Annotated in this window: 60 protein-coding genes, 1 pseudogene and 1 riboswitch; of the genes and pseudogenes, 33 read left to right on the top strand and 28 right to left on the bottom strand. The window is 48.0% G+C overall.

Translation table 11 applies throughout. The features are described 5' to 3' along the window. Positions 1-25 precede the first annotated feature (25 nt). Complete coding sequence (gene sspK / locus HP570_RS28230; protein WP_007724732.1) at positions 26-157, bottom strand: small acid-soluble spore protein K; 132 nt, start codon at positions 155-157, stop codon at positions 26-28. A 97-nt stretch (positions 158-254) separates the two neighbouring features. Between sspK and HP570_RS28225 the strand changes: the two genes are divergently transcribed. Genes HP570_RS28225 through HP570_RS28215 form a run of 3 tightly spaced genes read left to right on the top strand, consistent with a single transcriptional unit; the run spans position 255 to position 898 of the window. After that, positions 255-527: a DUF3886 domain-containing protein gene (locus tag HP570_RS28225; RefSeq protein WP_012684623.1), complete on the top strand. Its 273-nt coding sequence runs from the start codon at positions 255-257 to the stop codon at positions 525-527. Beyond that, positions 527-673, top strand: coding sequence for a hypothetical protein (locus tag HP570_RS28220; protein WP_007724729.1), 147 nt, complete (start codon positions 527-529; stop codon positions 671-673). Before HP570_RS28225 ends, HP570_RS28220 begins: the two co-directional genes overlap by 1 nt. A gap of 48 nt (positions 674-721) precedes the next feature. Next, on the top strand, positions 722-898 hold the full coding sequence (locus HP570_RS28215) for a hypothetical protein (protein WP_007724726.1): 177 nt from the start codon (positions 722-724) through the stop codon (positions 896-898). A 58-nt stretch (positions 899-956) separates the two neighbouring features. On the opposite strand, the gene HP570_RS28210 is transcribed toward HP570_RS28215, so the two are convergent. The 3 genes from HP570_RS28210 to HP570_RS28200 are packed head-to-tail and all read right to left on the bottom strand — an operon-like array spanning position 957 to position 4,164. Then, on the bottom strand, positions 957-2,144 hold the full coding sequence (locus tag HP570_RS28210; RefSeq protein WP_173627868.1) for an ABC transporter permease: 1,188 nt from the start codon (positions 2,142-2,144) through the stop codon (positions 957-959). After that, positions 2,141-2,860 (bottom strand): ABC transporter ATP-binding protein, encoded by a 720-nt coding sequence (locus HP570_RS28205; RefSeq protein ID WP_007724719.1) that lies wholly within the window; start codon positions 2,858-2,860, stop codon positions 2,141-2,143. Before HP570_RS28205 ends, HP570_RS28210 begins: the two co-directional genes overlap by 4 nt. A gap of 26 nt (positions 2,861-2,886) precedes the next feature. After that, positions 2,887-4,164, bottom strand: coding sequence for an efflux RND transporter periplasmic adaptor subunit (locus tag HP570_RS28200; RefSeq protein ID WP_173627867.1), 1,278 nt, complete (start codon positions 4,162-4,164; stop codon positions 2,887-2,889). 210 nt (positions 4,165-4,374) lie between these two features. Here HP570_RS28200 and HP570_RS28195 point away from each other — a divergent pair. The 10 genes and pseudogenes from HP570_RS28195 to HP570_RS28155 all read left to right on the top strand — a co-directional run. Beyond that, a pseudogene (locus HP570_RS28195) lies at positions 4,375-5,724 on the top strand (glucose-6-phosphate isomerase); the annotation flags it as partial. Further along, the gene (locus HP570_RS29980; protein ID WP_309139218.1) at positions 5,719-5,964 is read left to right on the top strand and encodes an excisionase family DNA-binding protein; all 246 of its coding nucleotides are present in this window, start codon (positions 5,719-5,721) and stop codon (positions 5,962-5,964) included. The pseudogene HP570_RS28195 and the gene HP570_RS29980, both read left to right, overlap by 6 nt. Before the next feature lie 64 nt (positions 5,965-6,028). Next, positions 6,029-6,145: riboswitch (TPP riboswitch) on the top strand. Between the two features lie 628 nt (positions 6,146-6,773). Beyond that, on the top strand, positions 6,774-7,877 hold the full coding sequence (gene thiO, locus HP570_RS28190; protein ID WP_173627865.1) for a glycine oxidase ThiO: 1,104 nt from the start codon (positions 6,774-6,776) through the stop codon (positions 7,875-7,877). An 88-nt stretch (positions 7,878-7,965) separates the two neighbouring features. Continuing rightward, positions 7,966-8,763, top strand: coding sequence for an LSm family protein (locus HP570_RS28185; protein WP_173627864.1), 798 nt, complete (start codon positions 7,966-7,968; stop codon positions 8,761-8,763). A gap of 150 nt (positions 8,764-8,913) precedes the next feature. Further along, a complete protein-coding gene (locus HP570_RS28180) occupies positions 8,914-9,312 on the top strand; it encodes a YugN-like family protein (protein WP_012684629.1) in 399 nt (132 codons plus the stop codon). Between the two features lie 95 nt (positions 9,313-9,407). Continuing rightward, complete coding sequence (locus tag HP570_RS28175) at positions 9,408-9,857, top strand: NUDIX domain-containing protein (protein ID WP_173605726.1); 450 nt, start codon at positions 9,408-9,410, stop codon at positions 9,855-9,857. Positions 9,858-9,959: 102 nt separating this feature from the next. Then, positions 9,960-10,757: an NAD kinase gene (locus HP570_RS28170; protein ID WP_016738898.1), complete on the top strand. Its 798-nt coding sequence runs from the start codon at positions 9,960-9,962 to the stop codon at positions 10,755-10,757. 25 nt (positions 10,758-10,782) lie between these two features. After that, on the top strand, positions 10,783-11,520 hold the full coding sequence (locus tag HP570_RS28165; RefSeq protein WP_142498240.1) for an MOSC domain-containing protein: 738 nt from the start codon (positions 10,783-10,785) through the stop codon (positions 11,518-11,520). After that, positions 11,517-12,005, top strand: a complete 489-nt coding sequence (locus HP570_RS28160; protein ID WP_173627863.1) for a YbaK/EbsC family protein — start codon at positions 11,517-11,519, stop codon at positions 12,003-12,005. Before HP570_RS28165 ends, HP570_RS28160 begins: the two co-directional genes overlap by 4 nt. Beyond that, positions 12,002-12,565, top strand: coding sequence for a hypothetical protein (locus HP570_RS28155; RefSeq protein WP_173627862.1), 564 nt, complete (start codon positions 12,002-12,004; stop codon positions 12,563-12,565). The genes HP570_RS28160 and HP570_RS28155 overlap by 4 nt, the downstream gene beginning before the upstream one ends. 69 nt (positions 12,566-12,634) lie before the next feature. Here HP570_RS28155 and HP570_RS28150 read toward each other — a convergent pair whose 3' ends face one another. The 5 genes from HP570_RS28150 to HP570_RS28130 form a co-directional block, all read right to left on the bottom strand. Next, the gene (locus HP570_RS28150; protein WP_173627861.1) at positions 12,635-13,888 is read right to left on the bottom strand and encodes an MDR family MFS transporter; all 1,254 of its coding nucleotides are present in this window, start codon (positions 13,886-13,888) and stop codon (positions 12,635-12,637) included. A 224-nt stretch (positions 13,889-14,112) separates the two neighbouring features. Beyond that, positions 14,113-14,604 (bottom strand): GNAT family N-acetyltransferase, encoded by a 492-nt coding sequence (locus HP570_RS28145; protein ID WP_173627860.1) that lies wholly within the window; start codon positions 14,602-14,604, stop codon positions 14,113-14,115. Positions 14,605-14,658: 54 nt separating this feature from the next. After that, the gene (locus tag HP570_RS28140) at positions 14,659-15,366 is read right to left on the bottom strand and encodes a 3'-5' exonuclease (RefSeq protein ID WP_173627859.1); all 708 of its coding nucleotides are present in this window, start codon (positions 15,364-15,366) and stop codon (positions 14,659-14,661) included. A gap of 11 nt (positions 15,367-15,377) precedes the next feature. After that, complete coding sequence (locus HP570_RS28135) at positions 15,378-16,391, bottom strand: DUF294 nucleotidyltransferase-like domain-containing protein (protein ID WP_173627870.1); 1,014 nt, start codon at positions 16,389-16,391, stop codon at positions 15,378-15,380. Between the two features lie 49 nt (positions 16,392-16,440). Further along, positions 16,441-17,775: an ammonium transporter gene (locus HP570_RS28130; protein ID WP_173627858.1), complete on the bottom strand. Its 1,335-nt coding sequence runs from the start codon at positions 17,773-17,775 to the stop codon at positions 16,441-16,443. 190 nt (positions 17,776-17,965) lie between these two features. Here HP570_RS28130 and HP570_RS28125 point away from each other — a divergent pair, with 190 nt between their 5' ends. Then, positions 17,966-18,790, top strand: a complete 825-nt coding sequence (locus HP570_RS28125) for a MerR family transcriptional regulator (RefSeq protein ID WP_173627857.1) — start codon at positions 17,966-17,968, stop codon at positions 18,788-18,790. 80 nt (positions 18,791-18,870) lie between these two features. Then, entirely contained in the window at positions 18,871-20,010 is a 1,140-nt protein-coding gene (locus tag HP570_RS28120; protein WP_173627856.1) for an agmatine deiminase family protein, read from the top strand. Between the two features lie 69 nt (positions 20,011-20,079). Here HP570_RS28120 and HP570_RS28115 read toward each other — a convergent pair whose 3' ends face one another. The 4 genes from HP570_RS28115 to HP570_RS28100 all read right to left on the bottom strand — a co-directional run bounded on the left by HP570_RS28115 (position 20,080) and on the right by HP570_RS28100 (position 23,147). Further along, on the bottom strand, positions 20,080-21,318 hold the full coding sequence (locus HP570_RS28115) for an MFS transporter (RefSeq protein ID WP_173627855.1): 1,239 nt from the start codon (positions 21,316-21,318) through the stop codon (positions 20,080-20,082). A 79-nt stretch (positions 21,319-21,397) separates the two neighbouring features. Then, positions 21,398-22,573, bottom strand: a complete 1,176-nt coding sequence (locus tag HP570_RS28110; protein ID WP_173627854.1) for an MFS transporter — start codon at positions 22,571-22,573, stop codon at positions 21,398-21,400. 75 nt (positions 22,574-22,648) lie between these two features. Further along, positions 22,649-22,939 carry an ArsR/SmtB family transcription factor gene (locus tag HP570_RS28105; RefSeq protein ID WP_012684642.1) on the bottom strand — a complete coding sequence of 97 codons (291 nt, stop codon included), beginning with the start codon at positions 22,937-22,939 and terminating at the stop codon, positions 22,649-22,651. A 49-nt stretch (positions 22,940-22,988) separates the two neighbouring features. Further along, positions 22,989-23,147 (bottom strand): hypothetical protein, encoded by a 159-nt coding sequence (locus tag HP570_RS28100; protein ID WP_173627853.1) that lies wholly within the window; start codon positions 23,145-23,147, stop codon positions 22,989-22,991. A 134-nt stretch (positions 23,148-23,281) separates the two neighbouring features. Between HP570_RS28100 and HP570_RS28095 the strand changes: the two genes are divergently transcribed. Together HP570_RS28095 and HP570_RS28090 are read left to right on the top strand one after the other, a co-directional pair. Then, the gene (locus tag HP570_RS28095; protein ID WP_173627852.1) at positions 23,282-23,641 is read left to right on the top strand and encodes a toprim domain-containing protein; all 360 of its coding nucleotides are present in this window, start codon (positions 23,282-23,284) and stop codon (positions 23,639-23,641) included. Between the two features lie 64 nt (positions 23,642-23,705). Next, on the top strand, positions 23,706-23,912 hold the full coding sequence (locus tag HP570_RS28090; RefSeq protein ID WP_012684645.1) for a hypothetical protein: 207 nt from the start codon (positions 23,706-23,708) through the stop codon (positions 23,910-23,912). Between the two features lie 33 nt (positions 23,913-23,945). On the opposite strand, the gene HP570_RS28085 is transcribed toward HP570_RS28090, so the two are convergent. Beyond that, positions 23,946-24,725: an undecaprenyl-diphosphate phosphatase gene (locus HP570_RS28085; RefSeq protein WP_064202330.1), complete on the bottom strand. Its 780-nt coding sequence runs from the start codon at positions 24,723-24,725 to the stop codon at positions 23,946-23,948. A 190-nt stretch (positions 24,726-24,915) separates the two neighbouring features. On the opposite strand from HP570_RS28085, the gene HP570_RS28080 reads away from it, so the two are divergent. Then, positions 24,916-25,836: a CvfB family protein gene (locus tag HP570_RS28080; RefSeq protein WP_041749254.1), complete on the top strand. Its 921-nt coding sequence runs from the start codon at positions 24,916-24,918 to the stop codon at positions 25,834-25,836. A gap of 74 nt (positions 25,837-25,910) precedes the next feature. Here HP570_RS28080 and HP570_RS28075 read toward each other — a convergent pair whose 3' ends face one another. From HP570_RS28075 to HP570_RS28065, 3 genes are read right to left on the bottom strand one after another with little or no spacing between them, the layout of a single operon-like run. After that, positions 25,911-27,857 (bottom strand): TRAP transporter permease, encoded by a 1,947-nt coding sequence (locus HP570_RS28075; RefSeq protein ID WP_173627851.1) that lies wholly within the window; start codon positions 27,855-27,857, stop codon positions 25,911-25,913. Continuing rightward, on the bottom strand, positions 27,817-28,389 hold the full coding sequence (locus tag HP570_RS28070) for a DUF1850 domain-containing protein (protein WP_173627850.1): 573 nt from the start codon (positions 28,387-28,389) through the stop codon (positions 27,817-27,819). The genes HP570_RS28075 and HP570_RS28070 overlap by 41 nt, the downstream gene beginning before the upstream one ends. Positions 28,390-28,395: 6 nt before the next feature. Continuing rightward, positions 28,396-29,403 (bottom strand): TAXI family TRAP transporter solute-binding subunit, encoded by a 1,008-nt coding sequence (locus tag HP570_RS28065; RefSeq protein ID WP_041749255.1) that lies wholly within the window; start codon positions 29,401-29,403, stop codon positions 28,396-28,398. Positions 29,404-29,570: 167 nt separating this feature from the next. On the opposite strand from HP570_RS28065, the gene HP570_RS28060 reads away from it, so the two are divergent. The 3 genes from HP570_RS28060 to HP570_RS28050 all read left to right on the top strand — a co-directional run bounded on the left by HP570_RS28060 (position 29,571) and on the right by HP570_RS28050 (position 32,975). After that, entirely contained in the window at positions 29,571-30,854 is a 1,284-nt protein-coding gene (locus HP570_RS28060) for a sensor histidine kinase (RefSeq protein ID WP_173627849.1), read from the top strand. Positions 30,855-30,858: 4 nt separating this feature from the next. Next, complete coding sequence (locus HP570_RS28055) at positions 30,859-31,797, top strand: response regulator (RefSeq protein ID WP_173627848.1); 939 nt, start codon at positions 30,859-30,861, stop codon at positions 31,795-31,797. A 122-nt stretch (positions 31,798-31,919) separates the two neighbouring features. Further along, positions 31,920-32,975 (top strand): tetraprenyl-beta-curcumene synthase family protein, encoded by a 1,056-nt coding sequence (locus HP570_RS28050; RefSeq protein WP_173627847.1) that lies wholly within the window; start codon positions 31,920-31,922, stop codon positions 32,973-32,975. A gap of 11 nt (positions 32,976-32,986) precedes the next feature. Here the strand turns inward: HP570_RS28050 and HP570_RS28045 are convergent, their stop codons facing one another. Then, entirely contained in the window at positions 32,987-33,160 is a 174-nt protein-coding gene (locus HP570_RS28045) for a YlaF family protein (protein WP_007722723.1), read from the bottom strand. A 119-nt stretch (positions 33,161-33,279) separates the two neighbouring features. Here HP570_RS28045 and HP570_RS28040 point away from each other — a divergent pair, with 119 nt between their 5' ends. Then, a complete protein-coding gene (locus tag HP570_RS28040; protein ID WP_173627846.1) occupies positions 33,280-33,900 on the top strand; it encodes a PilZ domain-containing protein in 621 nt (206 codons plus the stop codon). A gap of 519 nt (positions 33,901-34,419) precedes the next feature. On the opposite strand, the gene HP570_RS28035 is transcribed toward HP570_RS28040, so the two are convergent. The 3 genes from HP570_RS28035 to HP570_RS28025 are packed head-to-tail and all read right to left on the bottom strand — an operon-like array spanning position 34,420 to position 38,594. Then, positions 34,420-35,676 carry an MFS transporter gene (locus HP570_RS28035; RefSeq protein WP_173627845.1) on the bottom strand — a complete coding sequence of 419 codons (1,257 nt, stop codon included), beginning with the start codon at positions 35,674-35,676 and terminating at the stop codon, positions 34,420-34,422. A 57-nt stretch (positions 35,677-35,733) separates the two neighbouring features. Further along, positions 35,734-36,873, bottom strand: coding sequence for a winged helix-turn-helix domain-containing protein (locus HP570_RS28030; RefSeq protein WP_173627844.1), 1,140 nt, complete (start codon positions 36,871-36,873; stop codon positions 35,734-35,736). Beyond that, positions 36,864-38,594 (bottom strand): sigma 54-interacting transcriptional regulator, encoded by a 1,731-nt coding sequence (locus tag HP570_RS28025; RefSeq protein ID WP_173627843.1) that lies wholly within the window; start codon positions 38,592-38,594, stop codon positions 36,864-36,866. The genes HP570_RS28030 and HP570_RS28025 overlap by 10 nt, the downstream gene beginning before the upstream one ends. Positions 38,595-38,795: 201 nt before the next feature. Here HP570_RS28025 and HP570_RS28020 point away from each other — a divergent pair, with 201 nt between their 5' ends. The 7 genes from HP570_RS28020 (at position 38,796) to HP570_RS27990 (ending at position 46,245) form a co-directional block, all read left to right on the top strand. Further along, positions 38,796-39,716, top strand: a complete 921-nt coding sequence (locus tag HP570_RS28020) for a proline dehydrogenase family protein (RefSeq protein ID WP_173627842.1) — start codon at positions 38,796-38,798, stop codon at positions 39,714-39,716. 74 nt (positions 39,717-39,790) lie between these two features. Then, a complete protein-coding gene (locus tag HP570_RS28015) occupies positions 39,791-40,720 on the top strand; it encodes a DNA-3-methyladenine glycosylase family protein (RefSeq protein ID WP_173627841.1) in 930 nt (309 codons plus the stop codon). 119 nt (positions 40,721-40,839) lie between these two features. Continuing rightward, a complete protein-coding gene (gene brnQ / locus HP570_RS28010) occupies positions 40,840-42,174 on the top strand; it encodes a branched-chain amino acid transport system II carrier protein (RefSeq protein ID WP_064202316.1) in 1,335 nt (444 codons plus the stop codon). Between the two features lie 194 nt (positions 42,175-42,368). After that, entirely contained in the window at positions 42,369-43,067 is a 699-nt protein-coding gene (locus HP570_RS28005; RefSeq protein WP_064202315.1) for a response regulator transcription factor, read from the top strand. Continuing rightward, positions 43,067-44,503, top strand: coding sequence for a sensor histidine kinase (locus HP570_RS28000; protein ID WP_173627840.1), 1,437 nt, complete (start codon positions 43,067-43,069; stop codon positions 44,501-44,503). The genes HP570_RS28005 and HP570_RS28000 overlap by 1 nt, the downstream gene beginning before the upstream one ends. 155 nt (positions 44,504-44,658) lie before the next feature. Beyond that, positions 44,659-45,030: a hypothetical protein gene (locus HP570_RS27995; protein ID WP_041749259.1), complete on the top strand. Its 372-nt coding sequence runs from the start codon at positions 44,659-44,661 to the stop codon at positions 45,028-45,030. A 195-nt stretch (positions 45,031-45,225) separates the two neighbouring features. Further along, positions 45,226-46,245 (top strand): S66 family peptidase, encoded by a 1,020-nt coding sequence (locus tag HP570_RS27990; protein ID WP_173627839.1) that lies wholly within the window; start codon positions 45,226-45,228, stop codon positions 46,243-46,245. 63 nt (positions 46,246-46,308) lie between these two features. Here HP570_RS27990 and HP570_RS27985 read toward each other — a convergent pair whose 3' ends face one another. From HP570_RS27985 to HP570_RS27975, 3 genes are all read right to left on the bottom strand, one after another. Then, complete coding sequence (locus HP570_RS27985) at positions 46,309-47,256, bottom strand: DMT family transporter (protein WP_173627838.1); 948 nt, start codon at positions 47,254-47,256, stop codon at positions 46,309-46,311. Positions 47,257-47,402: 146 nt separating this feature from the next. After that, positions 47,403-47,921: a GNAT family N-acetyltransferase gene (locus HP570_RS27980; protein ID WP_173627837.1), complete on the bottom strand. Its 519-nt coding sequence runs from the start codon at positions 47,919-47,921 to the stop codon at positions 47,403-47,405. Next, positions 47,918-48,373, bottom strand: coding sequence for a DinB family protein (locus HP570_RS27975; protein ID WP_173627836.1), 456 nt, complete (start codon positions 48,371-48,373; stop codon positions 47,918-47,920). The genes HP570_RS27980 and HP570_RS27975 overlap by 4 nt, the downstream gene beginning before the upstream one ends. A 140-nt stretch (positions 48,374-48,513) precedes the next feature. On the opposite strand from HP570_RS27975, the gene HP570_RS27970 reads away from it, so the two are divergent. Further along, positions 48,514-48,924, top strand: a complete 411-nt coding sequence (locus HP570_RS27970; protein WP_173627834.1) for an acyl-CoA thioesterase — start codon at positions 48,514-48,516, stop codon at positions 48,922-48,924. 5 nt (positions 48,925-48,929) lie between these two features. Here the strand turns inward: HP570_RS27970 and HP570_RS27965 are convergent, their stop codons facing one another. Further along, positions 48,930-49,268, bottom strand: a complete 339-nt coding sequence (locus tag HP570_RS27965) for a hypothetical protein (protein ID WP_173627832.1) — start codon at positions 49,266-49,268, stop codon at positions 48,930-48,932. A gap of 99 nt (positions 49,269-49,367) precedes the next feature. Between HP570_RS27965 and HP570_RS27960 the strand changes: the two genes are divergently transcribed. Further along, the gene (locus HP570_RS27960) at positions 49,368-50,072 is read left to right on the top strand and encodes an HAD family hydrolase (protein WP_173627830.1); all 705 of its coding nucleotides are present in this window, start codon (positions 49,368-49,370) and stop codon (positions 50,070-50,072) included. Positions 50,073-50,364: 292 nt separating this feature from the next. Here HP570_RS27960 and HP570_RS27955 read toward each other — a convergent pair whose 3' ends face one another. Genes HP570_RS27955 through HP570_RS27945 form a run of 3 tightly spaced genes read right to left on the bottom strand, consistent with a single transcriptional unit; the run spans position 50,365 to position 52,185 of the window. Continuing rightward, positions 50,365-50,562 carry a hypothetical protein gene (locus tag HP570_RS27955; protein ID WP_173627828.1) on the bottom strand — a complete coding sequence of 66 codons (198 nt, stop codon included), beginning with the start codon at positions 50,560-50,562 and terminating at the stop codon, positions 50,365-50,367. Further along, the gene (locus HP570_RS27950) at positions 50,552-51,472 is read right to left on the bottom strand and encodes an ABC transporter ATP-binding protein (protein ID WP_173627826.1); all 921 of its coding nucleotides are present in this window, start codon (positions 51,470-51,472) and stop codon (positions 50,552-50,554) included. Before HP570_RS27950 ends, HP570_RS27955 begins: the two co-directional genes overlap by 11 nt. Then, positions 51,472-52,185 (bottom strand): ABC transporter permease, encoded by a 714-nt coding sequence (locus HP570_RS27945; RefSeq protein ID WP_254495513.1) that lies wholly within the window; start codon positions 52,183-52,185, stop codon positions 51,472-51,474. Before HP570_RS27945 ends, HP570_RS27950 begins: the two co-directional genes overlap by 1 nt. 108 nt (positions 52,186-52,293) lie before the next feature. Between HP570_RS27945 and HP570_RS27940 the strand changes: the two genes are divergently transcribed. Further along, positions 52,294-53,010, top strand: a complete 717-nt coding sequence (locus tag HP570_RS27940) for a response regulator transcription factor (RefSeq protein WP_173627824.1) — start codon at positions 52,294-52,296, stop codon at positions 53,008-53,010. Further along, positions 53,007-54,746, top strand: coding sequence for a sensor histidine kinase (locus HP570_RS27935; protein ID WP_173627822.1), 1,740 nt, complete (start codon positions 53,007-53,009; stop codon positions 54,744-54,746). The genes HP570_RS27940 and HP570_RS27935 overlap by 4 nt, the downstream gene beginning before the upstream one ends. The last annotated feature ends 36 nt before the right edge of the window (positions 54,747-54,782 follow it).

Here is a 54,782-nt window from a genome sequence, read left to right as displayed (position 1 = left end):
TAATGGCTGCCCGGCGGTTTTTTTGTTAGCGGTTTTCTTTTAGCCTTTCTTGTGGTTCACTATTAATGGAGCCGTCAGAACGGACAGCCTCGGATTGGGCTTTGGGTCCTCGGATTTCAGCGGTTTTTCCAAAATCTTTTTCTTTGTTGCGAACCATGTGATGTCCTCCTCTTTGTGAAAGATGAAGATAGTATGACCCGGATGGGGCCAGAGAATGAGGACAGAATGAGGATAGGGAAAGGGTGGCAATTCAAATGGCAAAAAAACAACGAAAACCACAGCGTCAACCAGAGACAACGACTGCGACAGACGCGAAAAGCGGATTGAACAGTTTGAAGGATATGCTGAATGCAGATGCGCTCGGAGCACTCAAGCAGCTTGAAAAAGACATGAAGACAGAAGGCGAGCGCAAAGAAAAGGAAGCCGCCGAACAAAAGCGCCGGGAGCAGGAAGAACGCGAGCGCAACAAGAGCTTTGCTGAGCTTTTGAACGATTACGAGAAAAAAGGCGGAGGCAAGTACAGCTAATGCGAGATGGACGGCAAACGGACCGACCGGATACTTCCAAAAACGGTTTGATGAAAAAGCGGCAACAAGATATCAAGGACGAGTCCATAAAAGAACGGGGCCGGATGGTCCTTGGTCGATTGGGCAAAAAGGACCCGAAGAAGTGATTTTTTCTCTCTCATTCCCATATAGCTAGGAGTGAGGGGAGGGAGGTCATGGGGACAATCCTGCTCCTGTTTAGCCTCTTGTGTGTGGCAGTAGGGACCTGGAAGTTAATCGGGATCTACAAGGCAGAAAAGGCTGACAGCAAGCCGCTCTGGTGGACAGTCGCGAGCGTGGGGATTGCGCTTTTTTTTCTTTTGAAGCTGGTAACGGATACGTTGCCAACATAAACAAGCACCTGTAGCCAGAGAGCTTACAGGTGCTTGTTTTTTCATAAAGGCTACTCCATTATTCGTAGCGCAGTGCTTCGATTGGATCGAGCTTGGCTGCCTTATTGGCCGGATAGAGGCCGAAGAAAATACCGATGGCACTGGAGAAGCCAAATGCGATAAACACGCTGTTCCAGGACATAAGCGGCGGCAACTGTGCAAAATAGGCAATGATCGAAGCGATACCAAGGCCGAACAACACCCCGATCAATCCACCGATCAAGCAGACGATGACCGATTCAATCAAAAACTGAATCAAAATATCTCGTCGGCGTGCCCCTAATGCTTTGCGAATTCCGATTTCGCGAGTACGCTCTGTTACGGATACGAGCATGATGTTCATCACGCCGACGCCGCCAACCACGAGGGAGATACCTGCGATGATACTGAAGATCAGCGTCAAGGTGCCCGTCATTTGATTAAACTGATCCATCGATTCTTGCATGCTGCGAACTCTGTAATGGTCTTCCTTTTGATGCTTGCGGCTCAAGTACTGTTTGACCTGCTGCATGGCTGGGTCGACAGACGCTTTGTCGATCGCTTTTCCCATGATCATTTGGACAGATGGTTCTTCCTGCAGGCTCATTTCGTAACGGATGGGAATAATCGCTCCATAGCTCGTTGCCATATCAAACTTGAACTTCTCTTCCGTGTACGTCCCGATTACGACGAGAGATTGATTCCCCCAGCGAACACGCTGACCAATCGGGCTCATTTGACCGAACAGCTTTTGAGCAAGAGCTTCCTCTAGAACGATGACAGCGCGTTGCTCTTTGTCATCGATCTCGTTGAAAAGTCGTCCTTTTGCCACCTTCAAGGTTGATTGCATCGAAAAATAATCAGCAGTGGAGGCGGTGAGGTTGACGCGCTCTTCTTTTTTCGGGCCCTTCAAATCAATCGTACTGGAGTTGGAAGGCACGATGTATTCAATGGCAGGACTAATCCTGCCGAGTACCTCGGTATCTTCCACGGTCATATCTTCTGAAGCTATCTCTTCTTTTGTCTCCCAATTGATGAAGACGTTAAACGTGTTTTGCCCGAACTTTTCCATCTCTTCGTTGATGGCTTTTTGTCCACCTTCACCGAGTGCCGTGACGACAATGACGGAGGTAATCCCGATGATGATCCCGAGCATGGTCAAGATCGAGCGCATTTTGTTCGCCCAAATACCTTCCACGGCGGTGTTAAAGCTTTCCATAAAATTCATGTGACAATCACCTCGTCAGACGGCTTGGAGAATATTCGCTCCGTAACCTTTTCATCGCGAATGATCACGCCATCCTTGAAAGTCACAATCCGCTCAGCATGCTGGGCGATATCCAATTCGTGGGTAACGAGAATGATCGTAACGCCCTGCGCATGCAGCTCCTGAAACATGGCCATAATTTCGACTCCAGAGCGGCTATCCAGATTTCCCGTCGGTTCATCTGCCAACAGGATGGCTGGTTTATTGACCAGTGCTCTGGCAATTGCTACACGCTGTTTTTGACCACCGGATAGCTGGGTTGGTTTATGATCCATGCGTTCAGCCAGTCCCACTCGCTTGAGTGCTTCTGTAGCCCGTTTGCGCCGTTCTGAGCGACTGACATTGGCGTACATCATCGGCAGCTCTACATTGTGCAAGGAGGAAGAGCGGGCGAGTAGATTAAACGATTGGAACACAAAGCCGATCTTTTGGTTGCGAACAACGGCGAGCTCCGTATCCTTCAAGCTGCTGACCTCAATGCCGTCTAACATGTACGAGCCAGAATCTGGACGATCCAGACAGCCTAGCATGTTCATAAACGTCGACTTCCCTGATCCTGATGGCCCCATGATGGCAACGAATTCACCTTGTTCCACCAGCAGGGAGACACCTTTTAAGATGGGCAGTACGGTATCACCCGTCTTGTATGCTTTCGTCAAGCCTTCTACATGAAGCATCGTCGGCTGACCTCCTTCTTTACGTGTTACATGCCCATTGGTGCGCCGCCGCCACTCATCGGCATGACAGGTGTTCCTTCAGTCAGGGATTCGACAGGGCCAAGAATCACTTGCTCATCACCGTTAAGTCCAGACTTGACGTGAGAGAACAACTCATTTTCCATACCGGTTTGGACTTTCTGTTTTTTCGCCACACCATTGTCAGATACCCAAACAAAGGTGCTACCGTCAGCATCTTGCTGTACAGCCTCGATTGGCACTTGCAAGGCATTATCGATTTTTTCGACGGAGATGTTGATGTCCACATGGAAGCCAGGCTTCAAAGCAGATAGATCTCCAGATGGCTTGAGGGTAACTTTGACGCGTGTTTTTTCACCTTGCCCCGACTTGGTGGCAGTAGTGATCGCGGTTGGAGAGATGCGCGCTACTTCCGCATTCAGCTTTTTCTTTCCGAGTGTCACGCCTTCAATCGTGGCAGATTGACCGATTTTGAGCTTATTGACATCGGATTCGTTGATATCTGCTTCAACCAACAGATTGTTCAGATTGGCAAGGGTCAAGATTTCTGTTCCCTTGTTGACGTATTGACCGTTATCAGCTGCAACGCCAATGACGGTTCCATCCATAGGTGCTACGACGACGCTTTGGACACGTTCTTTATTCAACTGTGCTTTTTCTACATTCAGCTTGTTGATTTGGGCTTGCTGAGCGGCAATGTCTTCCTTGCGTGGCCCCTTTTGCTTGAGAGCGAGCTGTTGCTTGGCGACATTCAGCGTAGATAGAGTACTTTCCATTTGTGATTTCAACTTGTCCAGCTCTTGCTGGGTAGAAGCGCCAGAAGTGAATAATTGATTCATCCGGTCATATTCCCGCTTTGCCGCATCGTATTCCCGCTGGGCTTGGGAGACACGTTCTCGGTCCTGTGCGACTTCTTCCGGTTCGTTGCCGATTTGTGCCTTGGCGAGGTTGGCTTTGGCCAATTCCATTTGCGCTTCCAGCTCGAGAATTCGGCTATCGACATCGGACGTGTCGATTTTCGCGATCACTTGTCCCTTTTTCACCTTGTCGCCTTCCTTGACGACAAACTCACGTAAGGTTCCAGTGACGTTGGCGTACTGTTTGAGCTTGTCTTCTACGGTGACGAGCCCTGATGTCAAAACCTTGCTTTCCAAAGCTGATTTCGTTGGTGCGCCGATGTTGACAGGCATTCCCATAGCTTGTTGCGATCCCATCATGGAAAACGCAACGCCCCCGATGCCCAGGAGGACTACGACGGAACCGATGATCCACCATCGTTTTTTCATGTTCATTCTCCTTGCTTTGGTAAGAACCATATTATTTCATTGCTCGAAAGGGTTTTACGGTAGTGCTGGAAAAAGGTAACATAAAACGCCGAATGTTCACATTTTAGACATAATTAAACGCATTTTGATACGTTTTATCGGGAAGTTCTTTGCCGCCAATTGCCGTGATATCATAGATAAAGATGAGATGACGTTCCTCGGAGGGGAGCTATGAACAAAACGATTCGTTTTGATTACGCCAACGCTCGAGCCTTTGTCAAACAGCATGAGTGGGAGCAGCTTTCTCCAGCGATCGAAATGGCGCATCAAATGCTTCATTCAAGGACTGGACCCGGCAAGGATTATCTTGGTTGGGTCGATTGGCCGGAACAATACGACCGGGATGAGTATGAGCGAATTCGCCAAGCGTCAGTTCGGATTCAATCGGATTCAGATGTGCTTCTGGTGATTGGCATCGGAGGCTCGTATCTAGGGGCAAAAGCGGTGCTTGACATTTTGGGTCACAGCTTTTACAATTTGCTGCCGAAGTCCAAGCGACGTTTTCCAGAGATTTATTTTGTGGGCAACAATATTAGTCCGATTTATATCTCTCATCTGATGGACGTAATAGAAGGAAAAAATGTGTCCGTCAACGTCATCTCAAAATCGGGCACGACTACAGAGCCCGCTATCGCGTTTCGACTTTTTCGGGAATGGCTGGAAAAGAAATACGGACGTGAAGAGGCCAAAAAACGAATTTACATTACGACGGATAAGCAGCGAGGAGCCCTGAAAAAGCTGGCGGATGACGAGGGCTATGCGTGCTTTGTCATTCCGGATGATATCGGTGGGCGATATTCAGTCCTGACTGCGGTTGGATTGTTGCCGATCGCTGTAAGCGGGGCGAACATGGATGCACTCATGCAAGGGGCCAGGGATGCACGCGAGCGCTACATGGTCATGGATTTGCGTGACAATCCGTGTTATCAGTATGCGGCGATTCGCAATGCACTCTATCGAAAAGGCAAGACAGTGGAGCTATTGGTCAGCTATGAACCGCAGTTTCGCTACTTTGCGGAGTGGTGGAAGCAGCTTTTCGGGGAATCGGAGGGCAAGGACGGCAAAGGAATTTTTCCGGCTTCTGCCGAGTTTTCAACGGACTTGCATTCGTTGGGCCAATACATACAGGACGGCATGAGGCATTTGTTTGAGACCGTTGTGTCTGTGACGAAGCCCCTTGTTGATTTGACTGTACAGGAGGACCCTGCTGACGTCGATGGATTGAATTTTTTGACTGGAAAACGAATGGGGTATGTCAATAAAAAGGCTTTCGAGGGAACAGTGCTGGCCCATGTGGACGGCGGTGTGCCGAATCTGCTTGTGGAAATACCGGAGGCGACAGCTTACTATCTCGGTGGACTGATTTACTTTTTTGAAAAGGCATGCGGAATCAGCGGCTATTTGCTAGGCGTCAATCCGTTTGATCAGCCAGGGGTGGAGGCGTACAAGGCCAATATGTTTGCCTTGCTGGGCAAGCCGGGCTACGAGCGGCAGAAAGCGGAACTGGAGGCTAGATTGCGCGAGAATAAGACGTATTTGACCGTTGAGGAGACAGCCGCCTATTTGGAGCTTCCCGAGACGTTTATTATGGAAAAAATCAAGCAGGGACGCATCCGTGCTGTTCATGACGGCAATGAGTACATCATTAATAAAGAGCAATTCAATCATCATCTGGAGGAAATTCGCAAGCTCCAGGAGTTCGAGGATGCCGCGCGTCATGAACCGATTCCGGAGAGCTACGATGTGAAGGATGAGGATTAACCAGCGGCCGTGCTTGTCAGATGGCGGCAAACAGGACTATACTTACAAAGGAATATCATAATGAACAAGCAACTTGGGGAGTCCTTCATGCGGGGCTGAGAGGATGGAAGCAATCGACCATCGACCCATTGCACCTGATCCGGATCATGCCGGCGCAGGGATACGGTTGCCGGCAGACAGCGCTTTTCGCTTGATTGTTACCTATGCGCGTGTAGCCCACCTTTTCCTGCTCGGGAACTGGTGGGCTTTTTGTTATGGAGTGGGCATGTGGCTGTAGGGGAGAGAAGAATATTTCCAGTCTAGGCTCAGGGCTCCGTCCTGCTGGGGGCTGGGACTGCCCGCTACGAAGGGATTCGCGGGGAAACGCAAAAGTGGTAGCCGCTTCGTAGCCCGGGCACGGTTGCGTTTCTGTTGCCCGCGAATCCCTTCTCCGCTCGGTAGGACTCCACAAGTCGCTACGTCTGGAAATATTCTTCTCTGGCGTAACTGATTGCGTTCTTCAACATTTTTAAAGCTTTAAAAGATCGGATAACACGAAAGGCTCGTAGAGGAAACAGGAGAAAACAGCGAAGATCTTTGGGACACCGCCCGAGACGCAATGCAAAAAGCGAAACACGCCTTTAAGCGTCCACCTCTGAAACACATCCTTGAAGATACCACTTTGGACGCGGTTTCGCTTTTTGCATGGAGTCGTGCAGTCAATCCTTCAGGGGGTGGCCCTAGAATCTGAGCGTTTTCTCCTGTTTCCTCCACGCCACAACAGCAACGTTCAAGACATTCTTAATCAACATGGTGAGGAGAGAAAAAAGATGAGTGATTGTCTGGTAGTGGGTGGAGGAATTATCGGATTGAGCTTGGCATACGAACTGTCACGGCGCGGGGTGAGCGTGATCTTGGTCGAGCAGGGCGAATGGGGAGGGCAGGCGTCTTCTGCTGCGGCCGGGATGCTTGCTCCTTTGAAAGAATTCACAGCACCTGGACCGATGCTCGATTTGGGCATGGAGTCGCTTGCGCTATACCCGGAATGGGCAGCAGAGCTGGAAGAATTGACTGGCGGAGATGTACAGCTAAGCTTGGATGGATTGCTGACCGTCGCATTAAATGAGGAGGAAGTCCAACAGCTCGCCGACAAGTACCGTTGGCAAAAAGAAGCGGGCCATGCTGTACATTGGCTCTCGAATACATCGCAAGTGAAAGAGATAGAGCCGCTTCTGACCGATCAAGTGCAAGCGGCCATCTATTCTCCGTACGAAGGACACATCAACAATCGAATGCTTCTTCGCGCCTTGGCTACTGCTTGCCAATTGCAAGGAGTGAAGCTGTTATCAGGCTGTGTGGTAAGCGGCATTGCCGTGAAAGGCGGAAAAGTGATCGGGGTCGAGACCTCTTCAGGGTCACTACGTGCCACACAGACCGTGATTTCCTCGGGAGCGTGGGTTGGAATGATGCTTGCGATGCTTGGTGTTTCCGTGCCGATTCGCCCTGTACGCGGGCAGATTGCGGCCGTTTCTTCCGTGGGCATTCCATTGCGAACGGTGATTTTCGGAACGACAGGCTACATCACCCCGAAAAAGGATGGAAAAATTGTCCTTGGTGCGACTGAGGATGAGAGTGGCTTCCAGCGAGACGTTACAATGGCAGGTTTAGCGAGTATCCTGCAAGGGACCATGCCGTATGTTCCTGCGCTTCACTCCGCTACCTTTCTGGAGGCGTGGGGTGGACTTCGACCTGCTACCCAAGATGGCAAGCCGCTCTTGGGCCCCGTTCCTGGCTGGGAAGGACTGTCGATCGCAGGCGGACATTTTCGCAATGGCATCCTGCTTTCTCCTGTCACTGCAAAAGCGATGGCGGACTTTGTGGAAAAAGGAGAGACGGAGCGCCTTTTGCCATTTTTACCTGCCCGCTTTCTATAAATTGGGCTAGTCACGCCTAGATTCTGGTAACCTCCCCATGGGCACTTGTATATGGTAATAAAGAAACACCAGAAGGGGAGGAGTTTCCATGCAGTCTGATTCTGAAAAAAACCTGTATCAGGCTGACATTCAATTTGTCAGCCTGTTAAAGGATATGCGAGAAAATGTGCACAACATCTGCAAGGAGCACGTGGAGAAAAAAGTGCGCATCGAAGCACTTGACGGGCAAGTGTTTGAAGGCGTCATTGTCGATTATGATGATCAAAACGTATACGTAGAAGTTGTCGACCAGGATGCGGAGGAAGAAGAAGTTTTCGAAGAGTATGATTATGAGAACTATGAGGACTACAATCCTTATCAAGTAATGGAAGTGGCGCATCGGCAGCCGTATGGAGGATGGGGGCAATACCCTGATTATTACTTTCAATATGTGAGCTATAATCCGTATGCAGGTTACCCTCCCTATGGCGATCTTAGTCCTTATGGAGGCAATCCGTACTTTCCGCAGGTAAGTCCCTATGGCGATGAGTTCAATCCATACAGTCAGGTAAGCCCTTTCGGCAGTTCCAACAACTCACGGGTCAGCCCTTTTAGCAGCAGCAATCGTCCCGCCCCCCAAGTCAGCCCGTATAGCAGCAGTAACCGTCCCGCTCCCCAAGTCAGTCCGTATAGCGAGCAGAAACCGCAGGTAAGTCCGTGGGAGCAAAATCTCTCGCCATTTCCACCATTCTCGCCGTATCCGCCGTTTTTTTGTCCGCCGCCACCACCCCCCCCACCGCCATATGTTTTGCCAAAAGTCCAAGGGAGAAGACGTAGAAGATGCCGGAACGGACGTAGAATCATTCCATTGGCACTCTTTACACTCCTGACAATTGTCTTGATTTAATGGTGGGGAACTTACAAGCCTCTCAAGGCCATCAGGGCTTAAGAGGCTTGCTGCTTTTTGTAGATGTGAGAGTACAACCTCGCCTTTTGTCACACACTACGAACAAAAGGTGGACGTTTCTCATAGAATAAACAAAGGCAGGGATTGACGATGCAACAAATAAACAGCAGCTTGCCAGGTACTCGGGCGACATTTGGCTATTTTCGTGAAGCGCTTCAGCCGCATTTTACATTATCCAACTGGGATTATGAGCAAGGGTACTTCGACCGGGCGCTGGATGATAAAAACATGGTCTATTTGCGCTTGCCTGTAAAAGTATTGCAAGGCGAGCTCGATAGCCCGGATGCATGGCTGGAACTGGGGCGGCCGTTTGTGATCCGGCATGTGTACCAGACTGGGGTAGAAGAAGATATCGGCTACACGGAGGCGCTCGCTTCGGGTTTGATGAATCAGTTTCAAGAGCCGGTAGACAAAGACGCACAGATTGATTCGAGATGGATTCGAAAAGCAGAGGCGGTTGTCAAAGAGCTGGAGAATCGCCTCGCGTGAGACAGGCCGCCGATAGGCCTGTTTTTTCTTGTTCATGGCAGGGAAAATATAGGTGACTAAAGAATGGTAGCACATGGAAAAAGCGAGGTGGAAATATGGCCTGGTACCATGCAGTGGCGAAATGGTATTGGAAAATCCGCAAGCCTCTCACCTTGGGTGTCCGTGTCATTGTAACGGATAAAGAAAAGGGAGTTTTGTTAATTCGGCATACGTATGTCCATGGCTGGTATTTGCCGGGGGGAGGGGTAGAGCGAGGAGAGTCGTTTGGGGAAGCTGCTCGCAGGGAGTTGTGGGAGGAGTGCGGGATACGAGCAGACGTACTTACCCTCTGCCATCTGTTTTACAGTGAGCGGGAAGGAAAACGAGACCACATTGCCTTGTATCATGTCGACCTCACACCTGGCCAAGAATTGCATAAGGATGACAAAGAAGTAGCGGAATTGCGCTTTTTCGCTTGGGATGAACTTCCTCAGGAAATATCACCAGCTACAGAGAGGCGTTTATCTCAGTATCGCATGCAGTCTTTTCAGAGTGACCACTGGTGACAGGTGGGATTTTATGCAAGTCGATTTTTCCTATGGTATAGTGAAGACAAACAACAGAGCGTACATGACCGCTTGTAAGGATAAAAGTGAGGGCAGACCAGCATGAAGATTGCGACTGTACTGCGAAATGACGATTATACACGAGAAGTGGAACAAGCATTAAAAGAAAAGCTGCATGCAGCAAATAGCCCGTTTACCTTTGTGAAGGGACCAGGTGAGCAACCGGATATGGTGTTGTCCATCGGGGGAGACGGGACACTTTTGGAGGCCGTCCATCAATATGGAATCGAGCCGTCTTATGTGGGGATTCATACGGGACATCTCGGCTTCTATGCGGACTGGCGTCCCGAGGAGCTGGACGAATTTGTTGAGCGTCTGATGAACGATGAGCCTCTGATCGCGGAATACCCGACGGTCCAGTGCAGGATTAGCACAAGAGATGGCAAGCAGTATGAAAAGTGGGCGTTGAATGAAATGGTTTTGCGCAACGCGAATTTGTCTACCTTGGTGACATGCGTCTATATAAATGGCGATGAGCTGGAGACGTTTCGCGGTGACGGCCTGATCGTTTCATCACCGTCAGGAAGTACAGCCTACAACAAGGCGGTGGATGGAGCGATTGTTCATCCGTCTATTGAGGCGATTCAGTTGTCCGAGATCGCTTCGATCAATAATCAAGCGTATCGGACGATCAACAGCTCGCTCGTATTGCCGAAGCATCATGAAGTAGAGCTGATCGTCATGAATCCTGAGATTATGATCGGCTTGGACCGCGAGCAGGCAGTGTGGAAAGATGTGTGTTCCATTCGTTGCCGAGTGGGACCTGACAAAGTGAAATTCGCTCGCTACAAGCGACTGACGTTTTGGGGGCGGGTTCGCAATTCGTTTATATCCGGATAGAGAAAGCGTTGGGGAGGGGAACCAAATGAAAAAAGTAGGAACACTGCAGACCATTTTCCGTCATCCTGTCAAAGGGATGCGAGGGGAAGAGCTATCATCAAGTACGGTCGATGAATTTGGCTTGTATGGAGACCGTGCCTATTATTTTTTGGATAATGCTCGTCAAGGTAAGTATCTCAGTGCGGATGTTGTGCCCGCTTTAATCGGGTATCATGCCAGCATGAGCGAAGGGACAGGAAAAGAAGCGTACCCGCCGATTCGGATTGAAGCCCGAGACGGCAGTGTGCATACGTGGGATGATGCCTTATTTGCCCATGTCGCGGAGACGGCGAAGCGCTCCGTTACGCCAATGATTAGTAGTCCGCATGAAGGCGGCGTGAACTGGGAAGATCACATTTTGCTGGTCACGGATGCATCTCTTCGAGAGATTGCTCGGCAGATTGACGCAGAACAGGTGGATCCACGACGCTTTCGGGGGAATTTGGTCGTTGTCCTGGAGGATGATGAGCCGTTCGCCGAAGACAAATGGCTGGGCAAGCAGATCAAAATCAATGATGTGACCTTGCAAGTCAACAAGCACTGCGAACGCTGTGTATATGTCAATATCGACCCAGAAACGTTGGCGATGACCCCTGCCGTATTGAAGGCATGCGTCAAGCGTCACAACAATCACTTCGGTGTTTATGCTTCAGTTGTCACGACTGGCAGTGTGTCACAAGGCGATGACGTTTTTTTAGTGGAGATGGAGAGTGACGGGGAATGATCGCTAGCCCTTTAGAAAAGGTTCGCAGCTACGTACAACGCTATGATTCGAGTATCGAGCCAATTTTGTTTGAACAGCCGTTGCCTACGTCGGAAGTGGCAGCACAGGCATTAGGTGTCGAGATCGGCCAAATCGCAAAGTCGATCTTGTTTCGGGTAGATGAGCAGTTCGCCTTGTTTGTGGCAGCAGGCGATGTACGTGTCCATCCTAAGCAAGTGAAGGCAGCATTTGGACAAGGAAAGCCAAAGATGGCTACGCCGGAAGAGGTAGAAAAAATGACAGGCTTTCGTGTCGGAGCGGTTTGTCCGTTTGCTTTACAGGAAGAAGTGCCTGTATTTGTGGATCGCTCCTTGAAGCGTTTCCCGGTGGTTTATACGGCGGCTGGTATAGCAGAATCGCTTTTACCCGTCTCTTATGAAGCATTGTTGGAGATGACAGGGGCGAAGGAAATCGATGCGGCTTCGGCAGAAGGAAGCGCATCATGAAAAAGGTTGCAGTCTCCATCGCTGTAGTAGCCATTGTCGTAGTCGCTGGTCTTGCCATGCTCGGAATGTCTAACCAAACGACTGCAATTGAAACGAGCATCTCCCATTCTGCTTCCTCATTTAAACAGATGACAACAGAAACGTACCTGAGTCAGTACAATAAAATCAAAGAAGATTTAGCTGTGAAAGGAATTCATACTCTTCCTTTTCAGCTTGAGTTGGACAAGCAAACGAATTACTACCGCTTTTATTATCCAAAACAAGAAAATGCGGCAAATGAAAAAGCGATATGGGTAAGCGTTATGCTGAGTGCCGATCAAAAAACAATAGACGGTATCATGTATGAAGGGGTTCCTGACGTTCATACAGTGAAGGCGATGATTCAAGCTACTGGACTTACCTGGACTCCAGAGCTGGATCAATTCGTTGCGGTTACCAACATTGCAAAAACGCCAAAAGAAATGGTTGTTTCCGATGTGAAAGTAACGATCGAAGGAACGTCAGCACAAATAAAAGTAATGGTTGACCCTGTGAAATTAGAAGCTCCGAAAAAATTATGATGCTGAAAATGAAAAAGTGGTTGGCAGGAGGTTATGGCTGCGCAACCACTTTTCGTTTTTTGTTGTCGTTTAGCAGGAATGAGAGGACTCGCGCATCTGAACGATTTGGAATAGCTTCACATAAAGAATGGCACTCAACAGAGAGCAGAACAAGATAAACCCAAAAACACCAATCGGCATGATCCACTCCGAAAGAATGACGGTCACGGGAGCGAGGAAGCGACCAAGCGAGTACTGCAGGTTAGCGGCACCCATGTACTGTCCCCGTGCATGTTCTGGTGCGTATTTGCTGACGAAGCTCTGCTCGACCGGAGTTCGCATCACTTCCCCAACTGTAAAGACAACCACGCATCCGAACAACAGCCAGGCATTCGTCGTGAAACCCACCAAAAACATGCCCATGCCAAATAGCAAGGAGGACAAGAGGAAGATATTCCGGTCGCTCCAGTTCTCAAACCATTTGGTAACTGGCAGAGCGCACAGAACAAACAGAAGGCCACTTATTCCCAGCATCCATCCGAAAATCTCCGTACTGCTAAGCGAGAGCGACCAGGCATTCCACGTAAGAAGTGTCTGCGCTGGGACAAACTCTTTTACATAGACCGCCAAAAATAAATCGAGCTGCACGATTGCGATCGTTATTAGCATGCCCGCGAAAATATAGATAGCAAAAGCTTTGTCGCGTAGAATGACGGCGTAGCTCTTCCATTGCTCCTTCATAATGGAAGGGAAATGGATAGAGGCGACAGAGCTTTTTAAGGACTGTGGCAGTGTTTCTCTCACATTGAACCAGATCGCAATCGAATACAAAAAAGTGACAAGCGCACAAGTCCACAGCAGCTCACTGCGGTATTGAAAGAAAAAGATGGCCCCCAGAGCGGGTCCCAATACGGCACCAATGTTCATGGCCGTAACGAAGGTAGCGAAGACTCTGCGTCTGTCTTTTTCGGAGGTGAGATCAGCGACCATCGCAGAACTCGCCGGGCTGTATAGAGCTTTGCCAAGCCCGATTCCTATAAACGCAAGATAATCGATCCAAGAAGAGAGGGAGAAGGCAAACAGGACAAACATGCCTGCCTGCAAAAACGCTCCTGACAGCATGATGTATCGACGACCGAATCGATCAGCCAAATAGCCGCCAAAAAGATTGCCGATCATACTCATAATCGGTGGCACTGTCATGAGTAACCCGGCAACATTTTTGCCAAAGGTATCACTAAAGTGGAGGGTAAGAAAGGGAAAGTACATCCAAAATAATAGGTTGAAAAGGGTCTCGCCGATCAATCTGGTCTTCAGGTTCAGATCCCATGACAGCCATTGCACAGCAGGGTTACCTCCTATTTTTGATTCCCTGGCCAGGTACACCCACTTTAGTGCAAATTTTCAAAAAGATATAGACTTATAATCATCCGTCGGTTACACTAATATCATAAGGGCTAAGGGATTAGACCCTGGCTTAAGATGTGCCACTTTTATGGATTCGCTTCTTACAAAACAAATAAGCCGACACTTCCTTGTGGAAAGGGGTGTCGGCTTTTCGTATTTTGTTACTTGACCATCCATTGATAAAAATGAACATCGTGCCACTCTCCGAACTTGAATCCCACCTCTTGAAACTTCCCTGCCAATGTAAAACCGAATTTCTCGTGCAGCTTCACGCTGGCGTCATTGCCGCCTACGATTCCACTCACGATCGTATGGTATTCGAGTTGTCTGGCGCGCTCCAGAATCGCACTCATCAAGGTAGTGCCGACACCTTTCCCGCTTTGATCAGGGGCGATGTAAATAGACAGTTCCGTTGATTTTTGATAGGCGGGCTTCTCACGGAATACGGACAGACTGCAATATCCGATCACTTTCCCTTCGTATTCGGCGACGATGATCGGATGTCTGCCACCGTGCTTGTGAAACCACACTTCGCGCTGGGCCAAGGTCTGTGGCTCCAAATCAAAGGTCGCAACTAGATTTTCCACTGCGTAGTTGTAAATAGCAAGCATAGCGGGCAGGTCACCCAGAACTGTGTCTCTGATCTGTAGCATAATATTCTCTCCTCATGTTGGTTGGTAGGACTTATTGAACGATTCGAACGAATTCTAGCGTGCGGCTTCGTAAACCTGCCGTAGGTTTATAAATCCCTGGGATTGTGCTTTTACCAAATACTTCGCCCAGAGCGTTCCAGCGGCAACAGCGTCACAGTAAGCGTGATGCCTGCGTGAGATCGGGATGTCGTGGGCCGCACAGAGGGCGTCCAGCGAGCCGTTGCCAATCGGATTATTCAACAATCGGATGAGCAGCATCGTATCCAGCATGCGATGGGTAAATGGACGCCTACTCATTTTCCAAAGTCCAGATCGCAAAAATTCACGCTCATGGCGAGAGTGATGGGCGACGAGCGGCCGATCTCCAACGTATTGAAAAAAACGAGATAAAGCCTCTAATAGCGGAGGAGCATCGGCAACCATATCATCGGTAATCCCGGTGAGAGAGCGGATGTGTGGAGGAATCGCCCGTCCGGGATTGACCAACGTATAAAAAGAATCGCCGAGGAGGAGGTGTTCTCCTCTCATGGCGACTGCTCCGATCGATATAATCGCGTCCCCGTGATCGGGATAAAAACCGGTCGTTTCCAGATCGACGACGACAACCTCCAGATCGTGTAGAGGAATATCGGCACTGGAATCGACCTGTTTATTCACTTTGGAGATGGAGCGCAAATAGGCGATGTGTTGTTTATCATCTGCAATATCCGGCATGTCACGGTTCATATGCCAAATGCGAGCGAATAAGTCCCATTTTGCCACGTAATCTCCTCCTATCCCCCAAAAATGGACGGGAGCTTTTCTGTCATTTTTTGCAGGCGGATCGCTAGCTTCATCGATTGTCGCACCATCACTTGGGTGTCAGGAGAAAGCTCCCCTAGTTTGATATAGCTATTGCTTGTGTATTGTCCATCTTTCCAATGGAGGGGAGCGATCAGTCGCAGACCTTGGACTTGACGGAAGTACGCGGCTACCTCGTCACAAAAGCTTTTGCTCCAGACGCCTTTTTCGCCGAGTAGATCCAACCGTTCCAAAGTAGAGCTGGAAAAGATGCCATGTGCCAAGGCAAAATGCCGTACGCAATTCACTAGTGGCAAATAGATGCCATACTTCACATTGATGGCACCGCGGAAACGTCCATGGACCTCAGGTAAAACTCTGCCGAAGATTCCGAGCGGCACTCGATAATGCAGTGTATTGCTCACCAGTCGATTCAGCAAGAAGACGTTTCCTGCAAGCAATTGACGGAAACGGTCATGGACGGGAGTAAAAATAGCCGATTCACCCCATAGGACACGCACATCACTTGCGAGTAGTAAATAACGGGCGTTTTCCCAGATGGGGTGAGAGACCCATCTGTCCATTTGGTCCAGCCAATGTTCGGTGCTGCCTCGCCATTTTGGGGAGAGGCAAGTGACGTTCCCTTGGCAGGGAGGATAGCCAGCTACCTCCAAACCAGCAACGATCGTCGCCCCTAGCAATTGAAAGTAGCCATGTATCTTCTCTATTTCTTGTTCGCCCAGATGATCTGGCAGTTGATAGACGAGACCGTTATCCTGATCGCTGATGAGTGCTTGCTCTGATCGGCCGCCACTGCCGAATTGCAGAAAGGCAAAGGGGACGGGAGGGGTACCCAAGCCTCTTTTGGCAAGGTCATTCACAGCGAGGAGCACCCCTTGTCGGATGAGATTATCATGAATCAGATTGACGACGATGGAAAAGGGGGCTAATTCCCCTGCGCGATTTAATGAACGTAACGGGGAAGGGTCCAACAATTCGCGTCGCAATACGGCCAGCTCGTCAAAGGAGTCAGCATTCCGTATTTTTTCCACTTGTTCAGGTGAGAAAATGAGAGGTGCTGCTTTGAGTAGATCCAGTCGGTCGTGCGCGTTCAGGCTGGAGTAGTTCGGGATAGCCGTATCCCCCGTGTTCGCTAAGGTCAAGACCAACCACCTCCTCCTCTTCAGTGACTCGCAGGCCAATGGTTACTTTTAACACATACAAAATGATGAAGGCTACTACGAAAACGTAGAGCGCAGAGCCAGCCAAGCCCAACGCCTGAACCCCTAGCTGATGCAGACCGCCACCATAAAACAGCCCAGGACTGCCTACGCCGACCTTTTCGACAAGCTCCGGGGTAGCGAATAAGCCCGTGGACAACGTTCCCCATATACCAGCCACCCCATGCACGGAAAAAGCGAAGACAGGATCATCAATCCCCATGCGGTCAAACCAAATAGATGTATAAAATGTTAGAATACCTGACACAGAACCAATCACGACAGCTGCCCACGGATCGACAAACGCGCAGGATGCTGTAATCGCGACGAGAGCTGCGAGGACGCCGTTGAGCATGCTTGGAATATCTGCTTTTCCCATGACGATCCAGGAGATAGCAAGAGCGGCGACAGCGCCCGCTGCGGTAGCGAGATTGGTAGTGACAGCGATATAGCCGAAAAATCCAGATGTGCTGCCGAGCGTGGAACCAGCATTAAAGCCGAACCAGCCGATCCAGAGAAACAGGACACCTAGCACAGAGTAGACTTGGTTGTGACCTGGAATCAGATTGGAGCTGCCGTCGCGATTGTATTTTCCAATGCGGGGTTTCAAAAGGATAGTGGCGACGAGTGCGACGATGGCGCCTTGAAGGTGGACAACCGTAGAACCAGCGAAGTCTTGCATCCCGAGCTGCGCCAACCAACCACCGCCCCATACCCAGTGACCGACGACAGGGTAGATGAGGACAGTAAATAGTACGCTGAACAGAAAATAAATGGATAGCTTGGCGCGTTCAGCAAAACCGCCCCAGGCGATCGCGAGTGAAACGGCTGCAAAAGCGAGCTGAAAGAGGAAGAGAATCGAGATAGGTACAGTTGCAACGGAAAAAGCGGAGAAAGCGTCTTTTTGCATGCCGTCAAAAAAGAATCCGGAAAGTCCAATGAAAGAGTTCCCGTCTCCAAAGGTCAGCCCAAAGCCGAACGCCCAAAAGGCAATCGAGCAGATGCCGAAGGTAAGGACCGTTTTGCCTGCGACGTGACCGGCGTTTTTCATGCGAGTAGAACCGGCTTCCAGCAGGGCGAATCCAACCTGCATGAGAATGACCAGAATGGCCGAGACCATGACCCATGTGGCGTCAATGGCAGACGAGAGACTTGCGACAGTAGGTTCCATCCATCCACCTCTTTTCTGTGTCAGATAACCTGACACTGATTTATTTATGTCAGATTATATGACATGAAAATTTCGGATGCAATTGTTTTTTTGCAAATAATGAGAAAACATCGATTGAAGGCATCGGGAGGACTTCGATACGGAATGATATAATTACCTCTGATACCATCACAGAAGGTAAGGGAGAAATATGTACACAATTAGCAGATTTTCTCAGCTTTGCAAAATGAGTGCACGCATGTTGCGACATTATGACAAGGAAGAACTTTTGAAGCCCGTACATGTAGATACAACAAATGGGTACAGATACTATGAAAAGAGTCAATTAGAAACAGCCTTATTGATCAAGAAGCTGAAAGAATACAGATTTTCCCTGCCTGAGATTAAAGCGATCCTTCAGACTTCAGATAGGAAATTATTTATTGGATTGATCCACTCGAAAATAAATGAATTATCCAATGAGATGAATCGATATAGACAAATCATTACAGAAATGCAAGAGATGATTGAAAAAAAAGCGGATATCATTCGTGGGGAAAGAAGATCGTACGATATATTGTTGGGAATGAGAAACGAAGTAAGTGTCATCAGTCAAAGATTACAGATTCGTATTGCGGATATGGACAAGTCCATTGATTCTATGTACGCAAAGGCGGAAGAAAATCAAGTTCAGCTACTGGGCGCTCCGTCTGTTGTGTTTTTCGATGAAGAATTCGCCCCTGACCACAGCAATATGGAGCTGATGATCCCGATCCTAAATGGAGATGGCGTTGATTCATCAAACGAATGGCAAATTAAACAACTTCCCGAACAGTTTGTTGCGACTACTTTGCATTTCGGAAGTTATGACGATATCGGTTACGCCCATATGGCACTTGAGGAGTGGACAGATAGCAACGGCTACTGCTTGGAAGGTCCGCCTTACGAAACCTACTTGAAAGGCACAGAATGTGACTGTCCTGTCGAAGAATATGTGACGCAAATCTCTTTTCCGGTCATGAAGAAAGCCAAATAGTAACTGCTTGACCTTGACACTATGTCAAAGCTTATTCTACTTCTGCAAGAAAGCTTCTAGGACATGAGGGGATGATGAAATTGAATAAGTTCATGGTACTGTGCTCAGGGGTTGTATTAACGGCCGGGATTTTAATAGGGTGTATGCCAAGTAAAGCGGAGGAGAATCAAGGTGTGGAAAAACAATTCGTAGGCAAGTACACCATGCCTGATGAAAAAAGCAAGCATGAAGGTACGTGGTTACTATGGCCGCATAACTTTACGTATGGGAAAGGTTATCAAGAAGAGGTTGAGTCCATTTGGATCGAGATGACAGATGCCTTAAGTAAAGGGGAAAATGTCCATATTGTCGCCTATGATCAATACGAAAAGGACTATATTTATGATCTTCTGTACGAGGAAGGTAACCATATGGACAAAATTGACTTCTACATTGCGCCTACGGACGATGTATGGGCAAGAGACACTGCACCGATCTTTGTATACGACAAGGATAAGAACTTGAAAATGATGGACTGGGGATTTAATGGATGGGGGAAGAAAACGCCGTATAAAAAAGATGCATTACTTTCAAGCAAGCTAAGCAAGCAATCAGGAATGGAACGAATTGATTTGAATGATCTTGTGCTTGAAGGTGGAGCATTTGAACTGGATGGAAATGGTACATTTTTATCGACGCGCAGTGCTGTTACGAATAAGAATAGAAATCCCCAATTTTCAGAAGATGACATTGAGGAATATATAAAAGAGTACCTTGGTGCTACGAACTTTATTTGGTTAGATGGTGTGCCAGGTGAGGACATTACAGATTTTCACATTGATGGTTTTGCTAAATTCTATGATCAGTCAACCATCATTACGATGAATGAACATGATTTGGAAGAATGGGGTGTCCCGAATAAGGATAGAAAAACATTACTGCATGCAAAGAATGCTTTTGGAAAATCGTATCAGTATAAGTATTTACCAATAACGAAACACAATGTCGTTTTAAAGAATGGAAAGGACTTAGGATACAAAGGTTCCTATCTCAATTTTTATATTGGGAATACCGTTGTATTAGTTCCGAATTATAATGATCCGAATGACAAGGTCGCAAACGATAGCATCCAAAAACTCTACCCTGATCGTAAAGTGATTGGCATTGATGTAAGAGAGCTTTATAAATATGGCGGGATGATTCATTGTGTAACACAACAACAGCCAGTTGAAATGCCTTAAATCCGTACTGAAAAAGCCGGTGATTCCTTGAAGGAGGAAAAACCGGCTTTTTTGGTAGCAAAAAGTTACTTAAACAGAGGAGGATTGATGTTGTGCGGTTGGTTTTCGTTTTTCTATCAGGAAGCCAGTGAAGCTCATGGCAGCGAGGAATAGTCCACTGACGAGGAAAAGCTGTTCGACGGGCCATTTGCCCATCCAGATTGCACCGAGGCTGCTGGACAACGTCGAAAAGAAGGTGAGCACAAGCAAATTGATTGCGAATATCTTGCCTGTACTGTTGCTGGATGCTTTCATTTGAATCGCAGTCACGGTAGGAATGCCGATGAGCGGTCCCCCTATTCCTGAGACGGCAGCTCCGAGGAAAGCGGTCCAGGAAGCACTCCCTCCCATCATGAGTAAAAAGGACCCGCATGCCTGAAAAGACCACCCGATTAAAATGAGAAACAAATAGCGAGTAGAACTCATCCGGGTCATGTACAGACTCCCCAGCAAATTTCCGATTCCATAAAAACCAAACAGGATGGCTAATATACTTCCGTTGCCTTGTTGCATGCGTTCGGCTAAAAAGGGGTAGCCCACCGTATACGTGACCTGCCAAATGAGAAAGCCCATGTTGCCAAAGAGTAGGACCAACAGTAATGTTCGATTTCGCTTCAACTCTTGTACCCCTGAGGTAATATCACGGATGTACTGGCGAGGTGTCATTTTGACAGGGAAATGATTGGTCTTAGAGAGGCGAAGTGCTTGAAGAAAGAATACCGAGATGAGATAACTGCCTGCGTTGATAAAAAACAAGGTGGAAAGTGGCAAGAAAGAGGCGACAAGCCCGATTGTCATTGGCGCAATAATTCGAACTGTTCGCATGGTTGTATCCAAAATGGCGTTTGCCTGTCCTAGCTGATCCACGGGAACTGCTGATTTGATCGCCACAGTCCGGGCTGGTTGGAACAGACTGGAGAACAATCCTAACCCAAATTGGGCTATAAGAAAATACGAAAACTGCTCGATTCCCATCACTGTAAGGAAGCCAACGACGATCACCACGGCAATTCGTGAGAGGACAGCCATAACCATAAGCAGGCGTGGACTGTATCGGTCCGCAAGTACGCCACTAATGAGGAAAAACAGCAGGCCAGCAACCATCTCCGGAATGGCGAGGAGACTGAGCACCGTCCCTGATTTCGTTGCTTGAAGCAAATACCAGAGCAAGGCAAAGCTGTAGCACTGATCTCCAATGTTGGCCATCAATTGCGCTAGCCATAGCTTGAGAAACGACCCGTTTTTCCACAAAGATGAAGGCGAATCCATCTAACCCTCTCCGTTCTGCTGACTGCGATAAAATGAATTTGACCATAGCGTAGCAAGGCGGAGAGGGAAAGTAAAGGACTCAAGCTTGTGCGGTTACATGTAATTTACCTGTCCTCCAAACGAAGAGAAAATAGGCGATCAGAAAAGTGAAGGTGGCGAAGGTGCTGACCCCCACGAAACCAAAAATCGAATACAAACTGCCTGCGAAAGAAGAAGCAATGAAAGTTCCTATGTACATGCAAGCATTAGCCAAGCTCGATATGGTACCGCGCGAGGTGTCGGACAATGATTGCAAGTAACCCATCAGGACAGGCACCAGTACACCGCCGAAGCAATACATGAAGAAGAGGACAACCTGCAAAAGGCCGATTCCCGGTATGTAAGGCAAAACAAGATAGAGCAGGGCGCTGCCCAGAAACCCAACGGTCAAAATCGTACTTCTCTTCCAACGCTCGAGTAACCAACCGCTGAGTAAGCTACCAACGGTGTTGCCAAGCCCGATAACTAAAGTGATCAAGCCAATTTCAGTAACAGATTGCTGATATTGATCGGAAAGCCATACGCCATAGAATGAAAAGACTGCATAGACACCCGTCATGAAAACGAAATAGCCGATAAAGCTGCGTGAAGCTTGTGGCAGTCGCAACAGATCCTTGTAACGTGCAAAAATAGCGTTGGTGGTTCCAAGTCCGGGTATGGAGGTAGGAGGCAATAGATCAGGAAGTTTTCGGATGATGAGTACAAAAGCTCCGATAGAAGCAATTCCTACAGCCAAAAAAGGAAACGACCAATGATAAGCTGACAGAAAACTGCCGATAGGTACACCGATCACTTGGGAAACCGAAAGACCTGCCATGACAACCCCCATTGCTTTTCCGATACGAGCAGGGGGAAACAAAACAGGAATGGCGGCCCACACCTGCGGACCGATAAAGGCTGAACAGATCCCGGCAAGAAAGCGAAAGAAAAGCATCGCGGTGAAACTAGGTGCAAAGCCGCATGCAAGTGTGGAAAGGGCAAATCCGAGCATACCAACTGCCATCACATGTTTCCTATTTCGATGATCAGATAGCGGGCCGGCGATTAAAGCGGCTAAAGCAAATCCGAGAGCATAGGTTCCGATCAGCCAAGCTGCCTGATTAGTGGATACGTGATATAGCTCTCGCAAGGTTGGCAGCAGTGGGCTAATGATAAATGTATTCGTACCGATCAAAAACATGGTGAAGAAAAAGATCATCAAAAATAGGCGCTCCATAAAAAACTCTCCTCTTCGTTTTATAATTATATAGTTAAATAACTTTTGAACTAAAGAGCAAAAAAAGGATACCAATTATAAGGTATCTAAAAAGCCAGGCAGAATTTGATCAAATGTCTCTTTATAAATGCGCATGTACCGTGTTTGCCCCTCCTTTCTTACTTTGATCAGTCCTGCCTCTCGAAGTGTCTTGAAATGATAGGAGGCATTGGACTTGGAAGTATCGCAGGTCAAACCCACTTCTGTACAACTCAGCTCGTTGCTGGAATGATATAAGGCCTTTAAAATGGCTAGCCTTGTCTCATCTGCCAACGCTTTAAAAATCTTGATTCGCTTTTCGGTGAGTTCAAGTTGTTCAATATTCATAAAACTATCTTACTAGGGAAACGCTATCCAGGCAACCATTTCATTCCTTTTATTTTTTATTCTTTATGTTTTCGTTGTTGTGTTGGTGCTGATAGGAAGCGCCTTGGTTGTCTTCGGTATGCGTATCATCTGCAACGGTACTGCTGGTTAGCCCTGCTACGGCTAATCCTTTTTGATTCAGGTTTTTGGCGCTTTTGAATTTGGACATATTACTACCCCCTATTTGCTAATGGATGCTTACTTAAGATGTCTTGTTTCGCGGGGGAGTAGTCATCCTCATTTTCCTAGACGGCAGTTGAGGTATACTAAATAAAAAGGGTGCGTCAGGGAGGATGGGAGCGGATGGCAGGGTGTGTCATGATCGTGGAGGGGAAGACAGACAAAGAACGTTTGCTTCGGGTGCTGGCTGAGCCTGTCACGATTCTTTGTACGTACGGTTCCTATAGCTTGGAAAAAGGGGAGAAGCTGCTCGCTCAAACGGAAGTAGCAGATGCAGATGAGATATACCTATTTACTGATGAAGACGACAGCGGGAAAAAATTGCGAACGCATTTAAGTGAAGATTTTCCTGATGCAATCCATCTGCATACGCCGAAAATGTACAGAGAGGTTGCCGACACGCCTCTTTCGGTACTTGCAGAAATTTTGGAGCGAGCAGGCTTTGCAGTTATAGTGCCTCATCCTGATCTTGGAGAGTGGTAAGGGGATAAAACACCGTTCCATCGGCTATAACAGTAGTAAATGGAATGGTGGAGGTGCAAGGTAATTGCGTAGTTTGATGACATTTTTTAATCGAATGAACATTATGGTGTGGCTGGTGGGTATCTTTGTTGCTCATGCCGCGCTCTATCTGGTACTGGGGACGGCGACGTGGCTGGCTACCTCGCTTTTGGCAACAGCGTTCTACGGCGTTATTTTATTGGTAGGCAAATTAATTGCCAGCCGTTATCCAGACAAGGAAGAAAGCAGATGAAAGCCGGCGAGCAAGCAGCCGGCTTTTTTTGCATTACCAGCCCAAAAGCTGCATGAGTAAAATGAACCCACCCAATACCCAGACGTAGATGGCGAAGCCCTTCATCGAGCCTGTACTGATGATCGTAAGCATCCAGCGAATGGCAACATATCCAGCAAGTCCGGCAAACATGGTGCCCACGAGCATCGGGATCAATAAGGCTGTTTCAAGCGGTGTTTCTACGAGCTTGGCTGTTTGCAAGACACAAGCACCCAGAATCGCTGGCAAGGATATTAAAAACGAAAAGCGCGCAGCGTCAGCACGGTCGATCCCGCGTAGGAGAGCGCCGGCAATCGTCAGCCCAGAGCGGGAAATAGCAGGCAGGATCGCAGCACCTTGCAGTGTCCCGATGATCAGGGCGTCCGTGTAGTTGATTTCCTCGAATCGCCGATTTCCACGGCGCATGGACTCGACCGCCCAGAGGATCGCGCCTGTCGCAAGAAATTCCCACCCGATCGTAATGCCCGTCTGCGAGATTTCTTCAAAATAATCTTCAAAGGCGAGTCCGATCACTGCTGTAGGTATCGTACCTACGACTAATAGCTTTGTCAGCTTGCTCATCGGATTCATGATGATAAAACGAACCTGTGGCCAAAAGACGATAACGACAGCGATCAGCGTACCGAAATGAAGCATCGTGTCAAATAAAAGGCCGACCTCCTGCATACCAAACATTTTGCGAAACAGGACGAGATGACCCGTGCTGGATATCGGTAAAAATTCAGTCAAGCCTTGTACAATACCGAGAAAAATATGTTCAAGCAACAACAGCATAGGCAAGAGTCACTCCAGTCTTGAAAAAGTAGGGCCAAGCCAGTCTTACTGTCATATGTATGTCCGTGAATGGAAGACTTGCCTATTTCGTTGGGCATCGTTATTTTGTTAGAAAAAAGTTGTGGTATTTTCTTGCGGGAGATGGGTATAGTTAGTGTGCACAAAGGTAGAGAGCGAGGAAAAAATACATATGTACAAAAGACAAATGCGTGAAAAGCGTGAGCCCCAAATCATTCAGAACGGCAATTTGGCGGCAGGGATGACGCTTACCATGACGGTAGCGCGTAAAACAGAAATCGGCTATTTCTTGAGCGATGGCAAAGACGAAGTGTTTCTCCATGCCAATGAAGCGCACGAGCGTTTACATATCGATGATGAGGTCGAAGTGTTTTTGTACCATGATCACGAAAACCGATTGGCTGCGACCATGGACATGCCTCATGTCGGCATGGGTGAATACGGCTGGCTAGAAGTCGTGGACATTTCTCCGCGCATGGGTGTATTCCTGGACAATGGCATTAACAAGGACCTGCTCTTATTCATCGATGACCTGCCCAAGCATAGCGATGAATGGCCGCGTCCCAAGGATCAAATGCTAGTAGCGCTGAAGCAAGACAAGCTCGGCAGACTCTTGGCCAAGCCGGTCACGGAAAACGAAATCGTTAAGATCGCAGCAATGGCAGATGAGAGTATGAAAAACAAATCTGTCGAGGGTACGGTCTACAAAGTGATTCAAGCAGGTGCATTCCTGTTGACGGAGGACGAGCATATCCTTTTCATTCATCGTGATGAAATGGTGGGGCGTCTGCGCCTCGGACAAACGGTGCGCTGCCGCATTAGCTTTGTACGTGAGGATGGTCGTCTGAACGGTTCCATGAAAGAGCGCAAGGAAGTACAGTATGGCGAAGATGCGGACAAGCTGCTGCGCTATTTGATCAATCGTGACGGGGCTATGCCTTATACCGATTCGACGGAAGCGGATGTCATCCGAGAAAAATTCCAAATGAGCAAGTCCAGCTTCAAGCGAGCACTTGGCAAGCTGATGAAGGAACGCCGCGTGGAGCAAGTAGACGGCTGGACCAAAATCATTCAAAGCGAACAAGAAGAATAAATGAAGAAAACCCTCCTGGGCAAAAGAGCTTCCTGAAAACAGGAAACGAATGCTTGGGAGGGTTTTTGGTTTTTTTACAGTGTCGTTTGTACAGATTGCTTTTGCTTGCGGGCTTTGTAATACGACAGGGAATATACGAGTGCGATCAAAATAAATCCGGCGATATCCGTTTCAATTCCGGGGATGACCGCGAGCACGCCACCCGCAATGGCCAGGATTCGCTCCAGTACGTTTAGTTTGGACATCCAGTACCCGATCAATCCTGCTCCCACACCGATCATCCCAATTATAGATGTCAGCATGACCCAGATCGATTCCAGCAAGGTGGTATTAATGAGCAGCAAGGCTGGCGAGATGACGAAAATATAGGGAGCCATAAAAGCGGCGATCGATAGTCGCGTTGATTCTACACCTGTTTGGATCGGCTTTGACTTGGCAATGCCTGATGCGGCAAAGGCAGCAAGCGCAACTGGCGGAGTGATGTCTGCGACGATTCCGAAGTAGAAGGTAAACATGTGAGCCGCGATAGCAGGAACGCCCAATTGAATGAGCGCTGGAGCCGCGATGGTCGAAGTGATAATGTAGTTGGCCGTTGTTGGCGTTCCCATTCCCAAAATGAGCGATGCAATCATGGTAAAGAACAACGTAAGGAAAAGCTGACCGCCAGCCAGATCAATCAGACCATTTGCCAGCTTCAACCCAATCCCTGTCAACGTAATCGTACCGACAATGATTCCGGCACACGCGGTTGCAGCGACGACGCCAAGAGCCATTTTAGCACCTGAGGCAAGCGCTGCAAAAATATCAGCAATAGACATGCGGGTCTCTTTTCGGAAGGCTCCTACGACAATCGTAGAGACAATACCGATAATCGCGGAGCGCTCGGCTGATATGTTCATCATCAAGGCTGTAATAATGATCACGATGGGAAGGAGCAGGTACATTTTTTTCAAAACTTCTTTTTTGTTCGGCAGTTCTTCCTTCGAGAGTCCGCGTAATCCGAGTCGCTTCGCTTCAAAATGCGTCATAATCCAGATCCCTACGAAAAATAAAATCGCAGGAAGGATCGCTGATTTGGCGATTTCCAAGTAAGGAACACCGATGAACTCCGCCATCAAAAAGGCAGCAGCTCCCATGACTGGCGGCATGATTTGTCCCCCGGTAGAGGACGAGGCTTCCACCGCAGCGGCAAATTCGGAGCGATAGCCGAGCCGCTTCATCATCGGGATGGTAAAGGCACCAGAGGTAACGACATTGGCAACAGAGCTGCCGCTAATCGTCCCTTGCAGGGCGCTGGAAAAAACGGCTACCTTCGCCGGACCGCCGATACGTCTACCTGCAATGACCAGCGACAAATCGTTAAAATACTCACCGACGCCTGTTTTTTCGAGAAACGCACCAAACAGCACAAACAAAAAGATAAAGGTAGAGGAAACGGCGAGCGGAGTACCGAGAATCCCCTCCAGCGTGTAGTAGCTGTGTCCGATAATCCGCTCGACATCACTGCCGCGATGCTCCAAAAAGCCTGGCATGTAAGGTCCGAAGTAGGTGTATAAAAGAAAAATGGTGGCGATGAGGGCGATTGGAATTCCGACGACTCGTCGTGCAGCCTCGAGGACAAGCAAGACAGCAATACCGCCGACAACCATATCCATCGTCGTATAGTTGCCTGTTCGGGTCACAAGTCCCTCGTAGTCAATGACCCAATAGAGTGAGACGAAGACACCTAACAGGGCAAGAATTATGTTCACGATTCCGATTTTGTTATGCTTGCCTTTGGATGTCCCCGCATATAGCAGATAGACAAGGGCAAGCCCGAAGGCTAAGTGGATCGGGCGGTGAATCTGGGGAGGAAGCGTGAAGAAAAGCGTGCTGGATAATTGGTACAGGGAGAAAAGGACAAGTAGACCAAAGGAGATCCACCTCATGGGACCTGCGAGCTGGCGTGTGGCTGATTCTTTGTCGTATTGCGAGATCAGCTTATCCATCTCTTGCTGGTTTATATTTGTTGTTGTACTCATAGTGACCTCCTAACTCGCTCAAAATGGATCGCTTTTCTGCCTGAATCGTGATGGCTTCTCCCGGCTTGTCGATCAAGCTCAACGGAATATCCTGTCCAGAGAAAAGCAACGTATGATTAGCACGTACTTGCCCGATAAACAGCCGGAGGGCAGGAAAAGACCGCTGCATATTACGAATGTGGAATCGTCCATCGGCCAGAACCAGCTTCTCGCCAGGAGCCAATTCATTTTCCATGCCGATACCGTAGTCGTGAAAGCTCATCTCCGACAAAATAATTTGACCGTCTACAATCCGGTATTGCTCCTCGATTGTGGAGCGATGAATGGAATGAGTCCAGCGAATGCCAAAGGCTGCTTCATTCTGTATGCTGGCACTCCAAACTACTTGATTTGACTGTGTATCCCGGATAACCAGAGCGGGAAACAGTGGAGTGGAGATGCCTACATAAAAGACAGTGATGAGAAGAAAGAAGGAGAAAAGGCGGAACAACGTCCGCCCTCTTCCTTTTGTTACCGCCTGGATAAAAACCATCTGGCTTTACTTCACGCCTTTTTCGTCGAAGTACTTTTGTGCCCCCGGGTGAACAGGGATGCTGACGCCGTTCTTCACGTTCTCCAGCTTGATTTCCTTGGCTTTGGCGTGACCGAGCTTGTCGCTGTTCTCAAAGATCGCCTTTGTTACTTTGTACACGAGGTCTTCACTCAGATCGGAGCGAATCAAGAGCATCGATTTGACGGAGACGGTTGTCACTTCTTCAGGAACGGTTTGGTACGTATGGGCAGGGACTGTTGTTTTCACGTAGTAAGGATATTTGGCGATGATTGCATCGATTTTGTCCGCGTCAATGGGAATGATTTTTACACCAGTTGTCGCTGCCAGCTCCGTGATTGCTGCGGTAGGCGTACCAGCCGTTTGGAAGGCAGCATCTAATTGCCCGTCCTGAATGGCTTTGGCAGAGTCAGCAAAGGAGAGGCGCTGGAGCTTCGTATCTTCAAAGGTCATCCCGTATGCTTCCAAAATTTGCTGAGCGTTCACTTCTGTGCCGCTTCCCGGAGCGCCTACAGATACGCGCTTCTCTTTCAAATCGGCAACGCTTTTAATATTGCTGTCAGCAGAGACGACGATTTGGATGGTTTCATCGTAGAGAGCGCCCAATGCCTGGAAGGAATCAATTTTACCGTCTTGCTGGAACATGTTCGTTCCCTTTGACGCATACTCGGCAATGTCGTTTTGCGTAAAGGCGATGTCCGCCTTTTTATCGCGAATGAGGCGAATGTTTTCTGCTGAAGCGCCTGTGGCTTGGGCTGTAGCAGTGATCCCGGCGTTTTTCGTAATATGGTCAGCCATGCCGCCGCCGAGTGGGAAATAGGTGCCTCCTGTACCGCCTGTTGCAAGAATTAGTTGAGAGGGATCGGCGCTTCCTCCTGAGCTGGAGCTGCCTCCACCTGCCCCTCCTTGAGCAGAGTTCCCGCCACCACCACATGCCGTCATAAGCGACATGGACAGAAGCAGTGTAAGCGAGAGAAGAAAATGACGCTTCTTCAAGATAATTCCCCCTTAGTCTAAAAATTCTGTTTATATGGCTTTCTTCGGAATTGTAAGGAGAGGTCTATAAAAAACTACAAAATTCTATAGAAAAATATAGTAAACTAAGAAATAAACGTTAACGGCTTTTTGAACAATTTCATATGAGAAAGTGCGGGCAACATTTTATGAGAGAGAACATTTCAATTTTGCTGCTTATGCTCATTGCTGTCCCGATTGCCGGAGAGCTCAAATTTCACCCGTTTCAGGATGAGTTTCGGATTAGCTTTGGTACAACGGCTTTTTTCTTTTTTTTATTGTGGCTGCGTCCTTCTTTCTTGGCAGGGGTCATAACCGGATTAATTGTCGTTCTATTTAGAATAGTCTTGGATTTTTTATATGAGGATGTCTTTTCGCTTCTGGCTTCTTTTCAGATGCATTTCCCTGCATTTTGCTATTATGCTGCCTTTGCTTGTCTATTCTCGCTCTTTCGCGTTAATACGCTACATCATCGACCGCTTTGGGTGGGGCTGTTGGGGACAGTCGCAGAAATAGCAGCGAATTTGGTAGAGCTGTCCTTCCGTGCTGTGTCCTGGGAGGGAGTTTTTCAGTTGGAGGTTGTAGGGCCGATTGCTGTGATTGCATTGATACGCAGTTTTTTTGTCCTTAGTTTTTTCAATATGATTCAGCTGCGTCAGGCGAAATGGATGGAAAAGCAACAGCGTAATCGAAACGAGCAGATGTTGATGCTCATTTCCAATTTGTACGAGGAATCTGTTCTCCTAAAAAAGACATTGCATCAGGTTGAGGAAATCACACGCAGCTGCTATGAGCTGTATCGCGAGATGAACGAGGTGGAACAAAAGAATGGGACGAGCAAGCGTTACGCGAAGCGGTTGCTATCCCTTGCCGGACAAGTGCATGAAGTGAAAAAGGACAATCAACGCATATATGCTGGTCTTTCCAAGCTGATTTCTGACGAGAATGATCGAGACTATATGCCACTGGGCGAATTGATAGGGATCATTGTTCAGGGACAACGAAAGTACGCGAGACTATTGGAGAAGGACATCCAGTTTGAAACGAATGTGGAGGTGCCGTATCTCGCTTGCCACATTTACACGACACTTTCACTCATCAACAATCTGGTCGGCAACAGTGTTGAAGCGATCCGCGACCGGGGGATGGTATCGATCGTGGCTTCGATTGACGAGAGTCAGGGGTGGCTTCAGTTTGTCGTAACCGATGATGGTCCAGGCATTGTGGTGAAGGATAAAGAGCTCTTGTTCATGCCTGGATTCACGACCAAATACGACGTATCAGGCAGACCTTCCACGGGAATCGGACTTTCATACGTAAAGGAAATGACAGACAGTCTCCAAGGAATGATTGATTTATCCGAGGACTCATGCGGACAAACGACACAATTTTGCATTCGCTTGCCAATCGCAACTCTGATTCAGAAAGGGTGACCTCATGCGCTACTTCATTGTGGACGACGATCCTGCGATTCGATTCATGCTCGGTCAAATGATTGAGGATGCTGATTTGGGAGAGGTATGTGGGGAAGCAGAGGATGGCTCGCAAATTGACCACGATTTTTTGAATTGGAAGCAAGTAGACATTTTGTTGATTGATCTTTTAATGCCGAATCGAGATGGCATTGAAACGGTGCGCCATCTGAGGCATTTTACCGGAAAAATTGTCATGATCTCGCAAATCGAAACGAAGGAGATGATCGCTGAGGCGTATGCGACAGGGATCGAATACTACGTGACCAAACCGGTGAATCGCCTAGAGGTCATCAGTGTTCTGCAAAAGGTACGGGAACGCATATTGCTACAGCAATCCATTGAGGGTATTCAACGGTCACTTTCCGTCTTATCCGGCACGATTAACATGACGGCAGCTCCATCAAAAGATACATCGTATCCTGAAATGGGCATCTTATCTTCCGCACGGTTTCTCTTGACTGAACTGGGGATGATTAGTGAAAAAGGCAGCAAAGATTTACTCGACATGATGGAGTGGCTGTATCGCTGGGAGAAGGAAAGGGATGGAGAAGTGAATCTTCCTCCTTTACGCGATATTTTTTGGGCGGTTGCTGCCCGCAAGCTGGGGAAGGGAGTGACTGTCCTGATCCAAAAGGAAACGAAGGCCGCTGAGCAGCGCGTACGCAGAGCTATTTGTCAGGCATTAACCCATCTGGCTTCCCTCGGGCTGACCGATTACAGTCATCCTAAATTCGAGAGCTACGCGACCACATTCTTCGATTTTACCGAGGTGCGAAAGCGCATGCTGGAGCTGGAGAATCAAATGGAAGCGACGATCTCTTCTACGCGTATCAATACCAAGAAGTTTATTTTTGTACTCTACATGGAGTCAAAAAGGCGAATTGGTGTATTTCAGTGCTGATTTTTGGAGTGGGCATCCAAATGTGATAAGATATTTCTATTGGTCATGAGCGAGGGCTTCGATGTAAGCTGGTAAAAGCTTTGGAATGCCTCCGTTTTACATTTGTTTTGGGAGGGAAGAAAGTGAGCGAACTACGTAATCCATGGCAGCTACTTTACCGAGTCTATCGTCATGTGCAACCTGTTCTGGAGCGGGAGTTTGCGGCCTGGTATAAAAGAGCGCAGGCGATTCCCAATCCCGAGCTGAGAAAACAGGCACAAGACAGCATGGACTCCAAAAAGTTTCACTGCCAAGGGGGATGTGTCTATGCAGCACAGGTCATCCCGCAAGTAGAGACAATTGTTCCGCTGATTGTCGCCTACCAAACAATCAGCGACTACTTGGATAATCTGTGTGATCGCAGCACGTCACTAGATCCGCAAGACTTCCGTCAGCTTCACGTGTCGATGCAGGATGCATTGACACCAGGTGCGCCCTTACGCGACTATTATTTGTACCGTGAGGATAAGGATGACGGCGGCTTTTTGGCTGGGCTGGTTCAGACCTGTCAACAGCATGTCGCACAATTGCCAGCCTATGAAAAAATCCAGGCAAAGATACTCGAGTTTTCTTGTTTGTATAGCGATTTGCAAGTATATAAGCACATTGCTCCCCATTTGCGCGAGGATCACCTGTTGACGTGGTGGGATCAGTACAAAGACCGCTATCACGATTTGCACTGGCAAGAATTTGCTGCTGTCACAGGCTCGACTATCGGGATATTCGCTCTTTTTTGCTTGGCGACTGATCCTGATGTAGGGGAGGAGCAAATACAGACAGTAAGTGAGGCTTACTTTCCGTGGCTGTGCGGGTTACATATTTTATTGGACTATTTAATTGACCTGGAAGAAGATAAAATGGGTGGAGATTTAAACTTCGTGAGCTATTACGATTCGGAACGGATAGCGACTGAACGCTTGAAGCTTTTCATAAAACAAGCAAAGGCAAGCGTTAAACGCTTGCCAAATCCTGCATTTCACCGTATGATCGTGGACGGGCTAGTCGCGTTTTATCTCGCGGATCGCAAGGTAAACCGGAGCCAGCCACACATTTATACTATCGCTAGACAACTGCTGAAGCAGGCAAAGGGCTTGCCCTCTGTCCTGTTTTATGTGAACAGTTTACTTGTACGGCGATAACGGAGAAGAGGTTAGCGCATATGCTTGCGCTTGTACGAAAAGCCAAATCCCATCAACGAGAAGGCAACAACGATACAGCCAAGGATACCAAGGGGACTTTTTTCCCCAATGGCAATGCCAACTCCGATGAGACAGGCGGTTACCAAAAATGCCAAAGCCAGTGTTACCAATTGATAACGATTCATCGGTCTGTAACCTCCTATCTGTCAATGTTCCCATTATACCTTATTTTCCGCGAAAAGCATCCAGGTAAAGATTTCGGAAATCCCGGTAATATATTTGTGCGAAGTGGTGGAGAACGCAGATGGAAAGCATAATACAAATTAGAAAAGGGAATCGAGTGATAGAAGGTCATGTTACCTATGAAGAAGGGGACTTGATCGAAGCCGTATTTCCCAGCCCATTGGATGTCACAGTAGGGGATCAGCTCCCCTGTCTATTGACGGCTGACTATGAAACAATCAATACGTTTGAAGCCGTAGTCGTGGCTAAAGACAAAAATCGCTTATTTTTGTTCCACTCTCCAACAGCTGCTGAGTTTCGGGAGCAGCGCAGACGCTATCCCCGTTTCGACATGGAGGTTAGGGGTTGGATCCAGTATCCGACGCAGGAGCCAGACTCATTTTTTTCCGTCTATAGTCAAATGGTGTACTTGGTGAACTTGAGCCTGGGAGGCTTGGCATTCCGCTCAGACAAACAGATTCCCGCGGATCAGCACATTGTCTTTTCCTTTGAATTGTATGGTCGCAATCGCCCGGACGGGGTAGTAAAAACTGATTTGGTTATCATTCATGAGCGAATAGAGGGACCGAATTATTTTTATGGCTGTACGATCAAAGGAATCAATGCCCGTCATTTTCACAATTTGCGAAAGTACATTTTGCATCGACAAATCGAGGAACGAAGACAAGTGAAAATCGAGTAGGTCTTTTCGTTAATTGGTTCAATGGGGACCAATTTTTTTTTTGCCTTTTTGGTGGTGAGTTTGGAGGGGCTGTAGGGGAGGGAAGAAGCGGATTTCCAGTCTACGCTTCGGCCTACGCCCTGCCGGGAGGCGGGGACTGTTCGCTACGGAATGAATGTTGGGAGCGCCTCAAAAGTAGAGGTTCGAGGATGACATCTCAGAGGTTGAGGCTGAAAACCCCCGACATTCATTCCTTCGCTGGGTAGGGCTCCAGAGGCGCTTGGACTGGAAATCCGCTTCTTCTACGCGGCTTCAGTTAACATTTGAAAAGGCATCAAAGAGGGAAAAGGACAAAGAAAAACAAAGAGAAACGGAAAGACCTCTGTGATAAATCAAATCGGTCCGGCTCATTGTCCCTATGTTACGACAGGCCGGTCATTTCTGGTGAACAGCAAAAAGAGGGGATGAAAACCCCCTCCTGCAAAGCGGTAATACGACATTGGCACCTAGACGCTATTCAACAGAGAAGAGACGATAAATTTATCCGGCTCGTTCCGATCCAGCTGTAGCTGTCGCGACAGTCACGTCTTTTGTTCGTTTCCCCCAAATCCAGCGCTGTAAGAGGACAGCGCCTCCGCCAATCGCAGCGATTAACATTCCGACCCATAAAAAAGCGGTGTTTGGACCCCAGATGGTCATAATGACGCCTCCGAGCAACGGAGCAATAATGAAAGTCGCACTCGTCAATGAATCGATAATTCCCCTCACGCGGCCGAGCGCTTGCGGGGGGCTTTCTTTTTGTACCAAATAATTGGCTCCGACCGAAGTCAGACCCGTTCCGACTCCAGCCAATAAAGCAGCAATCAGCAGCCAATACATGCCATCACCCGGCTGGAAAAATCCAATCCACGAAAAACTAATTCCGATGAGCAAAACGCCACCGCCCAGCACCCATCCATAAGAACGGATTTCTTTTAAGCGATGGAGCCAGGTGACGGTGACAAGTGCGCCTAATCCAATGACACTGACTGTAAACCCGAGCATTTCGGGATTGTCGGGCAGCTTCTCGCGGAAGATCACGGGAAACTGTGTATCCGCCAACTGAATCGCCAACGAGGTAATGATTGCGAAGATCGTGCTGTACAACAGGACACGGTTTTGCAAAAAGATCCGCCAGCCCTCTTGCCATGCTTGACGGTAAGGGAGAGGCTGCTCTTCTACGGATGGACGAGACAACGTTTTCTCCACTTTACGAATCGTGAACAGAAATCCAGTAGAGAGGAGAAATGTCGAAGCATTAATCATGAGACAAATGGCGGGTTCAAAAACGGCCGCTACCAATCCTCCGGCAAGTGGACCGATCAATTTCCCCATCTGGTATACGGCTCCATTCAAGGCAGAGGCTTGTAACAATTGATTCTCAGGTACGATTTGACGCGTCAAGGTCTGTTGTGCTGGATCGTTGAAGACAGAGGCACCTGAACGCAGGGCAATGACTACCAGGAACCAGAACGGATTCGGCATGACAAGCAGGAGCAGAGTGAAAGCAGCCTGCATGATATTCATGGACATGATCATCCGAACCTTGTTCACGCGGTCTGCAAGTACCCCGGCAAACTGTCCGAGCAAAATGCTTGGAGCTGCATAGGCAACGGGCAGCAGGGCCATCGTCATCGGATCAACCTTCCACACAAACCCCAACAGGATGGATACCGCTATAAAATCAAACCAATCGCCAAGCGTAGACAGTCCGTAAGAGACGAACAGCGTGCGAAACGTTCTATTTTCTTTTAACAAAAAAATCCCTCCATCGATCTGTTAACTCGATGATAAAAGGGATTTGTCAGAGGAATATCAGATAGTGGATGAGATGATGGCACGAATTTTTTTCTGCAAGTAGTCGAACTTGTACTCTTCGGATAATTCTGTCCAGATTTTCTGGTATTTGCGCTCCCATTCTCGGTCGTAGCCGAAGTCTTTCAAGAACGACAAGATCATTTTTGCGCCATAAATGAGATGGGGGACGAACTTGGTGCTTCGTAAGACCTCCAGACCTTCATCGACCAAGCGGCGCGCCTTGGCAAGCTCCTGTCGATGGTACAGACAAAGACCTCGCGTAATAGTAAAGCTGCCGAGTTCACGCTGCATAGGGAGTTCTTGCAAGATCTCCTCAGAGCGTTGAATGACCTTCTCAGCCACTTCAACCTCACCCATGAGCAGATACAAGAGGGCTTCTTCCGCTTGAAAAAAGAGTTGAAAGCCGGGTGAATTGACTCGCTCAACAACCTCCATGGCAGGAAGCAGCTGTTTTTTTGCTCGCTCCCATTCTTTGGCTTGGGCGTAGACACAGATTGCGGTGATTTGCATCTCATCCTGATAATTTTTAGGCATACTTTTCGCGTTTTTCAGAGCCCATTGTAAAATTTCTAATGTTTTTTGCGAGTCAATTTCTGTCATACGGTATAAATGAAACAAATAAAACAGCTTGTCGGAGAGGGAAGTTTTATCCTCGACAAACCAGCCGAAGTCACCGCCAACAAACCGCAAATAGGTAGCATAAAAAGAGTCCATCTGGAAGCCAAGCACTTGCTGATTCGCATAGAGTGTCTGCAAAGCGGCCCCCATACCCATGCCGTGGTAGGTGGTTAGCATCCTCTGGATGTTCTCTGAGAAATCACTGGTTAATACGGATGGACTAGGCGATGGCTGCTCTTTTAGCGTAAGCCGATAGCCGACTCCTCGGACCGTATCAATCGTGAGCAGATGAGACCACTTTTGCAGTTTTTTCCGCAAGCGGTATATGTGATCGTCGACAGTACGGTCAGTAGGCTCTTCCAGCGGCCAGACGCGATCTAGCAAATCACTCCTTGAAAAGGCCCGGTTTTTCCATGTGTACAGATATTGAAACAAGGCGTATTCCTTTGGCAAAAGGACAATCGTTTCCCCAGCATAATGGATTTGATACGTATCATCCGACCATGTTATCAATCCCATTTGAAAGACTCCTCGTTTATATTGAACTTCTTCATTTTATTGTAAAGGGTGCCACGAGATACGCCGAGCAGCTCGGCTGCTGCTTTTTTGTTGCCGTATGTGCGCTCCAACGCTGCCAGAATGCGCTCCTTTTCGTTCGCAGGTGAAGAAGGGTACGCAATCGACGGACGGATGATGGGCGGCGGTGTCGTAGTCGGCGGTCCATACGTTCCCCCCATCGGCGTGTGCAGAGAGACGTGTGTGGGTTCTGTGTGACTGCGAATGACAGACGGCAGATGCTCAGGCAAAATTACGCCGTTTTCTTGCAGGATCGACAGACGTTCAATGACGTTGCGAAGCTGGCGGATGTTCCCAGGCCAAGTGTACTCGAACAACGCTTGCATGACTTCGGGAGAGATGCGTGGTACGGATTGGTCATGGGCCACGGAATACTCATGAATGAAAATTTGCACGAGCTCTGGCAAATCCTCACGTCGTTCGCGCAGTGGCGGGATTTCCAGAGAAAAGACGTTCAGCCGATAATACAGATCCTCGCGAAAACGACCGTCTGCAACCATTTGCTCCAGCTGTCTGTTTGTCGCCGCTACGATCCGTGTATTGACGGTGATCGGTTCTGTTCCGCCAACGCGGTAAAACTGTCGTTCCTGCAAGGCGCGAAGCAGTTTTACCTGCAATTCTAGGGGGAGTTCTCCTATTTCATCGAGGAAAATCGTCCCGCCATGCGCCAGCTCCAGCTTGCCAGGCTTGCCTTTTTTCTCGGCTCCAGTAAAAGCACCGCCCTGATAACCAAACAGCTCACTTTCGAACAGTGCAGCAGGAATGGCACCGCAGTTGATCGCAATAAAAGGCTTTTCATGTCGGCGACTTGCTTGATGAATGGCTTGGGCAAACAGCTCTTTCCCAACGCCGCTTTCTCCATAAATCAGCACAGTCGCATCCGTCTGCGCCACTTTTTTAGCGGAACCAATAGCGGATTGAATCGAGGCGGAATGACCTTTGATTGCGTAAAAAGGATCGTCTGCTGCCTGAAACCGACTCATCTCTTGCTGCAAATTATGGAGATGGGCCGTCGTATGTGCTAATTCTTCATTGAGACGAACCAGCTCGGTAATATCCTGTTCGATGGAAATCGCGCCAATAATCTCACCCTCACGGCGAATCGGTGCCGCATTAATGAGTACATGGCTATCAGGACGAGGAATGTGATAGACACGTTGAACAGATGTCCCTTGGCGCAGCGCATCGAGCAGGCGAATCGATTCACTCGCGAAGTGCTCATCGAGCGAGGTTCCGACAACTTGAGCGCGATCGATTTCATAAATTGTTTCTGCTGCCCGATTCCAGTGTTGGACGACATTGCGGGAGTCTACGATTGTGACAGCCTCACTCATCGTATCCATCAAGGTACGGAGCAGGGCAGACTGGTTTTGGGTCAACACGACAAAGGCAGTCATGAGCTGGTATGGCTCAACCATTCCCGTAGGAGTGCCATGTTCATCCACGATAACGATTGCTGGCAGATCGGAAAGAGCTAAGCCAGCGACAATGTGGCTAATGGATTGTTCGAGCGTAGTTGTAGAAGCGACGACGACTACTCTGCCCTTTCGTTCTTTATCCACCCATTCACCCACAGTTTCTCCTGTGCGTATTTTGACAATATCAGGTGGAATCGGAATCGCAAAGGAAGAGAGCGTACTGTCCAACGAAAATAATGGTTTCAAATTGTCACCTCTTATCCAAACTAACAGGGAAAGGAATGGTTCCTGTTGTACATCTAATCAGAAGTGTACAAGAATAGACATGTAATGTACATATGTGTTAAATGCGTCAGAGAGACATCACGATAGCGCTTACGTGAAATAGTTGGCACGATTCATGCTTGTAGAAGTGGACAGAGTACGTTGAGGAGGAGACAGTCAACGATGGAACAAGCGATGAAGGATTTCTTTCTATTTTTATCCAAAAACAAAACCTTAAATTCTGCCGCAAAAAAGTGGGGCCTGCGCTTTGGAGCGAGCCGCTTTGTATCTGGTCAAACAATCGCGGAGGCAATCAACGCCGTACGCAAGCTGAACCAGCAAGGTCTGGTATGCACGCTGGATCACTTGGGCGAATTCGTGTTCAGCGTAGAGGAAGCAAACGAATCTGCTGACTATTGCATCAAAACGCTGGATGCGATCCACCAATCTGGTGTCGATTGCAATCTTTCGTTGAAAATGACTTCGCTTGGTCTGGATATCAGCCGTGAGCTTTGCATGGACAACATGAAACGCATTTTGGATTCGGCTAAGAAAAACGGAAACATTTTCGTTCGTATCGACATGGAGGACTACGCACACAATCAGGTGACCATGGAGATTTTGAACGAATTACTGCAAGAGTACGACAACGTCGGAACCGTTATTCAGGCGTATCTCTACAAAGCATCGGACGATATCGACAGCTTGAAGGACAAAAAAGTGAACTTCCGTCTCGTAAAAGGAGCATACAAGGAGTCTCCTGAAGTCGCTTACCCGAACAAGCCAGATGTAGATGAGAACTACAAAAAAATCATCAAGCAGCATCTGTTGAATGGCGGGTACGCTGCTGTGGCAACTCATGATGACAACATCATTGATTTTGTGAAAAAGCTGGAAAAGGAACACAGCATCCCGCGCACACAGTTTGAATTCCAAATGTTGTATGGTATTCGTACGCAGTCCCAAATTGACTTGGCTCGCGAAGGCTATAAAATGCGTGTTTATGTACCGTACGGAAACGACTGGTACGGATATTTCATGCGCCGTTTGGCAGAAAGTCCAGCAAACGTAAAATTTGTTCTCAAAGGGATGTTTACGAAATAAGTTTTGCGAAGTATACTTGACACCTTCGGAGATTCTCCGGAGGTTTTTATTTTATCTGGAAAGGTGATAGTCTTGTGAATTGTTGGATTATTTCGCTTACTCCTCCATATTCTTTTGATCGGTTGCTCCGGCGTCTAGAGACACATCCAGATACGCAGATACGTGTGAATCAAGAAAAAAATAGCCTACAGCGCGTCTTTCGTATCGGCTTACGGCCTGTTCTGGTCCATATGCAATTTATGGGTAGCTTGGAAGAACCGGCATTGCGATACGAGACACATGCGATTTTGTCCACGTCAGACCAACAGCTGCTAGAAAAAATGATCCGCCGTACTTTTAGTGCCGATTTGGAGCTATCTGTTATTTACGAACAGATGAGGGAGGAGAGTGAGCTCGCTATCCTGACTGAGCGGTTTCGCGGTCTTCGTCCTATGCTGGATGCTGATTTGTTTCAATGTATGATCAAGACGATCATCGGGCAGCAGATCAATCTGACCTTTGCAGCCAATTTGACCGAGAGGCTGGTTACACTTGCAGGCGACCCAGTAGAAAACCAAAACGGCGAGGACATCATCGCTTTTCCGACACCTGACTCGGTAGCAAGATTGACTGTGGAGGATTTGCGTTCTCTGCAATTTAGTCAGCGAAAAGCAGAGTATATCATCGATTTCGCCCGCGCTATTGTGAATGATACGGTAGATTTGGAAAGACTATGGACAATGGAGGATGAAGAAATCATTACGTACCTCACTTCGCTACGAGGAATTGGGCGGTGGACAGTAGAGTGCCTACTCATGTTTGGAATGGGACGTCCAGACTTGTTGCCTGCTGCTGACATCGGTTTGCGAAATGGAATTGTGCACCTCTATGGGATGGAAACGAAGCCGAATGAAAATGACATTCGCAAGCTAGGGGAAAAGTGGGCTCCATGGCGCAGTATCTATTGTCTGTACGTATGGGAAGCTGTGGGGGCGATCAAGAGAAAAGAGATGTTTGACCTGTAAGAACTTTCATTTTTGACAAAAGTTCAATAATTTTAAAAAATTAAAGGTTGAATAGTGAGTTAATTTTAAGTTATACTAATGAAAATTTTATTTTATTAAACAATATTGAGAGGATTCATATGAAAGAACTTTCCACGAAAGAAACAATTACAATTGGTTTAATGCTGTTTGCCCTATTCTTTGGAGCAGGGAATATGATTTTTCCGCCAGCGCTAGGACAAGCTGCAGGAGATAATGTTTGGATCGCGATGGGCGGCTTTTTGATTACTGGTGTAGGTCTGCCTTTACTAGGCATCATCGCGGTAGGCTTGGCGGGAGGTAACTTGCAAACGATGGCGTCAAGAGTCCATCCGATGTTTGCAGTCGTGTTCACGTTTATTGTTTATCTGTCGATTGGTCCATTCATGGCGATTCCGCGGACAGGTACAGTAACCTTTGAAATGGGCGTGTTGCCGTTTTTGCCAGAATCGATGAAAGGCAGTTGGGTACCGCTTTTTGTGACCACGGTCGTCTATTTTGCCATCACCTTCTGGTTGAGTCTGAACCCGAGCAAGCTGGTGGATCGAATTGGTAAAGTCTTGACACCTGCTCTTTTGATCATCATTGGCCTGATGTTTGTCAAATCACTCATTTCTCCAATGGGTGAGGTGGGACAACCGATAGGCGCCTATCAGGATACAGCATTCTTCAAAGGCTTTCTCGAAGGCTATCTGACGCTGGATGCATTAGCTGCGATGGTATTTGGTCTGGTAGTAACAACGGCTGTTCAAGATAGAGGCATCATCGATCGCAAAAAAGTGATGTGGTCTACGATCAAAGCAGCAATTCTCGCCGCTACCGGACTTGGACTTGTCTATCTTGCCCTCAGCTATTTGGGAGCGACGAGTGTTTCGATTGCGAAATCGGAAAATGGTGGACAAATTTTGACCGGGGTCGTGCATCAACTGTTCGGTCCATTAGGCTCACTACTGCTGGGAGCAGCCGTTACGCTTGCTTGCCTCACGACTTCTGTCGGGCTTGTCACTGCTTGCAGTCAATTTTTCTCCAGTCGAATTCCTAGCATCTCTTACAAGAACATGGCGGTAATTTTGTCTGTGTTCAGTGCTGCGGTAGCAAACGTAGGCTTGACACAGTTGATTACCTTCTCCGTTCCTGTCTTGATGGCGATTTATCCGCTGGCTATCGTGCTGATGCTGCTGACGTTTTGTCATCGGATGTTCAATGGACATCGTGCCGTATATGTGGGTGCGATCACAGCAACGGCTGTCATTAGTCTGTTGGATGGAGCTTCCCAGCTTGGATTGTCTATCGACTCGCTGACCCCAATCCTGGAACAATTGCCGCTGTACAAAGTTGGAATTGGATGGCTGGTCCCAGCTATTGCAGGCGCACTGATAGGGTTGTTGTGGGCTAGTCTCACGCGAAGTGTTCCGATTGTAAGAGAAACGAAGTAAAGAATGAAGAGCGGGTGGGCTTTAGGTCCACTCGCTTTTTTATTGTTCCAAACCATTTTGTCCTGCTATTACCAGCTGGATAGGACTTCTACCCGTCCACAACATGGGTGATCTATGTTACCATGGAAAAACGTAAATTGTCTGAACGGCATGTTTCATTTTATGTCGTTTTGAAAGAAGGGAGGTTATTGGCTATGTCCACGATGAAAGTCTTGGTTGCCGATGACGATCCAAACGTACGCGAAATTATTCGCCTTTATTTTGAAAAACAACAAATCGAGCTCATCGCAGCAACAGATGGACGAGAAGCTCTTGAGATGATGGAAAAGGAACAGCCGGATGTGGTCATTCTCGATGTCATGATGCCGCAGTTGGATGGCTTTGAAGCTTGCCGGGAAATCCGCAAGAAGTGGGATACGCCGATCATTATGCTGACGGCAAAGGATGAGGAGTTTGACCGTGTTCTCGGCTTGGAGCTCGGAGCGGATGATTACGTGACGAAGCCGTTTAGTCCACGTGAAATCGTTGCACGTATCCGCGCGATTATGCGCAGATTGCAGCCAAAGCCAAAAGTAGAAGACGAGGCAGCGCTTCGAACCTTTGTTTTTGAGCAATTGACGATAGATCTGGATAAACGGGAAGTGATCGTTGCCGGGGAAAAAGTGAGCTTTCGCCCGAAGGAGTTTGATCTGCTTGTTCAACTTGTCAAATCGCCAGGAAGTGTATGGTCACGGGAGCAATTGCTGGAACAGGTGTGGGGATTTGATTATTTTGGCGATGTTCGAACGATCGATGTTCATATTAAAAAGATCAGACAGCGTTTAGATAAGCTCCCGTATGATTGCATTCAAACGGTTTGGGGGATCGGCTACAAGTTTGGGGTGGATAACTGATGCTAGGCATGTCGAAAAGTATCTACCGCAGACTGCTGGTCAGCTTTTTGGCTACCGTTTTGGTAGGGTTGGGGATTACAGGGATTGTTCTCTCCTTTTTTACGAAGGAGTATATTTACAACGCCAAAGAAGAAGAGCTTTTGCGAATGGCCAAAAAAGTAAATACCGCTATCCATAACAGCAATGAAGTAAACAAACGGCTCTTGGACAAGCTGGCAATGCTGGACGAGTCATTTGATACCCGCATCTGGTTATTTGATACAAAAGGAAAAATTGTCGCGACTTCAATGAAGGATGAGATGTTTACGGGCAAGTCCGTGGCAGTTTCTATCGCGGATAACGTACTGAAGGGAAAAAGTGCGGTAACCGAGCTGCAAATCGAAGGTCTGGATGACCCGATGTTGTCGGTCTCCGTTCCTTGGGGCGAGGGCGAAAATGTCTACGGCGGAATTATTTTGCACGCGCCGATTGAAGGAATTGAGAAAACCTTTGGGCAAATGCGCGAGTCGATTCTGTGGGCGACCTTGTTCGGGGTGCTGCTTTCTACGATCATGGTTTCGTATTTGTCATGGTCAATCTCCCGCCCATTGCGAACCATTGAGAGAACAGCGGCTGAAATTGGTCGAGGGAATTATGCAGAGCGCGTCCAGGTCGATACGTCCGACGAGATCAGCGACTTGGCGCAAACGATCAATACGATGGCACAGAAGCTGGAGAAGGTAGAGCAGGAGCGTCATCATTTGGAGCAAGTCCGTAATGATTTTTTGGCGAATGTCTCCCATGAATTGCGTACGCCTCTCACGGCGATCCAAGGTTTCCTCGAGGCGTTGCAGGATGGCTTGGTAGAGGAAGAAGAGGCGCGACAGAAGTATTACGCTGTGATGTACACCGAAACGATGCAAGTGAATCGCTTGGTGGATGACCTGATGGATTTGATGAAGCTGGAGAACAATGAAGTAAATCTGGTCAAGTTCCCTGTCGATGTGGCAGATGTCATGAATCGGGTTGCTTTTTCCTTCCATCAAGAAGCAGAGGAAAAAGGGCTTCACATGGGAGTAGAAGTAGAGGACGAGCTTCCGCGAATTTATGCCGATAAAGACAGGATCGCGCAAATTCTAAAAAATCTGGTGAAGAATGCACTCAAGTTTACGTCTGCTGGTGAAATCCGCATGCGTGCTTCTCTAGATGGAGAATACGTACAGATTCAAGTGATCGATACTGGGATGGGAATTGCAGAAGATGACCTGGACCGCATCTGGGAACGTTTTTTCAAAGTAGATCGGGGACGTTCCAAGAACAATAAAGGAACAGGACTTGGACTCGCCATTGTAAAAGAGCTGGTAGAGCTGCATGATGGCAAATGCAGAGTGGAGAGCTCGCCTGGGAAGGGCAGTACTTTTACGATATGGCTTCCTCGGATTAAACCGGAGAACTAAATCATGATCCGCTCAAAATGATCATGGTCATACTTTTTTCATATTTTGATCATCGTTTTTTCCTACTTTCCTTACAGAATGGTTATCTTTGCCCGTTACGATATAGGTGTGACAGCGAGAAGGTCACGAAGCCAAGGAATGAAAGGGGAATGAACATGAACAAAAAGTGGTTCTCCATTGCCACTGTCGCATTACTCCTGTCTGGCAGCTTGGTTGCCTGCTCTAACACAACAGGAACACCTGAACCGGCGACACAACAAGAGGGCACGACAAGCGAAACCGCTCCGGGCTCCTCCACTTCTGATAGCGGACAATCGACTAATAGCTCGGTTTCGCAAGATCAGTCTACTCCGGATGCTTCAGCGAACAGCTCTGATGCATCGACGGGCACAGGTTCGTCTACGGAAGCACCTGCGACAGATGCCAAATCTGATGCAGGTACCAGCACTGGATCATCTGGTGCTGTCGGAACCGACAACAGCAGTTCCGCTGGACAGTCTACAACGACTGACGCTAGCAAGAAGTAATCATTCACGAACAGGAAACACGTTCGTCTGAACTCCTCTACTTCCCTCCCGTTTTATATACTTTGATGACGACTATAGGTCGTCTTTTTTTTTGTCTAAGAAAAGTAGTTCCAGTCTACCCTTCGGCCTACGTCTGGAAAATACTTTGGTGGCATGTGGTATGATTATCCAAAATCATACATAGCGGGAGGGAGCATGATCACGTATCCATCGTTGAAAAAGGGCGTTAATATAGGGGTAACTGCACCGTCATCAGGTGTACCAGAGTATTTGCATGAACGAATCAGGCTGGCATGCAGTCGTATGGAGAGCAGGGGGTATTCCATCGTTTGCAAAGATACAGTCTGGACACAGGAAAAAGCCAAGTCAGCTCCTGCCATTAACCGCGCAGCCGAATTCAACTCCCTGATGCAAGAGGAAGACGTCGATATCATCATTCCTCCTTGGGGTGGCGAGTTGCTGATTGAGATTTTAGACAAGCTTGATTTTGATGCCATGCAACCAAAATGGGTGTTAGGCTATTCGGATGTGAGTGTGCTGTTGCTCGCGATTACATTAAAAACGGGGATGGCTACGGCCCATGGGACGAATCTGATAGATTTGCGTGGAGCAGATATGGATGAGACGACGGCTATGTGGGAAACAGTTCTGTCAACGCAAAAGGGCGAGTCAGTCTTGCAGTACTCTTCTCCGATGTATCAAAAGGAATGGCAGCATACGAATCCTTCCCCGCATATCTTTCACCTGACGGAACCGACTGTATGGAAAACTACAGAGACTACTCCCCACATAAATATGCAGGGACGGCTACTTGGCGGCTGTATCGATATCATTCGGCATGTGATCGGCACACCGTATGGGGACGTGCAAACTTTTCAAAAAGAACAGATCGGGAATGAAGCGATCATCTGGTATTTGGAAAACTGTGAGCTTTCTACGACTGATCTGCGCAGATCATTGGTACAAATGAAGCTGGCCGGATGGTTCGACCATTGTGCGGGGATCATGTTTGGGCGCAGTCCAGCGAATCAGACGGTGGACGGCTACACCGTGGAAGACGTCTATCAGGAACTGGCTGAAGAGCTGCAAGTCCCTGTCCTCTACGACATAGATTGTGGGCATATGCCGCCACAAATCACGTTTATAAATGGGGCATTTGCTGAAGTGAAGCTATCTTTCGAAAAAGGAAGTGTACGGCAATATTTTCGTCCATAGCTTAAAAAAACGAGGGCTTCCCAACGATTGGGAAGTCCTCGTAGCATGTAAGCAAACACGATTTTAGCCTTGCTTCTCGTTGGAATGGGGGAGAGGATGTTCCTCCAGCGATTCACGTTTATTTTTGGTACGCAAAGTGGACAAGGCGACACCGAGGAAAATAAATGAGCCACCAGCGAAAAAGCCAATACCCAAATGTTCATGCAGCAACAGCCAGCCTAAAAATGCACCGACAATGGGCTGAACAAAAAAGAACCCGGCCCCACTCCCTGCGGGCATCAGCTCGAAGCCTTTGTTCCACAAATAAAAAGCACCTGCGGTAGAAATCATGCCGATATAGAGGACACCTGCCCAGATGTCCCAACCAAATTGCCAGGAGACAGGTGTGACAGACAGCTCCCAAAACATGAGTGGACTCGTAAAGATGATGCCAAACAATGCTACGTAGGTAGTGACGAGCAGGGATGAATAGCGCTGCGTTACCTTTTTGCTGAGAACGGTATACAATCCCCAGCTAATCGCTGCTAGGAACAAAATCAGGTTTCCTGCGAGGGAAGACTGAGCGTCAGCTTGATCAGGAACACCAATGACGATGATGACACCAATCGTCGCTAACAAAATACCCGCTGCCTGCTTCAGATGGATGCGCTCCTTTAATAGCCAGACCGCAAAAATGGCAATAAAGGCAGGCGATGCGGAGGTAATCAAAGCACCCATATGGGCAGTAGACAGCTTGGTACCGAGAAATTGTGCGGCGATGGAGATCGTGACCCCGACAAAGGAGATGGCCATCAGCAGAGGATAATCTTTTTTAGCGACACGCTCCTTGCGAGCAACGATAAATGCCGCCAGCACGACTAAAGCAATGCAAAAGCGCAAAATCAATAGCGTGAACGGTGGAATCACTTCCAACACGACCTTGCTGACGACATAAACACCGCCCCAGATCGCTGCAGCGAGAGTCAGGCAGACAGCCCCTAAAAACATTTGCTTCCATTGTGATTGTGACATAACAAGTCCCTCCCGGAATAATGAATCAATCGTTCGAGCGTTATTCCGTAGCCGGGAGGCAGTAAGAGACCCACTTCCTCACCGACTAGGAGAGGAAGGTGGGCACATCATTTTCAAAAAGGCGACGGTTCATATCTTTCACCTCCTTAATTTGTACGGGGTAGCCACTTGGCTACCAGCAGCACCGGTTGTGTCAGACGACCGACTGTAGCCTCCACCTGACGATACTGCTCATAGCCAAGCTTCCCCCAGAAAAGAAGAGCGGGTTCATTATGCGCAATGACACCGTGATGAACATGCTCACTGCCATGTTGGATGCAGTAGGCTTCCATGAGTGTCACTGCCTCTTTTCCAAAGCCCTGCTGCTGATAATCGGCATGCAAAAGCAAAAGACTAATCCAGCTTTTTGGATCGTTTACACTGGAGAGGACGATATGGATGACTCCAATGATCGTACCTTCACGAGTAATAGCGAGCCAATGCCCGGAAGGTATGCTTATGGTAGCGTCATATTCGGCTTCCAGTTCAGCAAGACTTACTGTGCTCGTGCCGTTTCGAAGCTGATTGTACTTTGGATTGCTGTTGTAGGTGGCGAGTAAGTCGGGTAAATCCTCGCGCAGCAATTCGCGAATGATGAGCCGCTCACCTGTCAAAATGAGACTCATTGAGGTCCTCCGTACTTGCGGATAAGTCCAATCTGCCCGCCGTGGTAGCCCATATGATAGATCAGTCGACCAAGTGCCTGACGGGGAGTCAATGTGGCAATCGGTGCTTCACAGGGGATGTCCCACGCGTCTTTTGGCAGGGCAGCCAAAGAATCCAGCAAGTGATGGTAGGCAGCATCTTTGAAAGCAAGCAAGGCAGACAAGTCGGTAAAGTTTCCTTCATCCTTCACAGGTCCAATGGTAGTGAGAGTGATGTCGGACGGGATTGCTCTTCCGAAAAACATCAGACAGAATCGATATTCGACTTCCGCGATGTGATGAATCAAAAATCCGATGGAATTAGAGCCCGGAGCCAGCTTCCAGCCAAGCTCGGCTTCAACCAATTCGACGAGTGCATCCTGATACCGGGAGCGAGCAGTTTGCAAGGTCGGCAAAAGTTCTTGTTCGAACATCGAATCTTCCTTTCTAGTGTTTATTTATATTATAGGAAAAAGATCCGGAAAGAACAGCATGACCATTCGGAAAATTTTGAATGAATGTTCACTCAGCAACCTGAATTCGTTATACTAAAGAAAAACAAGGAGTGAGAAAGATGGCTCATCGCTATCATCTAACTGTGCGTTCAACTGATATTGACGTAATCGGACATGTGAACAATGCCAAGTATTTGGAGTACATGGAGTGGGCGCGTTTTGAATGGATATGGGAGCAAGGATTTACGCTGGACGAATTGAGGCGACGGGCCATCATGCCGGTAGTGGCCAATATAAACATTAACTACCGCAAAGAATTGAAAATGCGTGAAGAGGTAACGGCGATTACTACGGTGGTCAAGGTGGGTGAAAAAAGCTTCGTCATCCGCCAGGAGCTGTACAACGCTGCAGATGTATTAGTGGCGGACGCCGATGTGACAATGGTCATGATCGATGCGAATACACGCCAATCTGTTTCTTTACCAGTTGAGTTGAAAGAGGCATTGCTTGTGGATTTGCCTAAAAGCTAAAGGCATCAGGATGATTTGCGAATGAAGTCGAGGCGGAAATTATTCCATTCGAGAGCACGCAGCGCCAATGTCTCCAAGATACGCTCATGGCGATCTTGACCTTCCTTTAACTCAGCAACATCTTGCTTCAGCATGGCAACATCCTGCTTTAATTCGGCAACATCTTGCTTCAACATGGCGACATCCTGCTTTAGTTCGGCAACATCGGCTTTTAGCTGGTGAACTTCCATGGTTAAAGCATCCATCTTGGCATCCAATTCGTCCTGCCGATCTATGAGAGCATGAGCAATCAGACGCAACTCATTCATACCCTCTACTAAAATATCCAGTTTTTCGTTAGACATGTTTCCACCTCCTTTTTCCGTTACAATGATCATAACAAAAGACAGAGTCATATGCACAATGAAAACAGCAAGAAAAAAGGAAGGGGACGCCACTCAGCCATGTCCAAATTTACAACAATCCTATTTGATCTCGACGACACTCTCTTCGATTTTTCAGCTTGCTGGGAGAAAGGGATGCGGCAGACGATTGCGAGCCATGCACTTACAGCAGAACTCGACCAAGAGAAATTCCTTGAAGCTCTGCGGCGCCACGGAGATGATTTGTGGATCGATGTTATTGCTAAGCGCTACGATTTTACGCAATACAGGAGGTTGCGTTTTCAGCGAGCTATGGCTGATTGTAACCGACAGATTGAAGTGGAGCAGGTCGACGATTTTCAACGCGCCTATCAGGTGGCATGTATGGACGCAGTCCAGCCAGATACCACTGTTCAATCTACCATTGCGAGGCTGGCAGAAGAGCATACACTAGGGATTGTTACGAATGGTCCTGTCGATATGGCATTTATCAAGCTGGAGAGGTTGGGATTGTCTGCTTATTTTCCACGGGAGCGGGTGTTTCTCTCCGAAATCATCGGACATCATAAGCCGGATCAACGTATATATGAACATGTTCGTGAAAAACTCGGAGTTGAGAGCAAGCAGGTGTTGTTCGTCGGAGATACGTGGGAGGCAGATGTAGCAGGCGCGATGGACGCAGGCTTCTCAGCTGTCTGGATCAATCCACGAGGGAAAAAGCCTACTTCAGAGCATCAGCCACTCGCTGTCATTGAACGACTGGATCAGCTTTTGGCAATCTTGTAGAAAAAAGCAGCCTATTGCCCCATAGCCGCATAGCTTGCAGGCTGTTTTCGGTGGCAATCAAGCTGCTTTTTTTCTACATATTTTCTTGCTCTTTTTGCTCCTAGCGTCTTGCGTACTGCTTTCTCATGAAAAGGATGAGAGAAACAATAATCAGCCCAATTAAAATCCCGATAACTTCTGGTTTAAGGCTATCTCCCCAAAAGATTCTATACAGCAAAACCCCTGTCAGGATAACGGCAAAATCCAGAAACCTACTTGTCATACGAATCTTCCCCCATATACATGAACCTGATTATCGTTCGTATCGATTAACCTGATCTTCCATTTTTTCATGCTGACTCTTCCTGTACTTTGTGATGAAAAAGATGAGATTGAGGACAATCAGGCCAATCGTAATTGACATACTTCCGGTAGTCATGCTTTTTCCTATCGAGATGTTGAAAAGCAGCATCCCGGATAGGAGCAGGACAAAAACGAGATTAAGCATCATGAGACTCTTCCCCCATAAAAATTCGTTCGAGCGAAGGGACTTCAACGTTCACGCCATAAATATCCACGCGTGCCTGAACAAGAGCACGAACGAGGGTTGCCACTTTTTGATCGTCATCAACCTGAATCGAGAGACGACCATCTTCCCAAATCGTATTGCGCCCGAGGGACTCGATAAAGGTGCGCAGGTTTACAGATTCCTCTGTAATAAAAGCCGAGTGACGTACGTTCACAGATCGCCATGCCTGATGGGCAGCTTGCAGCTCATCGAGAGTGCCGAGTGAACGGATCTTTCCGCTTTTCATGATGGCGATGCGGGTACAGATTTTCTCGACTTCATTCAAATTGTGCGAGGTCATGAAGATCGTTTTTCCTTGCTGATGGAGCTTGCGCAGCAAATTTTGAATATGCAGGGCTGATTCGACGTCAACGCCAGAAGTAGGTTCATCAAGGAAGATGAGCTCCGGGTCACCGACTAAGGCTTGGGCAATGCCCAGCTTCTTTTTCATCCCGAAGGAAAACGTTTTGGCTTTGCGGGATGCATGCTCCTCAAGCTCAACGGCTGTCAGGATGCGCATACAGTCTTCCTTTGTGAGTGTGACGCCTTTTACCCGAGCGAAATAGTGCAAGTGCTCCGCAGGAGATAAATGGTCGTAGAAGGTGGAGTAATCTGGCAGTACGCCAATTCGTTTTTTCCATCCTTCTGTATGGGCCTCTTCTCCGAACATACGAATGGTACCCGCTGTCGGAATCAGAATCCCTGTCAGCATATTGATAAAGGTCGATTTTCCTGCGCCGTTTCGACCTAGGAATCCGAAAATCTCCCCGCTGTGCACAGTAAGACTGACGTCGTTCACGACCGTGCGATTGCCAAAGCGCTTGTTCAACTGTATGGTCTCGATCATTGCCATTAACAATCCCTCCGTCGGAATAAGTACATAGAAGCGATCAGGAAAGCTGCTGCATAGAGCCAAATGAAGCCGGTCCAAGCGCCGCCTTTTTCCATAAATGAAAAGGGTGTCAAATATTTAATCCATGGTGCTGCTGGGTGACTAGAGAAGGTGCTCCATAGTCCGAGACCTGGCAAAATCAGTGCAATCACGATTCCCAAAAACATCGTGTAGCTGGGGCGAGGTATCACGAGCGAGAGTAGAAGTGCTAGCGAGATGCAGTAGATAAGCAGAGATACGCATAGATAAAAGGTCTTCGCATCAAACGTTTGCACGGTGGCAAAAACTACGCCAAACGTAATAATCATGCAGGTTAACCAGAAGAACGCCACTCCGAGAAATTTCCCTAAAATAATCTGATTGCGTGAAGTCCGGGTGACGAGAAAGCGAATTGTCCTGCCCGCTAGCTCACGGTTTATGACATCATGAGACAGGCTGAATACAAACAAGGGCCCGAACAGCATGATAAGTGCAAAAATACCAAGCGCATGTCCCTGCGCCAGCTCCTGTTCTGGGAGAAGACTTGCTGCCTGATTGACGAGGTCAGAAACCAAGTACGAGATGCCGACAATAAAGGCAACGGTAATTAACGATTTGATACTTTTAAACAACCGAAAAAATTCGTGTTGGCAAATAGCCCACATAGGTGAATCCGCTCCTTTCTCCTTCATCATAATAGCCAGACCTTTCCCCTACTAAAACACTACCTTACCATTTCCTTATCTTTTTTATTGGCGTCGTTTATCATGGTAGAATGTATGACAGCAAGGGAGGGAACGGATATGGAGAAAGAAGCAAGAATCTTGCTGGTAGATGATGAAGAAGCGATTTTGCAGATGCTCCAAACGGTGCTGAAAAAGGAAGGCTTTGTCCAGATCGATACATGCACGACAGCAGCAGAGGCGATTCGTCTCGTGGAAGAGAAGACATACGACTTGTTGATTCTAGATATCATGCTGCCTGATAAAAGTGGATTTGAGCTGTGCGGAGCAGTGCGACAGCGAACGAAGGCACCGATTTTTTTTCTGACAGCAAAAGGTACCGATTTTGATAAATTAAGCGGATTTGCCTATGGAGCGGATGATTACATAACGAAGCCATTTCATCCACTAGAGGTCGTTGCCCGGATGAAGGCTCATCTGCGCAGAACCTTGGGGGGCTCTGCTCCATCGCAGGAAGAAAAGCGCTATGATTTTGGACGTTTTCAAGTAAATGTGGAGGCAGCCGAGCTGTTCGTGAACGGAGAGCGAGTGGATTGCCCGGCGCAAGTATTTTCATTGCTCGTCTTTTTCTGCCAGAACCCGAACCGGGTATTTACGAAAGAACAAATTTACGATCATGTATGGAAAGACGAGTACGGGATGTTTGACGAAAATACAGTCATGGTGCACATTCACAAGCTGCGTCAGCGCATAGAAGAAAACCCGGGACAGCCAAAGCTCTTGGTCACGGTGAGAGGGCTGGGCTACAAGCTGGTTAGTCCGGCAAGACAGTCATGAATTTGCGGAACAAGCTGATTTTTCAATATGTCCGGCAACTGTTCGGTTTTCTCCTCGTCTTGCTGCTATTTCTAATTTTTGCGATGCTGGGGTTAGGCTGGCGCATTATGAACGAGCAGTTGTCCAGCGATTTGTCCCGGCTGGATGCATCCGATTTGACATTGAAGATAGAGTATGAGGGGAAGCGAATCCGCGTCGATCCGGAAATTGAGAAGAGCGTGGCGAGACATCAAGGCTGGTTGCAGATTATCGACAAGCACGGAAAAATACTGTACAACTATCGGACACCTGCTGACGTTCCCAGTCAATTCAGGCCAGGAGAGTGGATTAGTTATGTAGAAGACCGTGATGCTTCTCGCTATCACGTCACTCACTGGGTTATAAACCAATCTGACGAAAACATGATCATCCTCTATGGAACACCCGCTCCCGAAAAAGAAATGATGCAGCGCCTGATCGCAAAAAAAACGGGAACGAGCAAGGAGACATGGGACGAGTTGAACGAAAGCTTTTCCCAAGAAAAGGCATGGTACTTGGTATACGATCGTACGGGGCAACTTATCCATCAATGGAATCATCCGAACGCTTCTGCCCAGTTAGACATGACGGAGGCTCTTCAGAACAGCGAGACCACTAAAAATGTTCCTGTCCGCATCACGAGTCGATATGACACGAAGAGCGACTTGACCTACGTAGTGGGCACACCGAATCCAACCTATCAGTCTGGTGTCCAAGAAACGTCTGAGGATGCCATGGTCAAGGAAACGTTCCTTCAGATCGGTATTCTTTTGATCCTTGTCGTTTTATTTGCAGGCAGCTGGTATGCTTGGCGGGTAGGCAAGCCGCTCTTGCATATGGTGAATTGGCTGGACAGACTGGCCCAAGGCCGCTATGAGGAGCCGATCGGAAAAAAGGGGAAACCAATCGGAAGGAATTGGCGAGGGAAGGAAAAGAAGTCATTTCGTGTTTTCAAGGACGTGTTTGACGCTCTCCGGCATCTGAGTGAAACCTTGCGCTCCAACGAAAAGCTTCAGCAAGAGATCGAGCAGACGCGAGAGGAATGGATTACAGGGCTATCCCATGATCTCAAGACACCGCTGAGCTCGATTTACGGTTATGCTACCTTTTTAGAGTCGGAACAGTATGAGTGGGATAGAAAAGAAGTCAGCGAATTTGGGAAAACGATTCGGGAAAAGTCAGACTACATGAACGGGCTGATTGAAGATTTGAATTTGACCTATCGACTCAAGAATCAAGCTTTGCCGATGGTCAAACAACCTGTCGCGATCGTAGAAACCATTCGCAGGATTGTGGTGGATATGGTAAACGATCCGAGCTCGTCTTTGCATGATATCGAGTTTTCGGCGAATGTCCCATCGATAACGGCCGAGGTCGATCCAATCTGGTTTCGACGCATCATCGTCAACATTTTGACAAACGCGATCAAGTATACCCCGGCCGGTACACATGTGCTTGTAGAGGTACAATCGATTGCAGCCGATCAGTTTGTGGTCAAAATCGCGGATAATGGTCCAGGCATGGATGAAACGACACTGGCCAATCTGTTCGAAAGATACTACCGAGGTGGGCATACAGGAGAGAATACCAGTGGGACGGGGCTGGGTATGGCGATAGCCAAGCAGCTCGTTTTGGCGCACGGGGGAGAGATTACGGTGGACAGTAAGCTGGGTAGCGGAACGGTTGTCGTGATGACCTTTCCTGCGGTTATCAGCTAGTTAGTTTTCATGAAAAAAAGCCAAGGGATTTGCGCT

The sequence above is a fragment of the Brevibacillus sp. RS1.1 genome, from assembly GCF_013284365.1.
Lineage (GTDB): Bacteria > Bacillota > Bacilli > Brevibacillales > Brevibacillaceae > Brevibacillus > Brevibacillus brevis_D.
Note: the sequence above shows the minus strand (reverse complement) of the source record. Positions and strands in the feature narration are given on the sequence as shown.

Bases quoted from the DNA above. Each gene is read 5' to 3' on its own strand.
- HP570_RS28145 (WP_173627860.1), bottom strand. From the start codon at position 14,604: ATGCTACAGATCAGAGACACAGTTCTGGGTGACCTGCCCGCTATGCTT.
- HP570_RS28155 (WP_173627862.1), top strand. From the start codon at position 12,002: ATGAAAAAGGTTGCAGTCTCCATCGCTGTAGTAGCCATTGTCGTAGTC.
- HP570_RS28170 (WP_016738898.1), top strand. From the start codon at position 9,960: ATGAAGATTGCGACTGTACTGCGAAATGACGATTATACACGAGAAGTG.
- HP570_RS28085 (WP_064202330.1), bottom strand. From the start codon at position 24,725: ATGCTGTTGTTGCTTGAACATATTTTTCTCGGTATTGTACAAGGCTTG.
- HP570_RS28185 (WP_173627864.1), top strand. From the start codon at position 7,966: ATGCAGTCTGATTCTGAAAAAAACCTGTATCAGGCTGACATTCAATTT.
- HP570_RS28045 (WP_007722723.1), bottom strand. From the start codon at position 33,160: ATGAATCGTTATCAATTGGTAACACTGGCTTTGGCATTTTTGGTAACC.
- HP570_RS27960 (WP_173627830.1), top strand. From the start codon at position 49,368: ATGTCCAAATTTACAACAATCCTATTTGATCTCGACGACACTCTCTTC.
- HP570_RS28180 (WP_012684629.1), top strand. From the start codon at position 8,914: ATGCAACAAATAAACAGCAGCTTGCCAGGTACTCGGGCGACATTTGGC.
- HP570_RS27935 (WP_173627822.1), top strand. From the start codon at position 53,007: ATGAATTTGCGGAACAAGCTGATTTTTCAATATGTCCGGCAACTGTTC.
- HP570_RS28205 (WP_007724719.1), bottom strand. From the start codon at position 2,860: ATGCTTCATGTAGAAGGCTTGACGAAAGCATACAAGACGGGTGATACC.
- HP570_RS27990 (WP_173627839.1), top strand. From the start codon at position 45,226: ATGATCACGTATCCATCGTTGAAAAAGGGCGTTAATATAGGGGTAACT.
- HP570_RS28030 (WP_173627844.1), bottom strand. From the start codon at position 36,873: ATGGGATTGATAACATGGTCGGATGATACGTATCAAATCCATTATGCT.
- HP570_RS28215 (WP_007724726.1), top strand. From the start codon at position 722: ATGGGGACAATCCTGCTCCTGTTTAGCCTCTTGTGTGTGGCAGTAGGG.
- brnQ (WP_064202316.1), top strand. From the start codon at position 40,840: ATGAAAGAACTTTCCACGAAAGAAACAATTACAATTGGTTTAATGCTG.
- HP570_RS28100 (WP_173627853.1), bottom strand. From the start codon at position 23,147: ATGTCCAAATTCAAAAGCGCCAAAAACCTGAATCAAAAAGGATTAGCC.
- HP570_RS28020 (WP_173627842.1), top strand. From the start codon at position 38,796: ATGGAACAAGCGATGAAGGATTTCTTTCTATTTTTATCCAAAAACAAA.
- HP570_RS27980 (WP_173627837.1), bottom strand. From the start codon at position 47,921: ATGAGTCTCATTTTGACAGGTGAGCGGCTCATCATTCGCGAATTGCTG.
- HP570_RS28005 (WP_064202315.1), top strand. From the start codon at position 42,369: ATGTCCACGATGAAAGTCTTGGTTGCCGATGACGATCCAAACGTACGC.
- HP570_RS28075 (WP_173627851.1), bottom strand. From the start codon at position 27,857: ATGAGTACAACAACAAATATAAACCAGCAAGAGATGGATAAGCTGATC.
- HP570_RS28040 (WP_173627846.1), top strand. From the start codon at position 33,280: ATGGAAAGCATAATACAAATTAGAAAAGGGAATCGAGTGATAGAAGGT.
- HP570_RS27950 (WP_173627826.1), bottom strand. From the start codon at position 51,472: ATGGCAATGATCGAGACCATACAGTTGAACAAGCGCTTTGGCAATCGC.
- HP570_RS28110 (WP_173627854.1), bottom strand. From the start codon at position 22,573: ATGGAGCGCCTATTTTTGATGATCTTTTTCTTCACCATGTTTTTGATC.
- HP570_RS27995 (WP_041749259.1), top strand. From the start codon at position 44,659: ATGAACAAAAAGTGGTTCTCCATTGCCACTGTCGCATTACTCCTGTCT.
- HP570_RS28095 (WP_173627852.1), top strand. From the start codon at position 23,282: ATGGCAGGGTGTGTCATGATCGTGGAGGGGAAGACAGACAAAGAACGT.
- sspK (WP_007724732.1), bottom strand. From the start codon at position 157: ATGGTTCGCAACAAAGAAAAAGATTTTGGAAAAACCGCTGAAATCCGA.
- HP570_RS27955 (WP_173627828.1), bottom strand. From the start codon at position 50,562: ATGATGCTTAATCTCGTTTTTGTCCTGCTCCTATCCGGGATGCTGCTT.
- HP570_RS28125 (WP_173627857.1), top strand. From the start codon at position 17,966: ATGTACACAATTAGCAGATTTTCTCAGCTTTGCAAAATGAGTGCACGC.
- HP570_RS28175 (WP_173605726.1), top strand. From the start codon at position 9,408: ATGGCCTGGTACCATGCAGTGGCGAAATGGTATTGGAAAATCCGCAAG.
- thiO (WP_173627865.1), top strand. From the start codon at position 6,774: ATGAGTGATTGTCTGGTAGTGGGTGGAGGAATTATCGGATTGAGCTTG.
- HP570_RS28160 (WP_173627863.1), top strand. From the start codon at position 11,517: ATGATCGCTAGCCCTTTAGAAAAGGTTCGCAGCTACGTACAACGCTAT.
- HP570_RS28055 (WP_173627848.1), top strand. From the start codon at position 30,859: ATGCGCTACTTCATTGTGGACGACGATCCTGCGATTCGATTCATGCTC.
- HP570_RS28225 (WP_012684623.1), top strand. From the start codon at position 255: ATGGCAAAAAAACAACGAAAACCACAGCGTCAACCAGAGACAACGACT.
- HP570_RS28165 (WP_142498240.1), top strand. From the start codon at position 10,783: ATGAAAAAAGTAGGAACACTGCAGACCATTTTCCGTCATCCTGTCAAA.
- HP570_RS28080 (WP_041749254.1), top strand. From the start codon at position 24,916: ATGTACAAAAGACAAATGCGTGAAAAGCGTGAGCCCCAAATCATTCAG.
- HP570_RS27975 (WP_173627836.1), bottom strand. From the start codon at position 48,373: ATGTTCGAACAAGAACTTTTGCCGACCTTGCAAACTGCTCGCTCCCGG.
- HP570_RS27970 (WP_173627834.1), top strand. From the start codon at position 48,514: ATGGCTCATCGCTATCATCTAACTGTGCGTTCAACTGATATTGACGTA.
- HP570_RS27965 (WP_173627832.1), bottom strand. From the start codon at position 49,268: ATGTCTAACGAAAAACTGGATATTTTAGTAGAGGGTATGAATGAGTTG.
- HP570_RS27945 (WP_254495513.1), bottom strand. From the start codon at position 52,185: ATGATGAAGGAGAAAGGAGCGGATTCACCTATGTGGGCTATTTGCCAA.
- HP570_RS28210 (WP_173627868.1), bottom strand. From the start codon at position 2,144: ATGAATTTTATGGAAAGCTTTAACACCGCCGTGGAAGGTATTTGGGCG.
- HP570_RS28200 (WP_173627867.1), bottom strand. From the start codon at position 4,164: ATGAAAAAACGATGGTGGATCATCGGTTCCGTCGTAGTCCTCCTGGGC.
- HP570_RS28000 (WP_173627840.1), top strand. From the start codon at position 43,067: ATGCTAGGCATGTCGAAAAGTATCTACCGCAGACTGCTGGTCAGCTTT.
- HP570_RS28220 (WP_007724729.1), top strand. From the start codon at position 527: ATGCGAGATGGACGGCAAACGGACCGACCGGATACTTCCAAAAACGGT.
- HP570_RS28070 (WP_173627850.1), bottom strand. From the start codon at position 28,389: ATGGTTTTTATCCAGGCGGTAACAAAAGGAAGAGGGCGGACGTTGTTC.
- HP570_RS27940 (WP_173627824.1), top strand. From the start codon at position 52,294: ATGGAGAAAGAAGCAAGAATCTTGCTGGTAGATGATGAAGAAGCGATT.
- HP570_RS27985 (WP_173627838.1), bottom strand. From the start codon at position 47,256: ATGTCACAATCACAATGGAAGCAAATGTTTTTAGGGGCTGTCTGCCTG.
- HP570_RS28115 (WP_173627855.1), bottom strand. From the start codon at position 21,318: ATGGATTCGCCTTCATCTTTGTGGAAAAACGGGTCGTTTCTCAAGCTA.
- HP570_RS28105 (WP_012684642.1), bottom strand. From the start codon at position 22,939: ATGAATATTGAACAACTTGAACTCACCGAAAAGCGAATCAAGATTTTT.
- HP570_RS28060 (WP_173627849.1), top strand. From the start codon at position 29,571: ATGAGAGAGAACATTTCAATTTTGCTGCTTATGCTCATTGCTGTCCCG.
- HP570_RS28130 (WP_173627858.1), bottom strand. From the start codon at position 17,775: ATGGAACCTACTGTCGCAAGTCTCTCGTCTGCCATTGACGCCACATGG.